General features: G+C 38.0%; 31 protein-coding genes. 25 read left to right on the forward strand and 6 right to left on the reverse strand.

Translation table 11 applies throughout. From position 1 onward, the window contains the following. The 3 genes from AC4MRQ_RS06305 to AC4MRQ_RS06315 form a co-directional block, all read left to right on the forward strand. Positions 1–798 (forward strand): bile acid:sodium symporter family protein (locus tag AC4MRQ_RS06305; RefSeq protein WP_491196809.1); only part of this gene is annotated, 798 nt, incomplete at its 5' end. Positions 799–1,225: 427 nt separating this feature from the next. After that, positions 1,226–2,371 carry a hypothetical protein gene (locus AC4MRQ_RS06310; protein ID WP_491196810.1) on the forward strand — a complete coding sequence of 382 codons (1,146 nt, stop codon included), beginning with the start codon at positions 1,226–1,228 and terminating at the stop codon, positions 2,369–2,371. A gap of 488 nt (positions 2,372–2,859) precedes the next feature. Then, positions 2,860–3,123, forward strand: a complete 264-nt coding sequence (locus AC4MRQ_RS06315; RefSeq protein ID WP_491196811.1) for a hypothetical protein — start codon at positions 2,860–2,862, stop codon at positions 3,121–3,123. A 202-nt stretch (positions 3,124–3,325) separates the two neighbouring features. Here the strand turns inward: AC4MRQ_RS06315 and AC4MRQ_RS06320 are convergent, their stop codons facing one another. Then, positions 3,326–5,575, reverse strand: a complete 2,250-nt coding sequence (locus AC4MRQ_RS06320; RefSeq protein WP_491196812.1) for an inorganic phosphate transporter — start codon at positions 5,573–5,575, stop codon at positions 3,326–3,328. Positions 5,576–6,084: 509 nt separating this feature from the next. Here AC4MRQ_RS06320 and AC4MRQ_RS06325 point away from each other — a divergent pair. Then, the gene (locus AC4MRQ_RS06325) at positions 6,085–6,723 is read left to right on the forward strand and encodes a LysE family translocator (RefSeq protein WP_491196813.1); all 639 of its coding nucleotides are present in this window, start codon (positions 6,085–6,087) and stop codon (positions 6,721–6,723) included. 200 nt (positions 6,724–6,923) lie between these two features. On the opposite strand, the gene menB is transcribed toward AC4MRQ_RS06325, so the two are convergent. The 3 genes from menB to AC4MRQ_RS06340 are packed head-to-tail and all read right to left on the reverse strand — an operon-like array spanning position 6,924 to position 10,526. After that, positions 6,924–7,745, reverse strand: a complete 822-nt coding sequence (gene menB, locus AC4MRQ_RS06330; protein ID WP_491196814.1) for a 1,4-dihydroxy-2-naphthoyl-CoA synthase — start codon at positions 7,743–7,745, stop codon at positions 6,924–6,926. Next, complete coding sequence (menD, locus tag AC4MRQ_RS06335; protein WP_491196815.1) at positions 7,742–9,433, reverse strand: 2-succinyl-5-enolpyruvyl-6-hydroxy-3-cyclohexene-1-carboxylic-acid synthase; 1,692 nt, start codon at positions 9,431–9,433, stop codon at positions 7,742–7,744. Before menD ends, menB begins: the two co-directional genes overlap by 4 nt. 13 nt (positions 9,434–9,446) lie before the next feature. After that, positions 9,447–10,526 carry an isochorismate synthase gene (locus AC4MRQ_RS06340; protein ID WP_491196816.1) on the reverse strand — a complete coding sequence of 360 codons (1,080 nt, stop codon included), beginning with the start codon at positions 10,524–10,526 and terminating at the stop codon, positions 9,447–9,449. A gap of 259 nt (positions 10,527–10,785) precedes the next feature. Between AC4MRQ_RS06340 and AC4MRQ_RS06345 the strand changes: the two genes are divergently transcribed. The 4 genes from AC4MRQ_RS06345 (at position 10,786) to AC4MRQ_RS06360 (ending at position 18,152) form a co-directional block, all read left to right on the forward strand. Continuing rightward, positions 10,786–13,155, forward strand: a complete 2,370-nt coding sequence (locus AC4MRQ_RS06345) for a GAF domain-containing protein (protein WP_491196817.1) — start codon at positions 10,786–10,788, stop codon at positions 13,153–13,155. An 89-nt stretch (positions 13,156–13,244) separates the two neighbouring features. Then, the gene (gene ppk1, locus AC4MRQ_RS06350; protein ID WP_491196818.1) at positions 13,245–15,233 is read left to right on the forward strand and encodes a polyphosphate kinase 1; all 1,989 of its coding nucleotides are present in this window, start codon (positions 13,245–13,247) and stop codon (positions 15,231–15,233) included. Between the two features lie 21 nt (positions 15,234–15,254). Beyond that, positions 15,255–16,469, forward strand: coding sequence for a Pycsar system effector family protein (locus AC4MRQ_RS06355; RefSeq protein WP_491196819.1), 1,215 nt, complete (start codon positions 15,255–15,257; stop codon positions 16,467–16,469). 171 nt (positions 16,470–16,640) lie between these two features. Then, the gene (locus tag AC4MRQ_RS06360) at positions 16,641–18,152 is read left to right on the forward strand and encodes a sulfatase (RefSeq protein WP_491196820.1); all 1,512 of its coding nucleotides are present in this window, start codon (positions 16,641–16,643) and stop codon (positions 18,150–18,152) included. Between the two features lie 15 nt (positions 18,153–18,167). On the opposite strand, the gene AC4MRQ_RS06365 is transcribed toward AC4MRQ_RS06360, so the two are convergent. Next, positions 18,168–21,002, reverse strand: a complete 2,835-nt coding sequence (locus AC4MRQ_RS06365) for a triple tyrosine motif-containing protein (protein WP_491196821.1) — start codon at positions 21,000–21,002, stop codon at positions 18,168–18,170. Between the two features lie 377 nt (positions 21,003–21,379). Here AC4MRQ_RS06365 and AC4MRQ_RS06370 point away from each other — a divergent pair, with 377 nt between their 5' ends. The 15 genes from AC4MRQ_RS06370 (at position 21,380) to AC4MRQ_RS06440 (ending at position 45,741) form a co-directional block, all read left to right on the forward strand. Beyond that, a complete protein-coding gene (locus AC4MRQ_RS06370; RefSeq protein WP_491196822.1) occupies positions 21,380–24,466 on the forward strand; it encodes a SusC/RagA family TonB-linked outer membrane protein in 3,087 nt (1,028 codons plus the stop codon). 18 nt (positions 24,467–24,484) lie between these two features. Further along, complete coding sequence (locus AC4MRQ_RS06375; protein ID WP_491196823.1) at positions 24,485–26,056, forward strand: RagB/SusD family nutrient uptake outer membrane protein; 1,572 nt, start codon at positions 24,485–24,487, stop codon at positions 26,054–26,056. Between the two features lie 26 nt (positions 26,057–26,082). Then, the gene (locus AC4MRQ_RS06380; protein WP_491196824.1) at positions 26,083–27,162 is read left to right on the forward strand and encodes a LamG domain-containing protein; all 1,080 of its coding nucleotides are present in this window, start codon (positions 26,083–26,085) and stop codon (positions 27,160–27,162) included. Positions 27,163–27,228: 66 nt separating this feature from the next. Beyond that, the gene (locus AC4MRQ_RS06385; RefSeq protein ID WP_491196825.1) at positions 27,229–29,196 is read left to right on the forward strand and encodes a glucoamylase family protein; all 1,968 of its coding nucleotides are present in this window, start codon (positions 27,229–27,231) and stop codon (positions 29,194–29,196) included. A 27-nt stretch (positions 29,197–29,223) separates the two neighbouring features. Beyond that, positions 29,224–30,564: a glucoamylase family protein gene (locus AC4MRQ_RS06390; protein ID WP_491196826.1), complete on the forward strand. Its 1,341-nt coding sequence runs from the start codon at positions 29,224–29,226 to the stop codon at positions 30,562–30,564. Between the two features lie 16 nt (positions 30,565–30,580). Continuing rightward, entirely contained in the window at positions 30,581–32,110 is a 1,530-nt protein-coding gene (locus AC4MRQ_RS06395; RefSeq protein ID WP_491196827.1) for a RagB/SusD family nutrient uptake outer membrane protein, read from the forward strand. Positions 32,111–32,163: 53 nt separating this feature from the next. Continuing rightward, positions 32,164–33,516, forward strand: coding sequence for a sulfatase-like hydrolase/transferase (locus AC4MRQ_RS06400; RefSeq protein ID WP_491196828.1), 1,353 nt, complete (start codon positions 32,164–32,166; stop codon positions 33,514–33,516). Between the two features lie 6 nt (positions 33,517–33,522). Further along, positions 33,523–34,863 (forward strand): sulfatase family protein, encoded by a 1,341-nt coding sequence (locus AC4MRQ_RS06405; protein ID WP_491196829.1) that lies wholly within the window; start codon positions 33,523–33,525, stop codon positions 34,861–34,863. Between the two features lie 13 nt (positions 34,864–34,876). Then, the gene (locus tag AC4MRQ_RS06410; protein ID WP_491196830.1) at positions 34,877–36,358 is read left to right on the forward strand and encodes a sulfatase family protein; all 1,482 of its coding nucleotides are present in this window, start codon (positions 34,877–34,879) and stop codon (positions 36,356–36,358) included. A 9-nt stretch (positions 36,359–36,367) separates the two neighbouring features. After that, positions 36,368–37,735, forward strand: coding sequence for a glucoamylase family protein (locus AC4MRQ_RS06415; protein ID WP_491196831.1), 1,368 nt, complete (start codon positions 36,368–36,370; stop codon positions 37,733–37,735). 2 nt (positions 37,736–37,737) lie between these two features. Beyond that, positions 37,738–39,915, forward strand: coding sequence for a glucoamylase family protein (locus AC4MRQ_RS06420; protein ID WP_491196832.1), 2,178 nt, complete (start codon positions 37,738–37,740; stop codon positions 39,913–39,915). 2 nt (positions 39,916–39,917) lie between these two features. Then, complete coding sequence (locus AC4MRQ_RS06425) at positions 39,918–41,555, forward strand: sulfatase family protein (protein ID WP_491196833.1); 1,638 nt, start codon at positions 39,918–39,920, stop codon at positions 41,553–41,555. Positions 41,556–41,574: 19 nt separating this feature from the next. After that, a complete protein-coding gene (bglX, locus tag AC4MRQ_RS06430) occupies positions 41,575–43,896 on the forward strand; it encodes a beta-glucosidase BglX (protein WP_491196834.1) in 2,322 nt (773 codons plus the stop codon). Positions 43,897–44,328: 432 nt separating this feature from the next. Beyond that, complete coding sequence (locus AC4MRQ_RS06435; RefSeq protein WP_491196835.1) at positions 44,329–44,940, forward strand: hypothetical protein; 612 nt, start codon at positions 44,329–44,331, stop codon at positions 44,938–44,940. Between the two features lie 297 nt (positions 44,941–45,237). After that, positions 45,238–45,741, forward strand: a complete 504-nt coding sequence (locus AC4MRQ_RS06440; RefSeq protein ID WP_491196836.1) for a hypothetical protein — start codon at positions 45,238–45,240, stop codon at positions 45,739–45,741. Positions 45,742–45,795: 54 nt separating this feature from the next. Here AC4MRQ_RS06440 and AC4MRQ_RS06445 read toward each other — a convergent pair whose 3' ends face one another. Beyond that, entirely contained in the window at positions 45,796–46,503 is a 708-nt protein-coding gene (locus AC4MRQ_RS06445) for a DNA alkylation repair protein (RefSeq protein WP_491196837.1), read from the reverse strand. Between the two features lie 307 nt (positions 46,504–46,810). Between AC4MRQ_RS06445 and AC4MRQ_RS06450 the strand changes: the two genes are divergently transcribed. Together AC4MRQ_RS06450 and AC4MRQ_RS06455 are read left to right on the forward strand one after the other, a co-directional pair. Further along, positions 46,811–47,254, forward strand: a complete 444-nt coding sequence (locus tag AC4MRQ_RS06450) for a T9SS type A sorting domain-containing protein (RefSeq protein WP_491196838.1) — start codon at positions 46,811–46,813, stop codon at positions 47,252–47,254. 22 nt (positions 47,255–47,276) lie between these two features. Beyond that, the gene (locus AC4MRQ_RS06455) at positions 47,277–53,342 is read left to right on the forward strand and encodes an FG-GAP-like repeat-containing protein (protein ID WP_491196839.1); all 6,066 of its coding nucleotides are present in this window, start codon (positions 47,277–47,279) and stop codon (positions 53,340–53,342) included. Positions 53,343–53,961: the final 619 nt, after the last annotated feature.

Below are 53,961 nucleotides of genomic sequence, written 5' to 3' on the forward strand. Positions count from 1 at the left end.
TCAATTGTAATGACATTTTCAATGACCAATATTCGAACTTCCAGTTTATACCCACCTAAGACTCTTCTAAAACCTATGTTGATAGGTATGGTATTGAACTATTTCATTTATGCGCTAATAATGATTGGTTTAGCATATTTACTGATTGATGATAAAGAGCTTTTTTATGGTTTTGTGGTGATTGCAACAACACCACCCGGTGTAGCAATCATCCCTTTTTCCTATATTTTAAAAGGAGATGTGGAATACTCGATTAAAGGTGTGTTAGGATCATTTTTATGTACCGTATTTGTAACACCATTTGCAGTGGGGTGGATAACTGGTAACGAAGGGATTGCTTCATGGGATTTGTTTATGTTAATGCTTAAAGCCATTGTGATTCCATTGATAATATCACGGTTTTTGTTGATGCCAATTCCCTTCAGGTTAGTTGATAAAATAAGGGGAAAGGTGGTTGATTGGGGTTTTGCCTTACTAATTTTTATTGCTGTCGGTATAAACAGAAAGGTTTTCTTTAGTGAACCGACTATCCTTTATAAAGTCGCCATCGTATTGTTTGTATCGCATTTCGTATTGGGATTGATTTATGAGAAACTAAATCAGTTGTTAAAACGAAATCCTGTTAAAGTGATGTCAGAAAATTTGTTGCTTACGGTAAAGAGTTCCGGTTTTGCAGTTGTAACGGCTATCACATTATTTGGTCAAAAGGCTGCTATTCCAACTGCAGGATTGGCCATCTTTGTTTTACTTTATTTGATTTTCTTATCCTTCAGGATGGATTTAGACAATAAAAAATGATAATCAAGCAGATTATCTCCATTGCTTCATTCTTCTCTTTCATTAATTGTTAGTTTAAATGAAGATTAAATTAAGAATATATTTCGGGCTATAATGATGAATTGAAATATTACGTAAGAAGTTGTATAATTCCCTATTTGAATATGAAGCATTAATATGGTGTTGGAGTAGTTGTTAATCTATAGAAGTCAATGAATAGCAGTGAGAGTGTCGCTTGATTGATACAGTAAGGAATTATTTTAATAATGTAATTGGGTATTAGTAGTATTTGATTATCATTGTAGCGAAAAGGTAACATTAATTTAACATCAAATTAACCCTACTATAACAATTCAGCGATACGTTTGCACTCGGAAAATAAGATAACAAGTAGCCAGAAAAATATGGGAAATTTTTCTGGTAGAATACGAACTACACACAGGACAAAATGAAAGGTATTTTACTATTAAGTGCTTTAATGGTGTTGGTATGTATTGGCAACACAAATGCACAAACAGTTAATGATTTATCTGCACAAATCGGAAAGGGTATCCAGTTTAAAACTGATGATGATCGCTTTTATCTAAAGTTCAGGACCAGAGTTCAGATGCGATGGGATTTTGTGAATGGATTAGATAATGCTGGTGCTGATCCTTATTTTGAAGATAAGGCATGGGCGAAACGATCACGTTTAAAATTTGATGGTTACTTTCTTAATAAAAACCTTATTTATAAAATTGAATACGACGTAGTTGGTGGTTACGTGCGGGATGCCATATTTAAATATAAAAAGGATAATTATCAGATATGGTTTGGTCAGGGAAAACTACCAGGCAACAGGGAACGTGTAGTATCATCTGCCAACATGCAATTGGTTGATCGCTCAATCTTTAACAAATACTATACACTGGATAGGGATGTTGGTGTTCAGTTTCACCATAAATTTAACATTGGTAAAGCAGTTGTACACGATCGTTGGGCTGTTACTTCGGGTGATGGTATTAGAAATAATGATTATGCACCTGGGGTAAGTTTAACTGGTAAATTAGAGGTGCTGCCTTTGGGAGAATTCAAATCAAAAAGTCTATATAAATCTGCTGATTTAAAGCGTGAAGAAACGCCAAAAATTGCTTTCGCAGGCTATGTAAACTATAATGTAGATACTTATAAGGATAGGGGGCAGGTTGGTAATGTGATCGGTGGCGAAGCTGACCTATTAAATATTGGTGGTGATTTTCTTCTTAAATATAGTGGATATTCATTAATGATTGAGGCAGGAAGCAGATCGGTAACAGATGATAATGAATTTGTATACGACGATAATGGTGATATTGAAGCTGCCTTCTATACTGGATATGGAGCTAACATTCAAACCGGGTATGTATTTAAAAATAATTGGGAATTATCAGGACGTTATTCATTTACAAAGCCTAACGAAACAGCGTATCATGATGAAGTAACCGATTATACTTTAGGCGTAAGCAAGTACATAATTGGTCATAACTTTAAATTCCAGGGCGATGTCACTTATCGTGATGAAATTGCCGGCCAAGATAAAATAATTACCAGGTTTCAAATGGAATTCCAATTTTAAACCAATCGAAAAGATAGAACTAAAGACCTAAGTCATTAACGGCTTAGGTTTTTTTGTACCTGTCAATTCAATTTTAAGATTACAACGATTAATTGTGCAACTATATGGTCCACCAACACTCAATATGCTTCTTCAATTTATTATTGTAATAAACCTATACTTAAATAATAACTGGCGGGTTGTCAGATCAGCTTTTCTTTAGCGATGTCAGTTTTTTGTTGGTTAAGGATAGATAATTACATCAAAAGTGAAAATGATTTATTTCTGGTGCCAATTAACCTACCAAAATACAAACCATTAATAAAAAAGTAATCTAACAATGGCGCTACCAAAGTTCATTGATGGAAGATATCGTTTTATAAATAGAATTGACGAAGAAGGCTATTGTTGTGAACGCAATGTGTTGGTAATTAATTCATTCAGACGGTGGTGCAGAGTTTTATTTAAGCTTACCTAAGTTTGATATTAAACAGATTTAATGGTGTAGCATGCAGCAACTTTTTTGTGTGTTATTTCATTTTCCATCCATTGGTTGGAGTGAATATACATCCACAATTATCATTTTAATTATTGGCATTAATGTTTGTTTACGGCTATGTTTTAATGAAGGAAGGCGTAAAGATTTATACAAAGGGTGGTTTTCTTCAGCAAAGCCATTTTGGTTTGTTAATGGCTTGTTTTCTTTTCAGGGAAGTCGTGAAGGTTTATTAATGACTTGTTTAAGCTTCAGGGAAGGCTTAAAGATCCATTAATGCTGTACTTTGTTTCCTGCAGACCAATAAAGATTCATTAATGACATCAACAAAAATTAGTGCCATTAATGCATATTAACGACAGCAAATTTATGAATGTCGCATTGGTAAAATAACGTTAATGTCTATTTAAGGATAATATGAGTACAAAAAAACTGCCACTAAAAACATTAGTGACAGTTCTTATTAAATCTCTATTATTTTATTTCGATTGAAAATCAATAAAGTCGCGTTGGGCTTTTACAAGGTTAACCAAGTGAAGCATCAGATTTTGTGTTTCATGAAGTGCATTCAAATATAGCAAACTAACTTTTGTTCCTGCTTTTTCGTTTTTGATACGCTTCAGTTGCTTTTTACGATTGTCTTTCATTTTCGCAAAAATAACCTGCTGTTGTTCTGTTAATTCGTCCAGAACTGCATAATCCTTCTGTGTAATGATTTTAATCGCTTTTGCCATGAAATCCTGTACATCTACGCGGATGCCATTCAATTCCTCAAATTGCTCTTCTGAGTACACCTTATGGTTATTATCAAGGTGTTCAAATGCAGGCTGAGTAATATAAGATAAGCAGTGGGCAACTTCTCGTAAGTAATCAACTACCTGGATATAATACAAACTCGAGTCAATTGACTGCTCCTGAAGTTTCTTAACTGTAGGATAAACGTTTCCTTTAAGCTTTTTAGCCTTTTTGTTAATCGTTTTAACCTCTTTATTAATCTCTTTTAAGCTTCTGCGATCTTCAGCTTCGAAGTCATGTATAGCCTGAGAATATATCTGAGATACCTTTTTAAGGATATCAGTAACACTATATGTGCACTTCTCCAGCACTTTGTCAACTGATATTTCTCCATTAACCTCTTCGATCTCAAATTCATCAATCTCAGTCTCTTCTTTTTTGCTGTTTTTGTGGATGATATGTGTGCGGAACACAACGTAAACAGCAATTAATACTAACACTGCAACAAACCAGATACCTAATATGCTGATAAGCATAGCCATAACAAAAGCAACAGTGAATGCAGATAATGCAGTGAAGAACCAACCTCCAATGACTGATAATACTCCTGTAATACGGTAAACAGCACTTTCACGTCCCCAGGCACGGTCAGCCAATGAACTACCCATTGCTACCATAAATGTAACATAAGTAGTTGATAAAGGTAATTTCATATTTGTAGCAATCGAAATAAGGATACTCGCTACCACAAGGTTAACCGATGCTCTAAGCATATCAAATACCGGCGCTTCATTTCCAAGTTCTTTTCTGCGCTCATCATAGTTTGTTGAGTCAAACTGACGATCAATAGCCCTGTTAACTGCCCCCGGTAGGATAGAACTTACAGCGTGCGAAGTATTGATAGCTACACGCACAATAGAACGGGCAAAGTATGACGACCCAAAGCGTTCGTCACCTTCTTGCTGACGACTTAAGTCAAGCGATGTTTTAACAACAGCTTTCGCCTTCTTAGAGGTCCATAGGGTAATTACCATTACGGCACCGGCAATAATAAGCATATATGTAGGTGTGCTTACTTTACCTGCTAATGCTTCCATGCTGGTGTTAATGTCTCCACTTGCAGCGAAAATCTTAAATGATTCGAAACCTGCCAGAGGAACTCCAATAAAGTTAACCAAGTCGTTACCTGCAAAGGCCATTGCTAAGGCAAAAGTACCTGCAAGCACGATGATCTTAAGGATGTCAACTTTAAATACCAACTTAAGGATTTGAAGTAAAACAGTCCAGCCAACCAGACTAATAGCAATAATGGTTAAACCATTACCCTTAATCCATTCTTTGGTAGAAGGGTCCATAAAGGAAGCTCCTTTAGCACCTTTTACAAGAATAAAATATGTAATTGCTGTAATTGCGATACGACCCCAGATAGCACCAAAATAGTTTAAACGCTTGGCGTAATCAAATGAGAATATAAGACGAGTGATATATTGAACGATTGCTCCAACGCTAAACGAAATAACCACTGACAAAAGTATACCTGAAATAATAGCCAGCGCTTTTGCGGTATTAATATACTCACTCAGGTTCATATCAGGATTATTTGATACTTTAATGAGTGCAACGGCAACTGCAGCACCAAGTATTTCAAATACAATGGACACAGTGGTGGATGTAGGCATGCCAAAGGTGTTGAACACATCCAAAAGTATCACATCCGTTATCATTACCGCTAAGAAGATGATCATGATCTCGGAAAAGATGAAATACTGCGGATTAAATATGCCTTTCCGTGCTACTTCCATCATACCGCTGGAGAAGGTTGCTCCGAAAAGGATACCTAAGGCAGCAACAATCATAATGTATTTGTAAGGTGCGGCTTTTGCTCCGATGGCGGAGTTTAGGAAGTTAACAGCGTCATTACTAACGCCCACTATCAGATCAGAAATGGCCAGAGCAAATAAAACAATGACCAGAATTAAATAAATGTTTTCCATCAGAAATAGTTATTTGTTTGTTCTTTTTTCGCGAGGCAAACATACTTAGTCACCTGCACTATAAAGTTGATTTAAAATTAAGCGAATGTTAAGTTTGTGTTAACTCGGGTCAAGTTAATTTTTTCTTAAAGACTTACCAAGTTGTAAGGTGATTTTGCTTAAGTGCAGGTATATAGATGAATAGGACGGTATCTTTCGCGGTTGTAATCATGATAAATAAGCCATTATTATTTTAAATAAAGATGAAAACACCTTGTTAGGTCATAAAAATTAATTCAATTATAACCCAAAATGCGGATAAGTATTGCTGAAAGTTTGTTAATTAAGATTACATGTCCGGTAATTGTTATTCACTAAATCAGGTTAATATCATTTAATATGCTTTATCTATAAAAGGTTTTTATAATTTTGCGGGACTTTAAAACAGAAAGTATAAACCTGACATTCTTGCGTTTGAACCTTAACTTGTTTAAAGAGAAGGGAAATGGAGGTTGAAAAAAGGAGTTTGAATGACGATTGGAAATATATTTGATGGCTTAGTAATAGGAATCTCAGCTTCTATACCACTTGGACCAATTGGAGTATTGGTGGTGCAGAGGACACTTAATAAAGGACACCTGTCAGGGTTTGTATCTGGTTTAGGTGCTGCTCTTTCCGATACTATTTACGCTGTTATTGCAGGATTTAGCCTTTCTTTTATTGTTGGTTTTATTGAATCGCAGTTGTTATGGATTCAAATAATAGGTGCCCTCATATTAATCTCACTGGGATTAAAAATATATACAACTAATCCAGCCATCCAACTCCGAAGACAAAAGAGAAAAAGCACCAGTTTAATACAGGATTTCTTTTCAACATTTGCTCTGACGGTGGCAAATCCCCTTGCTGTTTTTCTTTTTATGGCATTCTTTGCCGGTTTTAGAGTAGTTGGAAAGGAGAATACTCCAATTGATAACCTCTTATTGATTAGTGGAGTAATGGTTGGTGCTGCTAGCTGGTGGTTAATTTTAAGTTCGCTGGTTAACCTGTTTCGTTCAAAGATTAATTTACGTCGTCTTTTCTGGATCAACAAAATTGCCGGTAGTACAATTATTGTTTTGGTAATTGTAGCTTTTTCTGTATGGATTGCCAAAGAGTACATCGTATAACACCAAGCAGTTAATCAGAAACTATCGTTTCTAATCCAAGTACCGACCGCCTTTAAAATAATTCATACTTTAGACTATACCAACAAGTATTGCATTTTATCTCAGAGAACCGTATAAAGATTACGATGCAGAAGAGAACTTTGGAATATAAAAAAAGCGCAACCCAAAAGTCACGCTCTTAATACTCATATAATTTTTCATTACGGGAACTTCGGAAATTGCTGGAAATCTGGATTTCGTTTTTCTAAAAATGCATTTTTACCTTCCTGTGCTTCTTCCATCAGGTAGAACATCAGAGTTGCATCTCCGGCCATTTCCATAATACCTGTCTGACCATCCAATTCAGCATTTAAGCCACGTTTGATCATACGTAAAGCCATCGGACTACGTTGAAGCATTATTTTACACCATTCTACAGTTGTATCCTCTAATTGCTCCAATGGCACCACAGTATTAACCAATCCCATGTCTTCTGCCTCTTTAGCTGTATATTGCTTGCACAGGAACCAAATCTCGCGTGCTTTCTTTTGGCCGACATGACGCGCCAAGTATGATGAACCGAAGCCACCATCGAAACTACCAACCTTAGGCCCGCTTTGTCCGAAAATGGCGTTATTAGATGCGATGGTTAAGTCACATACTACATGAAGCACATGTCCACCTCCAATGGCATAACCATTCACCATGGCAACGACTGGTTTAGGCATAGAACGAATTCGTTTATGGAGGTCAAGCACGTTAAGACGAGGTACACCACCTTCATCAATATATCCACCATGGCCTTTTACATTTTGGTCACCACCCGAACAAAATGCTTTATCACCTTCACCCGTAAGGACGATTACGCCAATATCCTGACGTTCGCGACAAATATCAAATGCATCAATTAATTCCTTTACTGTTTGAGGACGAAAAGCGTTGTAAACACGAGGGCGGTTAATGGTAATTTTTCCAATCCCTTCGAAATAATCAAATTTAATATCTTCATATTCCTTTACTGAGGTCCAGTTGCGTTGGCTCATAATTCTTCTTTTAGTCGTTTAAAATAAGATTTAAGGACACCTGCATTTTCCTTAGCAGGTGTTTTAACCTCTAATATAATTGGTCTTTCACTATCAGAAAACAATTCTTGCAGACAATCGTTCATCATTTGCTCATTATCTGCATATAAGTATTTTAACCCATACATTTCGGCTAGGGGGCGCACATTTAATTGATGAGAAGCCTCGAAGTAGGCTTCTAATTCATCAGAATCAGATGGCCCGGGAATAAAACGAAAAATACCACCACCTCCATTATTAATCACAATAATGCGAAGGTTTGATTTCAGATAATTGTTCCATAAGCCATTACTATCATATAAAAACGATAGGTCACCAACAACCAGCAAAGTTGGCTTTTGGGTAATATATGAGGCTCCAACCGCTGTGCTTACGCTTCCATCAATACCACTGGTTCCTCTGTTGCAAAAGGCATCCTTGTTATATAATGGAGTAAACAGTTGGGCATAACGAACGGCTGAACTATTGCCCCATTGTACCTGCCAGTCTTCAGGAAGCTTATGAGCAATTTGTGAGAATGCTTTTAGATCATTCCAACCGCTTTTCATCAGGTATTCAGAATGATGTTGTTCAGATCGTTCAGCTCTTTTAAGCCACGTTGAACGATAGCGACTTTTGATTGAAGCGATATGAGGAATAAGTTGTTCGAAAAACTCCACCGGATCAGCTTCAATTGAACTTGATAACTGCTGATAGGTATCCATATGGCGGTTACTCAAGCTAATGTGCCAATGCGCTTTTGCAGGGTAACTACGGAGGAATGTCTTTAACATCTTCGACACAACAGCTCCATCAAAAGTGATTAACAGTGATGGTTTATAGATGTGTGCTTCTTCTTCCATAATTGTTGACACAACTTTATCAATACCACAGATAATTCTGTCTCCCGATACATTTGAAGTGGTTTCTGTTAGTACAACCACTTGTTCCATTTCAGATAAAATGTTAATGATAGCCTGAAGCCGTTCATTAGGTTTATGAAGACCTACGACGAGTATTACTTTGTCATATTTTACCCATTCTTCGCTAAGTGCTGTAATAGCCTCTTTTTCTATTGATCTACAGGATAGTATCTGATTAATCTGTCGTTGTTTTTCTTGCGGATGAACTGTTTTTCCGTATAGTGGTTCAGCTAAGGGCACATTGATATGTACAGGACCAGCCTGCTTATGCAAACAGTGATAAAAGGCTTCACTCACCAATCGGTTGACATACCAGGAACTTGCATTTTTAGAAGTTGGTAACTGACAGCTATACTTAACAAAGTTATCCAGGGCACCAACTTGCCTAATAGTTTGTCCATCTGCCTGATCAATCCACTCCATCGGTCGGTCAGCACTAATTACTACCAAAGGAATGTTTTGGTAATATGCTTCAGAAATAGCAGGAGCATAGTTCAATAAGGCAGAACCACTGGTGCATACCAATGCAACAGGTCGGCCTGTTTGTTGTGCAATGCCTAATGCAAAAAATCCGGCACTCCGTTCATCAACTATGCTGAAGCATTCAAATTCTTCATGCGAATTAAATGTAAGTGTTAGAGGTGCGTTACGCGATCCCGGAGATATAACTACTTCTCTCAGACCTTCGGCAATACATATATCAATTAACGATTTAACAACTTTTTTATCAGAAACTGCTTTACTCATGTGTGTAAGGAGGTTATATATTTTTAAGAGCAGATAATAAGGTTTGGGCTTTTAACTCTGTTTCATTCCATTCTTTTTCAGCTTCGCTATCTTTAGTTAGCCCACCGCCAACATAGAGCAGAGTGGCGTTGTTGATTGCGTTAAGGCACCTGATATTAACATAGAATGTATAATTACCGGCATCAACCGGACCAAGAAAACCTGAGTAAAAACGACGGTCGTGTTGCTCTGTTTCTTTAATGACATTAAACGATTCTTCTTTAGGCAATCCGCAAACAGCTGGTGTTGGATGCAAATCATATAACAAACCAATATGGTTGCCATTGACCTTCTGAATCTCAAAGTTGAAAGTAGTGCACAGGTGCTTTATTTGTCCCGCTGGAATTGTTTGCGTTTCGCTGTATTCGATATTATCAGTTTGATGATGTACCAAAACATTTTCAATAAACTTCGTAACAAGCTTTTGTTCATTGATTTCCTTATCACTCCAATGGCTTTCTTCAGAATTAGCAACGGTACCTGCCAATGATACGGTTGATAACTTTTGTTCATGATGCTTGAGCAATAATTCCGGGCCTGCGCCTAACCACAGTCCGTCTTCGGGAGTCTTAATGATATAAACAAAGGCATGAGGGTATTGATCCGTTAAATATTCAAATAAGTCAAATACTTGCTCATTCTTTAGCTCTGGTCCTTTAATAATTCTGGATAAAATCACTTTATCAATATTACCTTGATCGATGGCATCCAGCATCTGTTTAAAGTGTTTCTTATACGATTCCTGATTATCGATGTGTATCAAAGGTTCACTGTAATCGATCTCAAAGTGAGGCGTTAAGAGCTTTTTAGTTGATTTATCGAGTTTATCAAATGTTAAGGCATAGGACTCGTTGATGAAAAGGCCATAAGATACTGTATTGTCAAATGGTTCGAACACAAAACCTTTACTCATCAGGTGGTTTTCATTTATACCATTATAAATTTTTTCACTGTTCCCGATAATTAGATGGTTTTCTGTATAATATGGCAGACGATATAAAACTATAGCATCAAAGCTTATATTGTCTATAATTTTTTCTAGTTCCTTTTTCACGTCCCAACCTTAAAATGTAGGCACCAAAGATATAATATTAGGCAAAAATAATTTCATACAACCAGTATTTTTAGGTTCGGGTAATTTCAGATTGATTACGGGGCATACTTCGAAAATGGTTTTTTTATCACTCAACTAATAATTACGATATTTGTTCTATTATAAAAACAAGGCGCTTGATAGATGAATATTGTGGTTTCATACAATATTTAGTGTATAAATTAGTAATTATTCAGATTTTTGATACTAAAATGGGGAGATGGTAAATAAGGATTTCAATAAGATAAATTGCAATATTTGCAAGATACCTTTCAAAACACAATTAAGCTTTCAGAGTCTTATTAAGGAAATTGAAGCGATTGGAAAAGACGATAGTCATGCCATGCAGGATTTGGCTAATAATGTGTTGTCAGAAGTGAATAAGATCCCGGAGTTGGTTGCTGATGAAGTGAAGGAAGATGTCCTGGATAAACATCAGTACCTGGTGAAACAACTTATGCTTTTTACATTCAATCCTTTGTTGGATAAACTGGACATAAGTGCTGCCTGGAAGCCATTTGATATGAATACTGTGATTCATTCAACAAGTGCTTTTGAAAAGCATTTGGGCGGAGATCATATGTCTATTGAGATGGCTAAGCAGTTAGATGCCAATCAGATAATGGTGACAATTTTATACCAGGCCTATTTCATTATTCTTGAGCGTTATTTCAAACTGGATATCCCAATTGACTTACCATTTACGTTGAAAAGAACGAATGAAAAAACAGGGCAGGTCAAGTTCTTTAATAAACGATTTAATTCTAACTATCTGGAGATAAAAACCAGAGGTAAGGTTAAACCGTTGACAAACGACGAAATAAAGTTACTATTTGATAATGATCATGATCTGGATCTCTGGAATAGCATTATCCCACTCGAAAAATTTGAGTTTAGAGGATTCTTACAGTTTACCTATTATGATGTTACGCGCGACCACGTTATTTCTGAACTAAAATCAGAATTAATCAGGAAAGAAACGATTATCTCTAAAGAAGGCTATCTGAGAATACGGGATAAGATCAGAACCTTGATTGAAAATCCTCACGCAGAGTTTGGTATGGCAGCCAATTATGGTTTCGAGACCAAAATGAATCAAAATTTCATATGGAATACCATCATATCACGTGAGGTACTCGACTGCCATGACTACCAAGGAACCATGTATGAAAAGGCCTTTGTTGAACAACGCATTGTGCTAACTTCTGATTTCGAGCAAGAAGAAAAGAATAATGTAATCGATGCTTTTTTAGCCAAAGGTATTCGAAGTCATGCTGTGGTTCCACTTGTTTTGGAAGGAGAGGTTATGGGTATGCTCGAGTTTGGTTGTAAAACCCCGGGTGGTATTACAATGGTGCAATTGAAATTGTTATATGACCTGTTTCCTGTGTTTGCACTCGCCATGAAACGATCCAAAGAAGATTGGGGGGATTTAATCCGATCGGTGATTCAAGAGGAATTTACTGCAATTCATCCAACAGTTGAGTGGCGATTCCAGGAAGCTGCGTCTAGGCTTATCAATAAAGAATCTGAAAGTTCAACGTTAGATCCGATTGTATTTCCCGATGTGATTCCTATTTATGGTGCATCAGATATACGTGGTTCGTCTCTAGAACGAAATCATGCTATTCGAGAGGATTTAAAAGAACAGCTAACGGCAGCCACAGAAATTCTTAAACAAGAAGAAGTGTTAGGTGATGTGCCACTCTTAAATGATTTGCGCTACACCATTGAAACACACCTGAAGACAGTTTCAAAAGGGCTTAAAGCCGGTGATGAAGTAATAATTGTTGATTTTTTGAAAAAGGAAATTGATCCGGTTTTGAGGCTTCTGAAAGGACGTTATCCCGAGATTAGAGATATTATTGATGATTATTGTGCCATGCTTGATCCTGAATTGGGTGTACTTTATAAGAAAAGAAAAGATTTTGAGGATAGCTTGACCATGATAAATGACCAGGTGAGTGAAATCATAGATAAAGAACAAGTTAAGGCTCAACGGGTATTCCCACATTATTTTGAAAAATACCGGACAGATGGTATTGAATATAATGCCTACATCGGTCAGTCTATGGTGAAAAATTTGGAGTACAGTGATATCTACTTGAAAAATCTGCGTTTATGGCAACTTCTGGTAATGGTGAATGTTGCACGTAAAGTTAAGGACTTGCAACCATCACTAAAGACAAAACTTGATATTACGCAGCTAATACTTGTACATTCTAATCCGCTTAGCATAGCATTCAGACAGGATGAGAAGAAGTTTGATGTGGCCGGTGCTTACAATATTCGCTACGAAATTACCAAAAAGCGAATTGATAAAGCTTTGGTGAAAGGTACTGGTGAAAGGGTAACACAAGTAGGAAAAATTGCGATTGTTTATTCTCACGCCGACGAAATAACCGAGTACAAGCACTATATTAATTTTATGGCAGCACAAGGGTTAATCAAATCCAATGTTGAAGACTTGGAACTTGAAGATTTAAAGGGAGCATCAGGTCTGAAAGCATTGAGGATTGAAGTTGATTTTAATGGAACGATCGAAAAAGAATGGAGTGAAGACTTATACGAAGAGGTAGTCGCAAAATAATGATACATAGTTTAAGGATGAAGGCACAAATAGTTACGTAGAATTTCCATTTTTTTTAGCACATTGCATCGATAAAATGATTTTAAACGATGAAGTACATTGATAGAGACCTTAGCTGGTTGGCTTTTAACGGAAGGATATTGCAGGAAATTGCCAGTAAGAATGTGCCACTCATGGAACGCCTGAAGTTTGTTGCTATTTTTTCATCTAATCTCGAAGAGTTTTATAAAGTTCGCGTGGCAAGTCATCGCTTTGCTCAAAAATACAAAGGTGATAAACGTAACAAATTTGGATACCGACCATCCTATATATTACAGCAAATCAATAATATTGTTAGTGAACAGCAAACCATATTGGGTAAGTTGTTTTACGAGAATATTGTGGCAGAACTGGCCAGTGAAGGTATTCACTTTTTATGTCGTGATATTAGCACTGTTGATCAAGTAATGCTTGAGAAGTACTTTGATAATCATATAAAGGGCAAGGTAAGTTTATTGGATATCAGCGGTGAGGAGTCATTACACCTGAAGAATCAGGCTATTTACCATTATATTGTTGCTGCGGATAAGCATTATTTGCTTGAGTTAGACTATGAGAAGTGGGGACGTTTTATCACACTTAGTAATAGTGCCAGCGACACGAAAATTGTACAGTTGGATGATATTTGTCGATATAACATTCACAAGATAGTCGGAGAGTCAGCCGAAGTATATGCTTTTAAGATATCGCGCGACGCTGAACTATACATTGATGAAGAACAAGAAGAGAGTATTGTTAAAAAGATAAAAAAGAGCCTGAAAAAGAGGGATTCAGGTTTGCCTTCACGTCTTTTGTTTAACGAAAACATCCCTTTTAAATACATTAATAGACTCAGGAAAAAGCTTGACCTGGATATGACCAGTTTAATTCCCGGAGGAATGTATCACAATTATTACGATTTCTTTGCTTTCCCTGCATTTTCGGATAAACCTCACTTATACAATGAGGCTGAGCAAAGTTTATGTGTTAAGACTCTGGATGAAAGCAATGATTGGTTCAGGTCAGTCAAGGAAAAGAATATATTCTTAAGCTTCCCGTATCAAAAATTTGACTATGTCACCGACTTTCTGAAAATGGCAGCCAACGATCCTGAGGTAGAGGAGATTTACACCACCTTATATCGGGTTAGTAATAATTCTGAAATAGGTATTGCACTTGAGAAAGCGGCTTTGGCAGGAAAGAAAGTGTTTGTATTATCGGAGGTTTTGGCTCGCTTTGATGAAGAATCAAACATTTATTGGGGTGAACGCTTGGAGCAGGCCGGGGCACAGGTTAAGTATGGTATTGGAGAATTAAAGGTACATGCAAAAACATTCCTGATTAAAAGAAGTGAGGGTGAGGGAAAACAGTTTTACGCTTATCTAGGCACAGGTAATTTAAATGAGAAAACGGCGCGGATATATGCAGATCATGGTATATTAACAGCAGATAGTCGTTATACCACTGATTTAGATGAAGTATTTAAATTCTTGATGGATACCAGTTATGAACCATCGTTTAAACACTTATTGGTAGCACCGTTTACCTTAAGAAACAAAATAAATGATGCCATAGATAAAGCAATGAAGCGGGTTAAGACTGGTGAAGATCAAACACTCTTTATAAAATTAAATAGTCTGGAAGATCCGGACATGATTGACAAAATTTGTAAGGCTGCAGATAAGGGTGTTAAGTTTCAAATGGTTATCAGAGGCATTTGTTGTTATCAAGCTCAGAATGAAGTTCAACGTCAGAATGTGAAGATCGTTAGTGTGATTGATAAATACCTTGAACATGCAAGGATTCTTTGGTTCGATGAGAGTGAAGTTTACTTGGCATCAGCGGACTGGATGACCAGGAATTTATCTTCGCGGGTTGAGATTGCATTCCCTGTTTGGGATGAAAAAGCTAAAGATCTGCTTTTGAAACAAATTCAATATCAATTAAATGATGGTCAAAAAGCAAGACAAATCAACCGCGAGATGAACAACGAATATGTTGAGGGCGATAATAAACTACCTTCGCAAGCCTATTTGTACGAATTAGTTAGTAAATTGTAATTGCAAATAATCTAAGTATATATGGACAATTCTTCATGGACACTTCTGGTATCGGAATGTCTGCCAATTGCTGAAAATAAAATTAAGAAGCACCAGGAAAATGAACATAGCTTCCATAATTGGGAGCACACCCTTAATGTGTTAAGCTCGGTGACTGAAATTGGAGCAAACACCCCTGAGGTGTCAGAACGCAATTTGGAAAGTTTGCAATTGGCAGCTCTATTTCACGATGCAACAGCTTGTGAGGAAATTAAAGGGCATGAGGTCAAATCTGCTGCTTTTGCACGTGAAGTGTTGGAAGAAAAGAAATATCCTGAAGAGTCGATTCAATTGGTTGAAAGACTAATCCTATGTACCAAGTTGGGGGTTACACCGTCTGACATTTATGAGATGGCATTAAAGGATGCCGATTTATCTCATCTGAAGAACAACAGTTACATAAGAGTTCAATTCCTCAATCTGTATAAAGAAATAATTGCTAAAAAAGATAAATCACCCCAGGAGTGGATTGATGATTGCCTTGTGTTTTTTGATGACCATGAGTTTTATACCTCATATGCCAAAGAAAATTACCAGGAGGGTAAGGAGAAAAATCGGGATCGGCTAAATGCTTTATCTGAAAAAGGAATCTTAACTATTAGTGAACTGGAGAAAAGTGTTGAAAAGAAAAAAAAGAAGAAAAAAGGTAGTGCTGAAAAACCAGATAAAGGTATTGAAACGATGTTCAGGGTAACATTGCGGAACCACCTAAACCTAAGCCGAATAGCTGATGATAAGGCGAATACACTACTGAGTGTAAATGGTATTATTATCTCAATCGTTTTATCAACCTTATTTCCGAAACTAGATAATAACGCATATTTGCTTATCCCGGCTCTTACATTGGTGATATTTAGTATTGCTACAGTTATTATATCCATTATATCAACCATACCACGTACTACCCATGGCTTAATGACACGTGATGATGTCAGTAATAAACGTGGAAACCTAATCTTTTTTGGGAATTTTCATAACATGGAACAAAAAGACTTTGAGTGGGGAGTGGGTGAATTGATGCAAGACAAAGATTACCTGTATAAAAGCTTAACGCGTGACTTATACCACTTGGGTAGAGTACTCAACAAGAAATACACGTATCTTAGATTTGGCTATATCACTTTTGTTAGTGGGCTATGTATCTCAATTATTGCCTTTATAGTTAGCATCTTGCTGCTTCATCAAAGTGGTGCGTAAATGATTGAATGACAATGAAAATGAACGGTGTTAAGTAAGAAATAAGGTGCAAAAAACAATTTTTATACAAAATAGATGATCGATGGTGGAGGTTTTTTAAAAGAATAAGGCTTAGTATTTTGTCTTTTGAGTAGTGTGCTGCTATTTACGAGGTTTTAAGATAAGAGTAATATGATACTTCTAATAGAACGAAATTATTTAAGGCATCTCTTAATGTTAGCTATCGTATCGATGTTTATTTGTATGCCTCAAAATGTATTAAGCCAATCAAAAAGTAGTCAACCCAATATCATTATTTTTCTTGTTGATGATATGGGATGGCAGGAAACATCTGTTCCATTTCATAATGAGCGCACAGAACTTAACGACCGTTTTAAAACACCAAATATGGAACGCCTGGCCGATAAAGGCATGATCTTTACTCAAGCCTATGCCAGTGCCATTTGCTCACCTTCGCGTGTTAGTTTAATTACCGGAACTAATCCGGCGCGACATAATGTAACGTGCTGGACGCTTTTTAAAGATAAATCGCCGGAAAGAGAACATAAAACCCTCAAAAATGCTGATTGGAACCTTAATGGTTTATCGTCTGATAATGAACTTGGACGATCATTTTATTGGGAATCCTGTTTACCAGAAGTACTAAAAAAGGCAGGATATTATACCATGCATATAGGGAAGGCGCATTTTGGTGCTAAAGATACACCTGGTGCCGATCCGCTTAATATTGGATTTGACTTGAATATTGCAGGGCATGCAGCCGGAGGACCTGGTAGTTATCATGGAGATAAAAATTTCAGTGCAGTCTGGCGCAAAGGGATGGATGTTTGGGATGTACCTCACCTTGAAAAGTATCATGGTCAGGAGATTAATTTAACCGATGTACTAACTCATGAAGCCAATCGGGCAATTGAGAAAGCCGTTGAAATGGGACAACCCTTCTTTTTGCATATGTCGCATTATGGCATTCATGCCCCTTGGGAGGCAGACAGAAGATTTGTACAAAAGTATCTGGATGCAGGATTGCCAGAATTATTGGCTAACCACGCATCCATGGTAGAAGGTATGGATCATTCGCTGGGGGCAATAATGGATAAACTCGAAGATTTAGGTATTGAAGACGAAACAATCATTGTCTTTATCAGCGATAATGGAGCACCAAGTCAGATGACTCGCAATCTGCCATTGAGAGGACATAAGGTAACACCTTATGAAGGAGGGATCCGTGTGCCAATGATTGTAAAATGGCCGGGTGTAACGAAGAAAGCAATGCGTAATAATCATCCGATTGCTATTCAGGATGTATATGCAAGTATAGTGGAATGGGCAAAAGCTGAAGACTATGTAGTGCCAATAGATGATACTCAAAGTTTCTTACCATTGATAAAAGACAAAAAGCACACTTGGAGAGACCGGGCATTGATATGGCATTACCCAAACTTTTACGATGTGGAGCCCTATAGTATTATTCGAAAAGGTAACTGGAAGCTGATTCATTTTTATCATGATGGTCACAACGAACTATATGACCTGACAGCCGATATTGGAGAACAGAATAATAAAGCAGATGAGGAACCTCAAATAGTTATTGAATTAGCTAATGAGTTAAGGAATTATTTGCAAGAAGTGGAGGCTTGCCGTCCATATTGGAAGGAAACCGGGGAACTGGTGCCTTGGTTATAGTGAAAGAAAACTCATCTACATGTTAATTATAAAGTCAATTAAATTATCATCTGCTGAGAGGTCCAGTTTTTTACGAAGGCGATAACGATGGTTTTCCACGCCTCTGACGGTAATGCCTAACAATGGAGCAATATCTTTGGAGGTCAGGTTTATCCGTAAATATGCACACAGGCGCAGGTCGCTGGGAGTAAGGTTTGGGTACTGGCTTTTCATGGTTTTCAGAAAGGTCTCGTGGGCTTGTTCGAAATTAGCTTCAAAAATCTGCCAATCATCCTGTCCTGAGATATTATCATCAATTTTATCAATTATATCCTGGTAATACTTATCAGGGTAGCGAACACCAAGGATTTCCTTGTGCTTTTTAATTTTTGCTTTTAAGGAAAGAAGGAATTCATTCTTTTTGATGATACTCATAGCCGAGCTTGCAAGTTTCTGACTTTTATAAGATAGTTCAGAACTAAGCTTTTCATTCTTTAGCTGAATAAGTTCTTTCTCTTTTTCTTCACGTTTTCGCTTTTCCTTCAATTTAATTTTTCGACTCGTTATATGCTTAAGTCCCATCATTAAGGCAATAACCATGATTAGATAACAAGCAATGGCAGGTGCGGTTTGATACCATGGAGAACGAATCTTTAGCTTCATTTGGTGCGTTTGCGACGATTTCAGCCAATTGTTAACAGCTTTAATATGTACAGTATATTCACCAGCCGGTATTCGGGTTAGTTGAATGATCGGTTGCTCAGTGAGATCGGACCAATTGTCCGATAAACCATCAACCTTATACTGAAATTTGAAGATTTCCTCATTAAACAAAGGAAAGGAGTATCGAAGATATACGTTATTCAAGCTATGTGGCAAATCAATCCCGCTTCTCGTTATATCAATAGGAAAAGACTCACCTTTGCGATTTTCTACAACAATTTGTCGTAATGTCAATTGATGTTTCATTATGACCTCTCCTTGATTGCTGTTCTTTAAATGAAGCAAGGCATAACCATTTTCGAGGCATACCATGGCGGTACTGTCATTTAAAGACACAACGTTTTCATGCCCCGGGATTAAATGATTGTTAAAGATATTAGCAGGGTAATAGTTTATCATTTCCACCTCACTACCATATATCTTGAAATACCCCATTCCTTCCGTACTGATAAACCAATAATGATGATTGGGGCCTGCCACAATTCGGGTGGCATTCTGCAACTTACCAACAGCCTTATTTAAATGCGGGTATGGTACAATTGAGTCATGAAGGTCATCGTAAGTGTACAACTGATGGCCACTGGTGATGACCATTTGATTTTCTACTTTAAATGCACGCATATGCCCCCTGTTGTACTTCTCTTGATTGATATGATCATAGTGAACAATCGACTCCACATTTCTTAGTTCATCATCCAGACGAATTTTATAAAGACCACCATAAAAGTGAGTGGCCCATAAGTTACCTAAGTGATCAAACTCAATAAATCGGACGAGATTATTAAATCCATTGACAATATTTGATACTTTCCAACCTTGTGAAGATCTTTTGTATACCATCAGATCGTTATAAGTTCCCTGAACCAAAACATCAGGATGGTGGGGGTGCTGTTTTATGTTATAGGCACCAGAATATGAAGACAGTTTCGTGAAGTTAGTTCCATCATCCGTATGCGTTCCTGAATTATGCCCAATAAACAGTGTTTTATCGATAATTCTGCAATCCCATACCTGCCCTTGGGTGCCTTCTATTAGTTTGAAAGAATTAGCTTGATTTTTAAGGTTCTTATAGTATAAACCCTGATTGGTTCCGAGATATAGTTGACCATTAAATAAGGCACCGCTATATACTGCACCCATGTCTTTTTCCTCAAATAACTCGTAAGAATTTTCCTGTGATGATGAAATAACTTTAATACCTGCGTCCAGCGCCAGCCAAATATTATTAAAACTATCATAGCTAATGCCAAGAACAGTATTACTTGGTAATCCATTTTTTTTATTATAGTGAAATTTGATCTTTCCTTCGGGACTAAAAGATTTTATTCCATCCAGGATAGTACCAATAATGATGTCGCCTGTCGGCGTCACTTTGCCATGGTTGATCTTATTATTGGTAAAGAAAGATTGAAGTTCAGGTATTAAAACCTTAAACTTTTGAGTAATGGAATCATAAACATAAAGGCCGTTAGATTCTGTTCCAATATATAGAGTGCCTGGTTCTTTACCATGAGCAATAAAACGAACGTATTTATCCTTTAGGAATTTGTTTTTAATAAAAGGAACCAGTTGTTTACCTTCTAATCGATAAATGCCCTCTTCAAAGATAGATACGTAAATGGTATTATTAATTTGCGTGGCAAAATTAAAAAAGCCACCTGTTTTAATAATTGTAAAACGGTTATTCTCGTATATATATATACCAGCAAAAGAGTGAAAAACAGTTTGATTTCTATTAGTGAAGATATTCCAAAATTCTTCATTTGTTTCAAATTGTGATTGAACACTATCTGTTAGCGAGAAGTAAGCTAATTCACCGTCCTTACTGCGTTCCCAATAACCTATTTCGCGATAGCCACCAGAATAAATTTTCTCGTCATCTGTAGCAACAGCTCTTATTATAGATCCATTAGGAGAAGAATAGAGCTGCCAGCTAACACCATCAAATTGAAGAAGTCCGCTACTGTTGGCAAAATACACATAACCGGATGCATCGCATTGAACAGACCAGTTTTGACTGGCTGCTTTATAATCGTTTTTTGAAAAACTTAACAAAGACTGAGAGTATACCAGAGTAATGCCATTAATAAGGAATAATTGAATACTTAAAATGATAAATCGGAGTTGCTTGAATGATGGCTCTGACATCGTAAAAAGAAAATTTGAAAGATTATACAGTAGAACTTGCTTACCCTTTTATATTGCTGTTAAACCAAAATTAACAATTTTTCATTATTCATCGATAATTTACCTAAACATTGTTTTCATATATCTAAATTACCGCGAAATATCACTCACTATCACGAATAAAAAATACACTATTATGAAAATGATATGTTATAATGTAAATTTGTTATATTGCTGTATATGAGATTTGTAAAAACTAAAATATATCATTAGTGAGGTAATTATGCAAATGCAATTTAAGACTTTTTAACAATGAGAGGTTTTGGTGCGGGTGTTTTTTTTAAATCGTGTAGTATGCTCCATACATTTGACCTTGCGAACTCTAAAAATTTAAGAACATGAAAAAAGTCTTTTATTCAATTCTTTTATTGCTCGTATCAACACTTTTAATGGCACAACAAAAGCAAATGTTGTCCGGTAAAGTAACTGGTGTCGACAATATAGGAATACCGGGTGTATCTGTAGTTATTAAAGGAACATCTGTAGGTACAATCACGGATATTGAAGGTAAATATTCAATTGAAGCCACTTCTGATGCTATAATAGAATTTAGCTTTATCGGATTCGAAAATCAGGAGGTACTGGTAGGCAACCAGTCAGTAATTAATGTTGTTCTTCAGGAATCTGTTGAATTAGTTGATGAAGTAGTAGTAGTAGGTTATGGTACTCAAAAGGTAAAAGACCTGACTTCGGCCATTACAACCGTTAATTCAGAAGAATTAGTTAAAACACCTGCTTCCAATGTAACGCAAGCTTTACAGGGAAAAGTTGGAGGTGTGCAGGTAGTAAGTTCCGGGCAACCAGGAAATCAGTCAACAGTAAGGGTTAGAGGTATTGGCTCTTACAGAGACGGAGCTGCAAATCCACTTTATGTAGTGGATGGAATGTTTTATGACAATATTGACTTCTTAAACATGAATGATGTTGAATCACTTTCGGTATTGAAAGATGCATCTGCGGCAGCTATTTATGGAGTAAAGGCTGCTAACGGAGTTATATTGATTGAAACAAAATCAGGAGTTAAAGGTAAAACAGAATTTGAGTACGATGGCTATTATGGTTATCAGGTTGCACAAAACGTACTTCAAATGGCTAATTCGGAGCAATTTACCCAAATGGCCATAGAATCAGGCGGAGTAGATCATGAGTTTGTGCAAAATGCGATGCAAAAGTATGGCCGTAGCCGGGTGAATCCCAATGTACCGGATGTTAATACCGACTGGTATAAGGAAATTCTGCGTCCTGCACCAATACAAAACCATAGTGTAAGTGCACGAGGTGGCACCGAAAAGATAAACTATGCATTGGGAACCAGTTATTTTAAGCAGGATGGTATCATGGACGTTGAGAACTATTATGAACGTTTTAACCTGACTGCTAAAATCGATGCAAAAGCTAATGACTGGTTATCATATGGCGGTAATATGGTTTTCAGTAACGCCACGAAAGTTGACCCTACCAATGGGGCATGGAAACAGGCTTATTTGGCAGTACCTGTTTTACCGGTTCATGATCCTGATTATGAAGGTATAGCTTACCCGGAAAATTTTGCCGATGCGAAATTATTGGGTTACCGGCAAAATCAAAATCCATTTCCAAACATGCTATATAATGATAATAAGTTGGATATCATGAAGGCTAATGTTAATTTCTATACACAAATTGATTTAATTCCTTCCAAGCTTTCATTCAAAACTTCTTACAATCAGGCATACACTTCATTATTTAAACGCGAGGTTAATAAACCTTTCTATATGAATGAAGAATGGTTCAGAGAGTTCTATACAGAACCGGATGAAGTAGAAAGGGTATTTAGAGACGACTTTGTTAAAGTCAAAAAACAACAGGAAACTTATTCAAATGTAATTTGGGATAACGTTCTTACTTATACTAACAGCTTTGGCGATCATAATCTTACTGCTATGGCAGGTACATCATACCGTCATGAGTTTAAGCGCACTTTATGGGCATCGGCAGAAGATGTACCAGCCGGAGAAGAACACTATTGGTATATTGATCAATCAAAAAATGCGGATTCAGTTCTGGCGAATGACGATAATAAAGCCATTAACGGAGATGATGACGGTGGTATTTACAAGAGATATGGTCAATCTTATTTTAGCCGATTCTCATACAATTATGCGGGTAAGTATTTGATTTACGCTACAATGCGTGCTGATGGCAGTAGTAAGTTTGAAGATAAATGGGGTTACTTTCCTGCAGTTGGTGCTGGATGGGTGCTAACTGAAGAGAATTTCCTTAAAGACGTTGCATTCCTTGATTACCTGAAAATCAGGTTTGGTTGGGGACAATTAGGTAACGAAAATATACAATATTCTGATGGAAGTAAGTCTACAACCGTTAATTACGTAGCACTGGATGATCAGCGATTTGCAGGAACAGTAACATCTAATAATTTTAACTTCTTAAGATGGGAGTTATCAGAAGAAACTAACATTGGTATTAGTGCTAATATGTTTAACAACAGATTGGATATTGAGGCTGATTATTATACAAGAGATACAAAAGAAGCAGCGATTTGGGTTAATACACCAGTAATTCAAGGGGGTGGCTGGCGTAATGCCGGTACGATCCGTAATTCAGGATTTGAGTTTAGTGTAAACTGGAGTGATAATATAACAAGTGACTTAAGTTATTGGGTAGGAGCCAATTTTTCAACTAACAAGAATGAAGTTCGTGACTTATATGGGCAGGACTATATTGATGGAGGTTCCGCAGAATTCCGTCAAAGAACAATGATCGGCGAAGCTCTTGAGTCTTTTTATGGTTGGGAAGTAGCCGGTGTATATCAAAATCAGGCTGAGATTGATGCAGATCCAACTACAGCAGATGTTGCTGGTCTTGAACCAGGAGATTTTAAATATGTTGACCAGAATAATGATGGTGTGATTGATGATAAAGATCGCGTCATTCTTGGTTCGTATTTCCCAACAATTTTGTACGGTGCTAACCTGGGAATTAAATATAAAAACCTTCAGCTAACGACCAATATTGCAGGTCAGTCGGGGAACAAGATATTAAACCGTAAGCGTGGTGAAAGGATATGGACCAACGATACTAATATGGATGCCGATCTGGCTAAAAACCGTTGGCATGGTGAAGGTACTTCTAACGAGTATCCGTCATCTAAAGGGTTGAGAAAAGGATGGAACCAAAAAATGAGTGATTACCTGGTTGAGGATGGTTCCTTCTTCCGGATCCAAAATATTCAATTGGCATATACCCTTTCAAATAAAGAGTTGTTGGGTGTTACTATGCCCGCTACCCGAATTTCTTTCACAGCTGAACGTCCTGTAACTGTATTTAATTACAACGGATTTAACCCGGAAGTGGCAAATGGAATTGATAACCAGACTCACCCTATTCCGGCTATTTATACAGTGGGCTTAAATGTTAAATTTTAATTGATTAATCAGAAGATTATGAAAGTCATTAACAAATATATAGTAAAATCATTGGTATTGTTTGTAGTACTGTTTTCTGTTGCTTCGTGCCATGATTTGTTGGATGAACCTATAGAAAGCAGGGTGCCAACCGAAGATATTGACTATACTATATCGCAAGATATGATCTTGCCATTATATGGAGCATATGCTCAATTTTATAATAAGAGAGGATGGGCAGGAATACCTTTACTGTCAGTTAGGGGTGATGACGTAAATGCCGGAGGTTATGGTGATCAACAGCCATTTTTTATGACTGATCGATATGTTTACGATCAGAACTTCTGGATGTATAATACATATTGGGAATTGGAATATACAACTATCTTCAGGATGTTTGACGCTGTGGAACAAATTGAGCTGTATAGAGAGAATTCTGGGAATCCTAACGCTGATCAATATATTGCTGAGACAAAGGTGATTAAAGGATGGCTATTGCGTAATATAAGCAGAACCTGGGGCGATATCATTATTCCTGAATCATCTAACCCGGAAGAGATGCTTGTTTCTGGGGTTTCAAGTTATGAAGAAGTAATGCAGTATATCTCAGACTTAATGGATGAAGCCATTCCATTTTTACCTGATCTACATCCGAGTCAGCGTACAGATGTTCCTGGAGGTATTACTAAATATACCGCATTGGCATTAAAAGCAATGGTGAATTTGGAGTTGAAAAATTTTCAGGCGGTAGCCGATGCTACTTCAGAAATTATTGGTTCCAATAAATTTTCATTATTTACTGATTATTATGAACTCTTTAAAAAAGACGGAGAGCTAAGTTCTGAGAATCTACTTGAGCTTCAGTTTTCTGATTATGGTGAAAGTACAGGACCAGCGGAGACATACTTATATGCTTTTTATGGTACTCAAAACTGGACGCCAAAAGTAGATGGGGCTAAAAGTGGATGGGGCTTTTATGAACCAAGTATGAAATGGATTAAGTTTATGCTGGACAGAGAAGAGACATCACGTTTAGAAACAAGTGTACTTTTTACAAATGAAGGAATTAATAAAATAAAAGAAGATTCAAATTATGCTGATCTACCAGCATGGATATCCAATACTACACCTTCAGGTGATATTATTAACGATTATCCGAGAGCCATCTTCGGTAGTGGCAAGCATTATTTACCATCAGATCAGTTAACTTCTGGGCGTTCTAATTATGGAACTGGTAAAAATTATACATTATTACGTTATACGGAAATATTACTAATTCATGCAGAGGCCTTGGTTCAAGGGGCCACAAGTTCAAGGATGTCAGCCGATGAGGCTGTGAATTTAGTAAGAGGCCGGGCTGGATTAGATCCTATTAGTGGAGTTACACTTGATAATGTGTTGGATGAAAAATTTGCTGAGCTAGCAATGGAATTTGGTTCACGCTTCTACGATATGGTAAGATATGAGAAGTATGATGAGCTAAGTTATAGTGATCGCTATGACGAAAGCGATGGTGTTCGTCAGTTTACAGCGGATAAAGTATTCTTACCTTATCCATTAGCACAATTGGATCAACTGCCAAACCTTAGAGCTTACGCAGACAATAAGTAATTACTGTTAATTTAAACAATGGTAAAATGAAAGTATTTAGTAAATTAATAATATTGGCATTATTAGTGATATTTAATGCATGCCAGGAAGGATTTATAGACGATATCTCAAGTGTGGAACCTGGGACAGATGAATTAGCTCCTACGATTAAGATTAGTTCCCCAATGGAAGGTGATCAGTTAATAGTTCCAACCGGAGCCGGACTACCTGTGTCCCTGGAAGCTGTTGATGATATAGAATTGGAATCAGTTTCATTTACAATTAACGGGGAAGTATTAGAGAGTGTAAATGAATTTAAGGATTATAGAAGATATGCTCCTCTTAATGGACATATATTAGACCTTACAGAAGGTGTATATGCTTTACAAATTGATGTGTCAGACAAAACCGGTAAATCAGTTACCTCAGAAACGATTAATTTCACTGTAGTGGAAATGGGAGATTTTCAACCTATGTACGGAGAATCATTTTATATGAGTTTCCAAAATCATTTCCTAGATCATGCTTCAGTTGAGGAGGCTAAAATAACAGGATCTCCCGGTTTTACAGCGGATGGCAAAGTTGGAGTTGCATATCAGGGCGCAGAAGGGGCAAACCTATCGTATCCTGTAAGTGCACTTTTTACCAGCACTTCGATGAGCGCTACATTCTGGTATAATATCGCCCAGCAAGGTCGTGCGGGTATTCTGTCTGCAAGTCCTACAGGAGGTAATAACAACCGTAGTGCTGGATTTAGATTGTTCCGTGAAGGTGGCGACGATGCTCAGACAATAAAATTAAATGTTGGTAATGGAACAGCAGATCAATGGTTCGATGGTGGGGCAGCAGCAACTGTAAATCCTCAGACAACAGAATGGATACATATTGCCGTTACAATAAGTGACGGAGCGGCAGCTCTTTATATTGACGGAGAAATTGCATCTGAAGGACCACTTGATTCACCAATAAGTTGGGATAACTGTGAAGATCTTTATATTGCTTCAGGAGGCCCATACTTTAGCGGATGGAACCATCTTGAAGATATGAGTCAGTTTGATGAGTTGAGACTTTATCAAAAGGCTTTAACTCAGGATGAAATTAAGGCTATTATTGCCGACGAGTTGTAATACTATTTATCATTTTATCAGGCTGCCTCTCTATATGTTAGGGGTAGCCTGATTAACCTGTATGTTATGATCTTCAGAAAACTATATATCGCTTTCCTGCTTTTACCACTTCTAACTGCCTGTAAAAAAGATGATCCGGTTTCTCCGTTAATTCTTAATAATATTTACATCAATTCAGATGAAATAGATCTAACTGATTCTCATGCAGAGAATGTAAATACCACACCTATAATTCGACTTGTTTTTTCTACTTCTCTTGATCAGGAGTCAGTTTCCGGAGGTGTTTTACTATCAAAAGATGATCAAATCGTAAATATTAATTACAGTTTTTCTTCTGATAATAAAACACTTAATATTACTCCGGTTGAGCCTCTTGAAAATTTCGAAATTTACAAGCTACAGATAACTAACCAGCTTAAGAGCTCTGGTGGAGCAAGCATAGAGGACAAAATAATTACATTTAAAACTGCTGCTGGAGATCTGGAGTTACTGAGTTTAGTAATTGACAATAATGACGTAATTAATACAGAGTTTGTAGAAAATGTACCAATTGAATTGGAATTAACACTTAATTTTTCTGTTCCCGTAGAGCGTGGTTCAATGGAGAGTTCAATTGTAATGTCTGGAGAGAATGTTCCAAACTTTGATTTTAATTATTCTAATAATGATCAGACAGTTATCCTAACAGGTGGTAATTCATTGAAATATTTAAGCAAATACAATTTTAACATTAGTAAAAATCTGGAAAGTGTTCAGGGATCAAAATTTGACGGTTTTTCAAATACACTTTTTACTGTACTTGATTCCACTTACAAATTTCCTGAGATTAGTGATGAAGAGCTATTAACATTGGTGCAAGAGCAAACCTTTAAGTACTTCTGGGATTTTGGTCACCCGGTAAGTGGATTGAGCCGGGAACGTAATACATCTGGAAGTACAGTTGCTTCAGGAGCCAGTGGCTTCGGCCTGATGACTATTCCTGTTGGTATCGAAAGGGAATTTATTACTCGTGACCAAGGTGTTGAAAGATTAGAAACCATGATTAACTTCCTTGGCGATAAAGCCGATCGTTTTCATGGTGCCTGGTCGCACTGGCTGAATGGTGAGACGGGTGCTGCAAAACCATTTAGTCAAAAGGATGATGGTGGTGACCTGGTTGAAACATCCTTTGTGGCAATGGGATTAATGACTGTCAGACAATATCTTAATGAAGGTGATGCAAACGAAAAGGCATTAATTGATAAAATAAATACCATTCTGGACGGTATAGAATGGGACTGGTACAGGCAAAATGGTCAAGATGGGCTATACTGGCATTGGTCACCTAACTATGGTTGGGAGAAGAATCATAAGATAAGAGGCTGGAATGAAGCCTTGATAACTTATTTTATGGCGGCTACTTCATCTACTCACGGAATACCTAAAGAAGTATATGATGGTGGGTGGAAAGCTGGTAATTTCTTAAATGGTCAGGACTATTATGGAATAACCTTACCATTGGGACCAAATTATGGCGGACCTTTATTTTTTGAACAATATACTTTCCTTGGATTAGACCCACGCAATCTGGTTGGTGATGAAGGCGAGAGTTACTGGGAACAGGTGGTGAATCATACCTTAATAAATAGGGAGCATTGCATCAGAAATCCAAAAGGATATGTTGGATATAGCAAGGATTGCTGGGGTTTGACAGCTAGCGATGGCTACCAAGGCTACTCAGCTCATTCGCCTACAAACGATCGGGGTGTGATTACACCAACTGCTGCTTTATCTTCTTTCCCATATACTCCTGATGAATCAATGGAGGCCTTAAAACATTTCTATTATCATTTAGGTGATCGTCTTTGGGGGCCATATGGTTTTTATGATGCTTTCAGTATTCAGGATGAATGGTACGCCACTTCAAATATTGGAATTGATCAGGGACCTATAATATTGATGATAGAGAACTATCGTACTGGTCTTTTATGGGAGTTGTTTATGTCGGCACCTGAAGTACAAACAGCTATGGATATTTTGGGATTCACCAATTAATACTTGGTAACTATTATTTAGATTGAAATGAAATCAATATACCTCGTAATAATGCTTATGAGCTTAGTTAGCTGTGGGCATAAGAAAACGAATACTCATCTTGCAGATGCAAAGGATTGGACTGATGAGCAGCTACTGGATACAGTACAGTATCAAACGTTTCAATATTTCTGGGATGGTGCGGAACCAAACAGTGGTATGGCTTGTGAACGTATTCATACAGATGGTGAATATCCTGAAAATGATGCTCATATAGTCACTTTGGGAGGCTCTGGGTTTGGTGTAATGGCCATTCTGGTAGGCGTCGAAAGAAACTTTATCAGCAGAAACGAAGCATTGGAACGTTTCCAGAAAATTGTTGCCTTCTTAAAAGAAGCCGATCGATTTCATGGAGCGTGGCCACACTGGTTAGATGGGAAAACAGGCAAAGTAGCACCATTTAGCAAAAAAGATGACGGTGGCGATTTGGTTGAAACAGCCTTTATGGTGCAAGGTTTATTGACAGTTGCCGAATATTACAAAGGCGGCACTGAAGAAGAACAGCAGCTCGTCAAAGATATTAATCAATTATGGCATGAAGTTGAATGGGATTGGTATACCAAAGGTGGCGAAGATGTATTGTACTGGCATTGGTCACCTAACCATGGATGGGACATGAATTTTGCTGTTGGTGGTTATAATGAATGCCTGATCATGTATGTGCTGGCAGCTTCGTCACCAACCCATCCGGTTAAGCCGTCTGTCTATCACCAGGGATGGACCGTAAAAGGAGATATATCAAATGATACGACATATTATGGTTTACCAACTGTATTAAACTACTATGAGCACAGTGATGATCCTATTGGACCACTTTTCTGGTCACATTACTCTTATTTAGGGTTAAGTCCTAAAGGATTAAAAGATACCTATGCTGATTATTGGGAGTTAACAACCAATCATGCAAAAATACATTATAATTATTGCGTTGATAATCCTAAGGACTTTGAAGGTTATGGAGCAAAACAATGGGGCTTAACATCGAGTTACTCTATGAATGGATATTCAGGGCATCATCCTGGTGATGCGGACCTGGGCGTTATATCACCTACGGCTGCTCTTAGCTCGTTCCCTTATACTCCTGTAGAATCCATGCAATTTCTCAAATACCTTTATCAGGATGCCGATTCACTGGTTGGTACCTATGGTCCTTTTGATGCCTATAGCCATTCAGATTCATGGTATACACCACGATACCTGGCCATCGATCAGGGACCTATACCTGTGATGATAGAGAATTATAGATCTGGTTTGCTATGGGATCTATTTATGAAAAATGAAGATGTGAAACAAGGATTAGTGCGGTTGGGTTTTGAAGTAACAAATTAAAACTAACCTGTTATTAATGATATGGACAATAAATATTCGTAGACTACTAATAGGAGTATTAAGCACATATGCATTGGTACAATTATTGGCCTGTGAAGGTGTGCTTGATACTCCTTTAGAAATGGAACAACCACAGAACACAATTGATTATTCCATTTCTGAAAATATGATACTACCTCTGATTGGAATATATGGTAGATTTTATAATTGTCCCTGGCATGCATTCCCAATGATTTCATTTAGGGAAGATGGTGTTAATAATGGAGGCTTAGGTGATAGTGGACCAATAATACCGGATTATGACTATGATCCCAATTATTGGATGTTCAATACAATCTGGGTGTGGTTGTATCAGAACTCGTATAGTATACACACAGCAATAGAGGAATTCAATTTGTACTATAAAGCAAGCGGTAATCCTAAGGTTGATCAATATACTGCAGAAGCTAAAGTAATAAGGGCTTGGCATCTATTGTATTTATCCCGTATGTGGGATGAAGTGTTTATTCCAAGAAGTTCAGACCCGGCCGAATTATTAGTCAGTGATCTGAGCACCAAAGATGAAGTTATGCGTCACATTTCGGCTGAAATGGATGATGCTATAACATTTCTGCCAGATATACATCCTAAAAACAGAACTGATATCCCTGGTGGAGTTACGAAATACACCGCCCTGGCCATTAAAGCAATCGCCAACCTTGAGCTGAAAAACTATCAGGTGGTGGCCGAGGCCACAAGCAAAATAATTGAATCCGATCTTTTTAGCCTCGAACCAGACTTCTATGAATTGTTTAAGCTGAAAGGCAAATTAAATAACGAAAATATACTTGAAATTCAATATTCAGATTTTGGTAAAGGAGAAGGACCAAGAACTGGTTATTTATTTGCTTATTTCGGTCCACAAAATTGGTCACCAAAAGTTGAGGGAGCTAAAAGTGGTTGGGGTTTTTATGAACCTAGTTTTAAGTATGTCAAGTTCATGCTTGAACGTGATGAACGAATACGTCTGGAGACGAGTGTACTATTTACCAATAGAGGTCTGGCCGAATTAAAAAGCTATTTAGGTAAGGATGATATTCCATCATGGATGTCAAACATTACACCTTCGGGTGATACGATAAATGACTTTCCAAGAGCTTATTTTTCATCAGGCAAACATTATTTACCATCAGATCAATTAACTCCGGGACGAACAATATATGGTACAAATAAAAACTTACAATGTATTCGCTATGCTGAAATATTGTTAATGCATGCCGAAGCGTTAACTCAAGGTGCATCCGGCAACATTTTAAGTGCTGATGATGCAGTGAACCTTGTTCGACGAAGAGCCGGACTTGAATCTATTTATAATGTCAACCATAAACAGGTGATGGATGAGAAATTCGCTGAACTTGCCATGGAATGGGGTGTGCGGTATTATGATATGATTCGTTTGAAATGGTATGACGAATTAAGTTATGATGGAAGGGTATTTACAGAAGATAAAATTTACTATCCATACCCACTTGCTCAAGTAGAAATGTTTTCACAATTATCCAATTAGAATCATATCACTAAAAAGAGGACTTACATATTATGAAAAAATCTAACACCCTCATGTTAAAAGTGATTACCGTAATAGCAATTATCTGCACCACAGCATCAATTGCCTTGGGTAATACGGGAAAGAAAAAACAGCCTAATATTATAATAATATTAGCCGATGATTTAGGTTATAACGATGTTGGCTATATGGGATGTGAAGAAAATCCCACACCTAATATCGATGAAATAGCTAAAAATGGTGTGCGTTTTACCAATGGATACACAACCTGTCCTGTTTGTGGACCAAGCCGGGCAGGATTATTAACCGGACGTTATCAAAATCGTTTCGGGTTTGAAGACAATCCTGGGCCATTTCGTCGCACCAAGGAAACTGTCCCGGGTATTCCACTAAGAGAAACCACAATAGGTGAATATTTTAAAGATTTGGGTTATAATACGGCACTAATTGGGAAGTGGCATGAAGAGAATGTTCCACTTCGTAATCCATCTCGAAGAGGTTTCGACAAATTCTTCGGATTTATTAATGGGGCATCGGGTTATTTTATCAACGACAATCCCAAGGGAAGTTTGCTAAGAGGCATGAAGCCTGTTTTATCTGAAGAGGAATACCTCACAGATGCTTTTGGTCGTGAAGCGACGTTATTTATCGAAAGGAATGCAGACAGGGATAAACCATTTTTGCTTTACGTACCATTTAATGCACCACACGGACCATTTCAGGTGCCTGAAACCTATAAACAGAAGTTTAAGAATGTCGAAGATGAAAAGCGAAGAACATTTTTGGCAATGATCAATTGCATGGATGATAATATTGGAAAAATCATGTCAACAGTAAAAGAATGTGGTATTGAAGAGAATACCCTTGTTTTCTTTTACAGTGACAATGGTGGAGAATGTGAAAGATCAGATAATACTCCTTTACGCGAATGCAAAGGAAGTATTTATGAGGGAGGTATCCGCGTACCATTCTGTATGCAGTGGAAAGGAGTGTTACCGGAAAACAGAGAGCTTAATTTTCCTGTCATTTCACTTGATATTTTGCCAACAGCCATTGCATCTACTGGTAATATTGTTGATCGGGAATGGTTTCTCGATGGAGTTAACCTGTTGCCTTATATAACCGGAGAGAATGAGGGTGAACCACATCAGTTTCTTTACTGGCGCTTTCTCTGGCATCATGCCGTTCGAAAGGGTGATTGGAAGCTTTTAAAGCACCGTGATCATGAAGACTGGGAACTATACAATCTGGCAAATGATATTGGTGAACAAAACGATTTAAGTACTCAATATCCTGAGAAGGTGAAAGAACTCATGGATATATATACCGACATGTCTGACCAGATGTTGAATCCCCAATGGGGATGGCAACCTGATTATTGTGGTTCTTATAAAGTCAATAAATAATACACTATGAAAATCTCACATATAATTATAGCCTCTTGTTTATTGCTGCTTAGCTCTTCTTTGCAAGCATCTGACAAATCTAAATCACCAAATATCATTATCATCTATGCCGATGATATGGGTTGGGGCGACGTTGGTTATCATGGAGTTGATGATATTTTAACACCCAATATTGATAAATTGGCTGAGGATGGCGTGTATTTCACCCAAGGCTATGTTTCCTCTTCAATCTGTTCGCCGTCGAGATGTGGATTACTAACTGGCGTTTATCAACAGCGATTTACAAATGGACAGAACTCGAGGGATGAAGATCCAAATATCAAACTGTTTAAAAAACAAAAAATGCTGCCTGAGATTCTTAAGCCTGCTGGCTATCATTCAGGTATTATCGGTAAATGGCATTTGGGTGCTGATGAATCACTTCGACCAAATCAAAGGGGCTGGGACGAATTTTATGGCTTTCTGAATGGTTCCCATTCATTTTTTAAAGCCGAAAAGAAATTCACCCGCATTCGCGAATACTGGCCAATTTTTAGAAATAATGAAATGGTCGACTATGAAGGATATACAACAGAAGTATTCACAGATGAGGCCATTGATTTTATGGAGCGTAATCATCCGGATAAAACTGGAAATCCTTTCTGTCTCTACCTGGCATATAACGCAGTACATTTTCCCTGGGAAGTGCCGGATAAGTATATTGAACGAGTTTCGCATATTAAAAGCAGGCAACGACGACTTTTTGCAGGAATGACCCTCGCCATGGATGATGGCATCGGAAAAGTACTGGCTGAATTGGAAAATCAGGGACTGACTGAGAATACAGTGATATTTTTCATTAGCGATAACGGATCACCACAAGGTCAAATGGGCGATATGTCATCAACAGGGCCATTCCGAGGCTGGAAAGGTGATTGCCTTGAAGGAGGTATCAGAATTCCGTTTATTATTAAATGGCCAGGACAAATTAAGTCAGGTACCCATTACGATCAGCCAGTTACTAACCTGGATGTACTGCCAACCATAGCTTCATTTATTGACCTGAAAAACATTAAAAAGTACGGCTTTGATGGTGTCAACCTGCTGCCATATTTAAATGATGAGGAGAAGAAAGATCAAAGACCTCATGAGACTTTATATTGGAAACGAGGTAAGGATATGGCCATTCGTCATGATGATTGGAAAATGGTTCTCGAAGATCATAATGCACCTGCTGATACAATGTTATTTAACCTGTCAATAGATAAAGGAGAACGTGTTGATGTATATCAGGATAATCCGGAAAAAGTCAATGAATTAAGGGCGTTGTTTAAGAAATGGGAACAACAACTGGCTGAACAACAATAATAAATTTTGGACGATGAAAACTATATCCAAGCTAACATTATCAGCTATCATTTGCACAGTCATTGTCGTCTCCGCGATAAGTGGCTGTATTGATAGTGTAAAAAAAACTGAATCAGAGCAGCCAAACTTTGTAGTTGTATTTATTGATGATATGGGATATGGAGATGCCGGGTGCTATGGAGCAACAGGCTTTACCACCCCAAATATCGATCAAATGGCTGCTGAAGGCATGCGTTTTACCAACTTTTATGCAGCACAACCTGTATGCAGTGCATCCCGTGCAGGCTTACTCACAGGATGTTATCCTAATCGCATTGGCTTCTCTGGAGCATTGTTTCCGCATCATACCATTGGTATTAATCCTGATGAAATAACCATAGCCGAAATGCTTAAAGAGAAGGGATATGTTAGTGGCGCATTTGGGAAATGGCATTTGGGTCACCATAAAGAATTCCTGCCTTTGCAGCATGGGTTTGATGAATATGTAGGTGTACCGTATTCTAACGATATGTGGCCGATAAAAGTAGATGGGACAAGAGCCAAACCTGGTGAAGGACGTGGTGATTTTCCCGATCTTCCGCTTATCGAAGGAAACGATCCTGTTGAATATATCACAACACTTCATAGGCAAGATCAATTAACCACATTACTGACTGAAAAAACTGTGGATTTTATTAACCGCAATGCTGATCAACCTTTTTTTGCCTACCTGGCGCACCCCATGGGGCATGTTCCATTAGGTGTTTCCGATAAGTTCAGAGGGAAAAGTGAACAGGGGTTATACGGTGATATGATGATGGAATTAGACTGGTCACTCGGTGAAATCATGAAAGCATTGAAAACAAATGGTATTGAGAATAATACAGTTGTGATATTCACAAGCGATAATGGTCCATGGTTAAATTTTGGTAATCATGCTGGTTCTTCAGGAGGCTTACGCGAGGGCAAAACAACCAGTTGGGAAGGAGGCCAAAGAGTGCCTTTTATAGTAAAGTGGCCAGATGTTATCCCGGCTGGCACAGTTTGTAATAAGTTAAGCTGCGCCATCGATATCTTACCCAGCTTTGCTGAAATTGCTAAGGCGTCTTTACCTGAAAATAAGATTGATGGAGTGAGCATTGCTCCATTATGGCAAGGCAATTTTGACGCTGAACCACGAAAAGATATATGGTTTTATTTTGGAAAAAATAATCTGAATGGTATCAGGAGAGGAAACTGGAAATTAGTACTGCCACATACCTGGCAATCATACAATACTGCACCTGGAAATGATGGTTATGAGGGAAAAAGGATCAACAAAACGGTTGAACAGCCTGAATTATATAACCTGATGCGCGATCCTGGTGAGCAATACAATGTAATTGATTCTTATCCGGAAAAGGTGGAAGAATTAATGAAAGAGGTTGAAGTCGCCCGTAAAGAGCTTGGCGATTTAAATGTTGGAATTGAAAAGGGTCAAGGGAATCGTGAAATGGGAAAATTAATTGAAGATTAAACTTATGCTATGAAAAACATAAAGCCCAAATTTAAATCTGTTACACAACTACTTGCTGTAGGATTAATTGCAATTATATCAGTTAGCTGCATGCATAAGCAAGGTGATTCAAATAAAAAGGATTCATTAACTGATAACAAAACACATTCCGAAGCATGGCAGAATTTATCTGGTGAAGACCAGTTGTTTATAGATAAAATACAACGCAATGCTTTTAATTATTTCTGGGATGGTTTTGATCCCCAAACCGGTTTAATAGCTGATGAACACAAAGGTCGCCGAACCAGTATTGCCAGTTCTGGTTTCGCACTTTCTGCCTTTTGTATAGGTGTTGACAGGGGATGGGTTTCTAAAGATGAAGTATACAAGAGAATACTGCTTATTCTAAACAGTTACTATAAAAACCCGGATGATATAAATGATTTCTGTGTTGAAGGGAAGGATGGTTTATTCTATCATTTTGTAAATGTAGATACAGGCAAAAGACACGGACGATGCGAAGTATCAACCATTGACAGTGCCATTTTAATGGCTGGCGTGCTTCATGTTATGACTTATTTTAAAGGAACAGAACTTGAAGAACTGGCTACAAAGGTCTATAAGCAGGCACAATGGGACAAATACCTCAATGAAAACATGGCCATCACCGGGGGATGGAAACCAGCTGAAGAGAACTGGTTTAATCCTGAGTACAAAGGCTATAACGAATATAGCCTGGTATATTTAGTGGGATTAGGTTCGCCATCGTATTCAATTCCTGCTGAAAGCTGGGATGCCTACAATAGTGGAAATGGAGCTGACTGGTTGAAGGTTTACGGTGAGATCGGACCGTTTAAAACACCTCATGGTATAATGCAGCCCCACGCATACTTATACCAATTCCCCATATGCTGGTTCGATTTCAGAAATAAAAAAGACAATTATGCGAACCACTGGGATATTGCTGTAAATGCCATTAAAGCTAACCGTCGTTACACCCAAAACTGGGGTAAGATGGTTGAATACAATGAGGAACTTTGGGGATGGACAGCCTGTGCAGGCAGAGACGGATACATTGGTTTTGATCATCCTTATAACGGAACATTAGCACCTTCAGCAGTTATTGCTTCTTTACCATTTATACCAGAGGAATCCCTCCGCAGCATCAAATATATGTACGAAAAGTACGGTGATAAAATATGGGGTAAATATGGATTTGTCGATTCATTTAATCCACATCAGGATTGGTACGACAATGGCTTTATTGGAATAGATAAAGGGAATGAAGTACTAATGATAGAAAATTTCAGGAACGGTGGTGTCTGGAATGTATTTATGGAAAACCCTTATGTCAGGGAAAGTATGAATAAGGCTGGATTTAAAAAACTAAATCTCTAATTATGAAGCACAGGATTATTTTAAAGGCAATTATTGTCATATTAGTCTTTAGTTCAGTTATACAGGCGCAGGAGCGCGAGTATGATTATATATTCTTTGAAAACAGTGCCTTATCAGGAAAATACTTTTTCTCAAATGTACAGTATAGTGAAGGGTGTTATGTAAAAAATATAGCAAACAAGCTACCTGTCAATGATAAGACATTTTTTACACCACCCAATTCATTGGCACTTGATTACACCAATGATAAAGGTTCCTGGGAAGCAACAATTGAATTTGAGCGTTTAAGGGGAAATGACTTCTTTAAAAAAGCTAATCATCTTTCATTTTGGTTGTATACAGGAGACACACCAGTTGAGTTGCTTCCAAATGTTGAAATTGGAATTCAGAAAAAACAGCGCCGTTCAGATATTATTATTAGTGATAATCGATCTGAATCAGTTCCAGTTGGTAATTACCTGACTGGTATTGTTAAAAACGGATGGAAGTTTATCAAAATTCCGCTAAGTGATCTTGAAGGGATAGAAGGTAAACCCAATATAGTCGTATTCTCAGATAACAAGGTGCATGGTAAGGGAACGATACTGATTGACCAGATAGAACTATTGCCGGAATTAGCTCATAGAGAACTTCCCGAACCAACGGAAATTAAAGCAAACGGCTACGATAGGCATGTTGATATCACTTGGGAAAGCATTAATCATGAAAGCATAAAATACATCAAGGTTTATCGATCAGAGGATGGTCAGGATTTCAAACCTGTAGGCATCCAACGACCTTTTTTTAATCGTTATACCGACTATACAGGACAGACCAATAAAACTTACCACTATAAAATTTCATTCGTTGATTACCAGTATAATGAAACAGGTACCTCGGCAATAACAAAAGCCGCAACTTATGAGATGAATGACGAGCAACTGCTGGATATGGTGCAGGAAGCTTCATTCCGTTATTACTGGGAGGGAGCTGAACCTCACAGCGGACTGGCTCTTGAGAATATTCCGGGACGAAAGAATATGATTGCTACTGGTGCATCGGGATTTGGAATTATGGCTATTGTTGTTGGAGCAGAAAGAGGTTTTATTACACGTGAACAGGCCGTAAAACGCATGCTCACCATTACTTCATTCCTGAAAAGATGTGATAAATTCCATGGAGCCGTATCGCATTTCATTGATGGTCCAACAGGAAAAGTAGAACCTTTCTTTGGAGAGCGTGATAATGGTGGCGATCTGGTAGAAACGTCCTTCTTATATCAAGGCTTGTTAGTAGCTCGTTCATACTTTGACAGAAATACTAAGGAAGAGAAACAGATTCGAAAAGCCATCACTCAGCTTTGGGAAGGAGTAGAATGGGATTGGTATGATCGTGAAAAGGAAAATAAATTTCTCACATGGCATTGGTCACCTGATAAAGAGTGGGTTATTGACCATAAACTCATTGGTTGGAACGAAACAATGATAACCTACATTCTGGCCATGGCATCGCCAACACATCCAATACCAATGTCAATGTATTACAATGGTTGGGCTAGTCACGATAAGGAAGCTGTTAAGTACCGTAAGAATTGGGGTAAGACTGATGACGGATCAAACTACAGTAATGGCAAGTATTACCACGGAATCGAGCTTCCGGTTGGTGTTTCCAATGGAGGACCATTATTCTTCATCCATTACTCATACCTTGGGATGAATCCCCATGATGTAACAGACAAATACACCAATTACTTTGAGAACAACCGCAATATAGCCCTTATTAACTGGAGATATTGTTCTGAAAATCCGAAAAACCATAAAGGATTTAATGACGCATTCTGGGGGCTGACGGCCAGTGATGGTCCCTGGGGTTATGATGCTATTGAACCCAATTTAGCTAAAGATAAAGGTACTATGGCACCTACAGGAGCTTTGGCTTCCTTTCCATATACTCCCCAACAGTCATTGGCTGCACTTAAAAATATGTACCGGAATAATGGTCAATACTTATGGGGAGAATATGGCTTTAAAGATGCTGTTAACCTGGAAGAAAACTGGCAGGCCAAAATATATATGGGACTAAACCAGGCACCTGTAACCATTATGATTGAGAACTACCGGACCGGACTGATCTGGGATTTATTTATGAAGAATAAAGAAATTTCGGAAACACTTATGAAATTGAGCAAACTAAATCAATAGGCATGAAACTACTAAATAAAAATCTCAAAGTATTTATACTTCCCTTATTTTTCATTACGGCGTTGGCTTGTACTGAAAAGGAGACAAAGGAAAAACCTCAATTACCTAATGTAATCTTTGTTTTGGCCGATGATATAGGTTACGGTGATTTAGGTTGTTATGGCGGTAAAATTCCAACACCCAACCTGGATCAGCTGGCTGCTGATGGTATACGTTTTACTGACGCCCATTCTCCGGCTGCTTTATGCGCACCGTCACGATTTAGTTTGTTAACAGGGAGTTATCCTTACCGTTCTTATCGTGCAGGAGGTGCCTGGAATACCAACAGTCCATCTATTTTCTCTGATCCTTACAATCACACTAAAGCTGGTCGTAAGATCACTGTAGCTGAAGTGATGCAAAAAGCAGGTTATCGCACTGCCTTTTTCGGTAAGTCTCACCTGGGAGGAGATGTTCATGACAAAGATGGCAACCTGATCCGCGAGCAAAAAGAAATATCAAAAATGGACTTTAGTAAAGGCGTTCATAATTCATTAAATGAATACGGCTTTAATTATTCCTATTCATTACCCAGCGGCATTCAACATGAACCATTTGCATTTTTTGAAAATGGCAATTTTGCACCCTTTGATCCGAAAAAGCCTGCCGATAACAGCAGTACCAAGCTATGGATTAATGGGCGCTATGAGATGAATAATGGTATATCAGAGATTGTTGAGCACCCGAAAAATCCCGGAATAGGAGATGTGGATTACAATTCGAGTCAAACTGGTATTATGATGATAAATAAAGCACTTGGCTTTATTGATGATCATTTACATCAAAACAAATTGCAGTCGGAAGATAAACCCTTTATGGTGTATTTCGCCTCTCAGGCCATCCATGTTCCTCACACTCCTCCTAATGATTTCGATGGTGATGATACAGAATTAAACGAACAGGTTAATGGGATTACAGGTGGGGCAACAGGCGATTTTGTTTATGAGTTGGATATGCAGGTGGGTAAACTGATGCAAAAGTTAGAAGATGAAAATATTGCTGGAAATACTATTGTAATTTTTACCAGCGATAACGGTGCATTGTGGCCAAAGATTTGTGATTTTGGCAATCCTGAACATGACAATAACGGTCCATTGAGAGGCTATAAAGCTTCAATTTATGAGGGTGGGCACCGGATACCATTTATTATTTCCTGGCCGGGCAAAGTATCACCAAATTCAGTTTCAAACGAGCCTGTATTAGCACAGGATTGGGTTGCCACCATGTATGAACTGACCGGACAAAGTATGCAACCTGATCAGGCAATGGATTGTACTTCATTGTTGCCACTTATTACAGGCAACAGAAATGAGCAAACTCCACTGCATCCTTTCATCATTTATCAGGCTGGTTTTGCTTACGATGGGGCTATACGTCAGGATAACTGGGTGTTAGTTGTTGATCGCGAAAACAAGGCAACTGAATTATATAATCTTAAAGAGGATTTGCAACAAAAAAATAATCTGATTGATGCAGCTGAACACCAGGAACTAATTGAAGAGTTGAAGACAACTTTTCTAAAACACAACGATCATAACGACAAAACATTAGAACCCAGAACAACAGTTGCATATCAAACTGAAAGAGATAATAAAATATAACAAACTAATAACGAGGAGCATGAATAGAAAGATGAAGTCTGCTGTACTTTGTGTATTGAGTGCGGGTATATTCGCAGCTTGCCAAAGTTCAACAGAAACGCAAGAATGGAAAAGTTACAGTGGTGATCCAAAAATTGAGACCAAAGTGGACTCCGTGTTAAGTTTAATGACATTGGAAGAGAAAATTGGTCAGATGAATCAATATTCTGGTAATTTCGCCACAACAGGAGAAGTGAGTGATAACCAGTCTGGTGAATACCTGAAAAAGGGAATGATTGGCAGTACTTTTAATGTTTTTGGTGCTGATCATGTTCGTATGCTTCAGGAACAGAATCTTAAACATTCCAGGTTAAAAATCCCAATGTTGTTTGCAGCTGATGTAATCCATGGTTTGGAAACAACCTTCCCGATTCCGATGGCTGAAGCTTGTTCATGGGATTTACAACTGATGGAGGAAACAGCACGTGCTGCTGCCGAAGAAGCTACGGCTTCGGGTGTGGCCTGGAACTTTGCTCCAATGGTAGATATCGGTCGCGATCCACGTTGGGGAAGAGTTATGGAAGGAGCAGGTGAAGATGTTTACCTGGCTTCTAAGGTGGCACAAGCGAGAGTCAAAGGTTTTCAGGGGATTGATACCTATAATGATTTGTCAAAACCCAATACGATGATGGCATGTGCCAAACACTTTGTAGGCTATGGTGCGGCTCAGGCCGGACGTGACTATCATACAGTTGATTTATCAGAACATAGTTTGTACCAAACCTATTTACCACCGTTTAAAGCGACAGTTGATGCCGGTGTAGCTTCTTTTATGACCGCTTTCAATGATTTAAACGGCGTGCCTTGTACTGCCAATGAATATATTTTTAACGATATCCTTCGTGAGCAATGGCAGTTTGGTGGTATGGTGGTAACAGATTACACGGCTATAATGGAATTAGTTCATCATGGTTTCGCAAAAGATCTGAAGCATGGTGCCAAATTAAGTCTGGATGCCGGCATTGACATGGATATGATCAGCGAAGCCTTTGTTACTCATTTGAAAGAATTGGTTGAGGAAGGTAAAGTGTCTGAAAAGCAAATCGATATTGCAGTGTCGCGCATTTTGGAGATGAAATTCCTTTTAGGATTGTTTGATGATCCGTTTCGTTACTGCAATGCGCAGCGGGAGAAAGAGGTGGTAATGAATCCACAGTACATTGAGTTGGCTCGTCAGGCAGCACAAGGCTCAATTGTCTTGCTAAAAAATGATAATAAGGTACTGCCATTAGCAAAAAATGAAAAGAAGCGCGTTGCCCTGATCGGGCCCTTTGTTGATGAGCGTGAAAGTTTGAATGGAGAATGGGCTATCAAAGGCAATCGTAATAAATCTGTCACTCTTCGTGAAGGTTTAACTGAGAAGTATGCAGACTCAAAAGTACAGTTCTCATATGCACTTGGTACAAAATTGCCATTGATCGACCGTTCAACAGCACGTGTATCAAAAGTAAATGTGCCGGATAAAAGTGGATTTGCTGAGGCTATTAGAACTGCACGAAAAAGTGATGTAATTCTGGTTGCAATGGGTGAGAATTACCATTGGTCAGGTGAGGCAGCTTGTCGTACCGATATCACCCTACCGGGTAACCAGCGTGAATTATTAAAAGAACTGAAAAAGACAGGTAAGCCTATTGTTTTGGTACTATTCAACGGACGTCCGTTAGATTTATCCTGGGAAGCTGAAAATGTAGATGCCATTGTTGAAGCCTGGTATCCTGGTTTAATGGCTGGACATGCCGTTGCTGATGTTATCTCGGGTGATTATAATCCTTCTGCAAAACTGGTAATGACCTTTCCGCGCAATGTGGGACAAATTCCTATCTTTTACAATGTAAAGAACACCGGTCGTCCTTTCAGCGAAGAAGCTCCGACGGATTATAAATCCTCATATATTGACGTGCCTAATTCGCCATTATACCCGTTTGGTTATGGTTTAAGCTACTCTTCATTCGATTACTCGAACTGTGAAATAAGCAGTACTAAAATGAAAAAAGGAGAGCAATTACGAGTGAGTGTCGAGGTAAGTAATAATAGTGAAAGGGCAGGAGAAGAAATCGTTCAGCTTTATATTCGTGATAAAGTAGCATCCGTTACCCGACCAATCAAGGAGTTAAAAGGATTTAAGAAAATACTTCTGCAGAAAGGTGAGACCCAAAAAGTAGAATTTGTGATTGACAACGAATTATTAGGTTTTACGGATAAAAACATGAATTGGACCGTAGAAGCTGGCGAGTTTGATATTTGGATAGCAAAACATGCCGAAGATGAGTCTAATCACCAAACTTTTGTTTTAGAAGAATAAAATAGACATTAATGGGGTATGAAGCCCCATTAACCTATTCCTAAATGGTAAATAACCCATCCTATGCTTCCGATATAGGGTGGGTTTTTAGTATTATGGCACTGGCGCGGATTTGCAATCCGTGCCTAACAAGGATACTATATCACTAATGTTTAGGCATTACAGGCCAGATAATTGAAAGCCACTTTCTATTTGCCCTGAAAGGGCAATGCATATCAGCATAGTCCGCTAGGGCTATGACCATATAAGATCTGATTTTGAGGACTGTAAGCCCGATACATCAAATAGTACTAAATTGATTTCAACAGCTGATTTCGTGTTAATAAAGTTATTTTAGAATAGCTATTTCACCCGAAACAATAAATAGTCTAAAACGTATCAGGCAATAAAATTTGTATATTAACGCATTATTATAAAAAAAACAATTTACGAATGAAGATTACTATTTTAATCACTCTACTGACCGCATTTTCAACCCTTGCATCTTCGCAAGATTTTATGGAAAAAATTGCCGAGAAAGCCTGTGAATGTTTGACTTCTATACCCGATACACTGGGGCCGGAACGTTATAATTTAGAATTGGGGCTATGTATGATAGAAGCTGCAGCACCTTATAAAAAACAATTGAAAAAAGAATATGGTATTGACTTAAATAAAATTGATACGCAGGGAGAGGAACTTGGTAGTGTTGTTGGTCTTAAAATGGCATCCGTTTGTCCGGATGCATTAATGGAGATGGTATTAAAAGCTGACGTTGAAATAGAAGAGGAAGATGCCGCTGTTAGCTACATTGATGGTCATATCACCAAGATAGAGGAGAATAAGTTCATCGTTTTTTCACTTATGGATGCCAAAGGAAAAACAACCAAATTTTATTGGTTAACGTTTATCGAAACAAATCTGAATTTTGAACTGACCTCGCAATACAAATCGCTCATGAACGAAACGGTTCGGATTACCTATACACCACAGGAATTTTTCGATTACAGAATAGCAGAGTATCGTATATATAATGTTATCCATAAGATTCAAGTTATTTCGTGAGAAACAAAATGACTTAAGAAAAGGATATTCAATTAAATTTCCTTAGAAATCAAACCATAGCATATATGGCGCTGGCGCGGATTTGTAATCCGTGCCTAACAAAGATGCTATATCACTGATGTTTGGGCATTACAGGCCAGATAATTGAAAGTTGCTTTCCATTTGCCCTGAAAGGGCAATACATATTAGCATAGTCCGTCAGGGCTATGGTAATAAAAGGTTTGATTTTAAGGGCTATAAGTACGATACATAAAATGGTGTTGATAATTTCAGCTATTGATAGGTATAAATGACTATATGAAAATTTCCAGACATCTCGTTCCATTATTAGAAGCCTTGTTGGGTGTAACTCTTTTAGTTAAAGAATTATATCAGTGGTCGGTTTTACCTGGTATGTATGACAAGACTTACGAATTTGTTGATTTTGCAAAGTACAAAGAGAATACTTACAGCTTTATTTTTCTATGGTCAGTACTTTTAATTATTGGACTAATAGGTTTGATTAATAATGTAAGTAAATGGCTGGCCAATCAAATATTAATATTCGCTGTTACAATAGGTCTGATGATTGGGGTGATTTTTAATGGTGTAGTTAAATCACCAGAAGTTATTATTTGGGGAATTCTGTTATCGGCCGCTTTATTTGTTGCTTATAAGTTTCACAAATCCAAACTAACTGAAGCTGTAAAACCCACCCAAAAGTATATTGTCATCTCTTTGGTGGTGGGCTTTATTATAGCTATTACCTTTTGGACGATAGAAATTACTTGCGTGAATATTAGCCTATTTGAATCTTTTTAAAAGAACCAATTGCTACAGCGGATTTGCAATCAGTGCCCAACCTGCAAACCAACCCTAACACCTCGCTGTCTTACGTTTCTTACCCACATTACCTTTTGCAATAACTTTATCAATATAAGTAGTAGCGAGTGGCACTTTACAGGCAGTTCCTCCGACATCAACATGCACTTTACCAATATTTTCAGCAACAACTTTTGATTTTTCGGTGAGCGCTTCAATATATGAACCAATGGCAATTACAAAACCATTCATGGTATAGCGCACGCGGTTGGGAGCGTTATGAATTTCCCTTTCAGCCCGTTCCAATAAGTTGATGTAAGCCTGAATATCCAACTTATCATCTGTATTAACCGCGGCATAATAGGCCAAAGTGCTCCAGCCGGCAGAAGCAGTGGTCTCAGAATCCGACTCAATCCATTCCAGTCCCAGTTCAAAACCAAAGCTGGTTTCAGCAGCTACCCATGGTACCGCATATTCGCTTAAATACGACCAATAAGCCCCTTTCACCCATTCTTGTAACTGTTCCTTAGTAATCTGTTTTTCGTCGGCCATTAAGCCTGCCAGGTACATAGCATCCGAGTTGCCTGTAGCATACAGCTCCAGCGAAAGCTCATGGTTTTTCTTCGTTTTCTTCAATATTTTTTTCAAATCCTGCACTTTTACACCAAAGAAGGGTTCTTTAGCGCCATGCTTTATCAATGTTCTTTTAGTGGCCTCATTGCCATAGCCTTCCAGTTCTTTTAAAACATCAGTTGCATTCATATCAAATTCTTAAAGGTTTAAATCTTAGACAAATGCCTGTATGCATTTGTTCGATAACGCCTCTTTGAAAACGACCACATTGTAATTATCTATTACTGTCACTACACCTTGTATGTTTAAAACTCAGTTTTGACAATAAAATAAAACCTTACTGAACATAGCAGCAAGTCTATCATGTCAACGCGCTAATAACAGATTAACTATATATCTCTTTTCAAAATTTTATATTTGAATTTATTTGTTTAATTTAACAACTCGTAAATGATACGAAACTAATCAAATAACACTAATCCCTATTAACAAAAACATGATAAAACCTGCAATTAAACTTCTGGCAATCCTCTTGTTTTCTATTCTTTTTGAAAGTCAGTTTTTTAACTCTTATTGTCAAACTCAAAGTTTCACTTATAGTTATGACGCATCCGGTAACAGGACTGAAAGAGTAATTAACTTACTTAAAAGTTCCAATAATAAATCTCAACAAGAAATAGAGTTAAATATTTCAGAAACCACCGGAATTAAAATATATCCCAACCCAACCAAAGGGTTATTGAAAATTAATATCCGAGGTTATGAAAATGGAACACAATTTAACTTCAAACTTTTTGACATTGAGGGGACTGAACTTATTAGTAAAGAAACAGGGGAATCTCAAATTGAACTTAACCTCTCAGACTATAAGTCAGGTATATATATTCTGCATCTCCTGATTGAAGATCAGATTTTTAAATGGAAAATCATCAAAGACTAAACTTTAAACCAAATCATATCTCATGTCTAAAATGTCATTAGCCACTGTTATTGCTATGGTGCTGATACCTGTTAGCTCTATCGTAACAGTCAATGCAAAAGTCAGCTCAAACCCAAAGAGCAATTCTGTTTGCTTAATAGCTCCAACCCAACCTCCTGCTTTTAGTGGAATAATTGGAGGTAGTGTCAGCTATTCCACCTACAAAGATCCGCAAACCAACTCAGTAAGTACCAATTACGAAGTTGGAACAAGTAAAGGTATGCTCAATGTGGGTAGTATGGGAGATGCACAATATTCAATTCCTATAAACCTGCCAGCCGGCCCCGGTGGTTTAACACCATCACTTTCCATTAATTACTCAAGCAACGGAGGCTTTGGAACCTGTGGTTATGGCTGGAGCATTGGTGGTCTGTCCTCAGTAAGCAGAACAGGGAAAAGGTACTATTACGATAATGCTCCAATTGGCGATGGCCGTTTTGCCCTTACTCCAGCTCACCCAAATTCTGGCATTAACTTCGACAACCTTGATAGGTTGTTGTTAAACGGGCAAAGGTTAATTTGCATTGATGGTGCAGAAGATTACAATCTTAACGGTTCTGTTTACAGAACAGAATTGGATAACTTTATTAAGTTAACATGTACAGCAGGTAGTTATGGTCCGGGTAGTTTTATTGCCAACTTAAAAGATGGTACTAAAATGTATTATGGAGGAGGCAATAGCAGCCAAACAATTACTGGTTTTAACGAAACTTTAAGATGGTTTGTTAATAAAACCGAGGATGTTTACGGCAATGAAATAAACTTTGAGTACCAGCCGGATAATTGTTTTAACTACATCAGTAAAATTAGTTACGGTGCTAATGAAGTAAGCTTTTATTATAAGGAAAGAGACGATATTAAAAAAGTATTTTTAAAAGGTGTGGAAATGCAACAGCGCTTATTGCTGGACCGCATTGAAATAAAATACAATAATACTCTCATTAGAAAATACGAATTTAAATATGCATACCCCACATCAGGCTTTCAACGTTATTCTGTGCTTAACGAAGTGGTGGAATATGGAATTAATGGCACACGGTATAATTCAACACTAATAGGTTATAACATTCCCGGAAGCTGGTCTTATACTTATGGAGGAGGTGCATCTCATGCTTATATCTCATCCCAATCAGTGATGATCGAAGGGGATTTTAATGGCGATGGCAAAACAGATTTATTTTGTCGTCCGGGCGATGGAGCCAGTTGGACAGGGCATAAAGTGTACTTTAGTAATGGAGATGGTACTTTTACTTTAGGTTTTCAAACAACAGGTAATTATTTTGCATTTGCTGAAAACATTATGGCAATGGATATAAATGCCGATGGAATAGATGACCTTGTTTATTATAAAAAAACGCCTTTTGATTTTAGCTACAACTATGTAATATGCAACGGAACTTCGTTCAGCTCAGCAGTTCAGTTTTACTATTTAACCAACCCGCTTGTAATACCTGTAACAGATCTGGATGACAACTTTCATGTTGCCGACGATTATACCTTCAATGGGGCAGATTATAATGGAGATGGCATAAATGACATTTTTGTTGTTAATGGAATGGGGCAGTGGAAAATATATTCAATGGGAAGTGATGGCAACTTAACAAGTACGTTGACGCAAATATCCTCAGGAAGTAATTCTTCGTTTACCCTGGATAATGCCAGTAAAGATTTTAACGGTGATGGTAACACAGACTATTGGAATCTGACCGGTACAGAGCTGGAAATATACGATGCTGGTGGTAGTACAAAGGTTTATAACTCTACCATTGTTAATGAAGATCATCATTTATCGTTGGGAGACTTCAACGGTGATGGTAAAACGGATATGCTTGTTTATGGTCTTGGCTCCTCCAGTTGGACCACCTGGAAAATCCACCTGTCTACAGGTACAGGATTTAAAACTTACTCAATATCTCAAAAGGAATCTTCGTTAAAAGACAAAATAGTGAGAACCATTGATTTTGATGGAGATGGCAGGACAGAGTTAATGGTATCATCACAAAGTGGCAGTTCCTATTACAACAAGATATATTTCCCGATTGACGATGGCACCGATTTTAGCAGTGCCATGTCTACTGTTAGTAATATTGTCGATGAGCCGATATGTATAGGAGATTTTGATGGAAACGGTTACAACGAAGTATTAAAAGCAGGCACTACATATAATATTTACAAACACAACGGACCAGCTAATTATGCACTGCAACACGTGCGCAACGGTTTGGGACACCTAACCAGTGTTACTTATAAAACATTATCCGAAAACGGAACTCATTATACTAAAGGTAATGGGGCCGGTTTCCCGATGAGTGATTACCAGGGTGATTTATTAGTGGTGGATAAGATAGAGTCAGACAATGGTATTGGAGGTACTGCAACCAGTGAATATACTTATAGTGGTGCTAAATTACATCTGCAGGGAAAAGGGATAGTTTGTTTTGAGCAGGTTCAAACAAAGAATGTTGAAACCAATCAGTTGTCTGTACAAAATTTCACAGTGCATCCTGCGCATTATTATGCCCAGTTGAGTAGCAACGAGAGTAAAACAGGTGCAACAACTACATCTACAATTGTAAATACCTGGAGCGAAAAAGAAACAGAAGATGGTGTTTTCTTTCCATATGTTTCATCATCAGTTATCACTAACAATTTAACCGGGCACACAAGGAACGTTACCAACACTTACGACAATTATGGTAATGTAACCAATAACACGGTTGTTTACGGTAATAGTGTTACAGCAACAACGCAGACTTCCTATAGCAATAATACAGGCACATGGATTCTCGGATTACCAACGTCATCTACAGTAACCTATTCCGAAAGCGGGCAAACAAGTATTTCAAAAACAACCTCGTTTACCTATAATACGGATGGAATTATAAAACCCGATTATGTGAAAGAATTTGAAGGAACCAATTATTACCGATACATAAATAACAATTACGATACTTATGGTAATATTATAAATATAACCAATGGAGGTAGTGGGGTAAGCAGCCAAAACACAAGCTTTACCTACGAAAGTAACGGCATCAGGCAAAAAACAACTACCAATAGTTTAGGGCATGTGAGTACCAACAATTACGACACATATGGTCGTTTATCATCGCAAGTTGATTACCTGAACAATACCATCACCTATGCTTACGATGATCTGCACCGTAATACTTCTACCACCATATCCGATGGTTCGGTAATGTCGCAGTCAATTAACTGGGGGCTTAGCGGAGGACCTTCCCTTGCTGTTTATTATTCACAGCAAACAGGCAACGATGGCTCTTTAAGTAAAACCTGGCACGATATGCTGGGCAGGGTAATCAGAACCGATATTAGAAACTTTGACGGCTCGTACAGTTATATGGTAAGCGAATATAACAGCAAAGGGCAAAGCTACAGGGTATCGGAACCCAGTGCATCAACTTCGCCATCGCAATGGAATGTAAATACTTACGATAGCTATGGACGAATCGATTTAATTAACCATGCCACCGGCCGGCAAACCGATTATGCATACAACAACAACCGTGTAACGGTGACGGCTGATGGAAAAAGCGTCTGGCAGGAAACAGACAGCCGTGGTTTAGTAAGTACTGCACACGATAACGGGGGTAACCTGGTGTATAACTATTATCCTGACGGACAGGTTAAAAGTATTACCGCTCCAGGAGGTGCAACCACTACCTTTGAATACGATGTGGCCCGTAACAAGAATAAAATGGTTGACCCCAGTGCAGGAACCATCATCAGTACATACGATGCCTTTGGACGGGTAAAAACCGAAAAAAATGCCCGGAACCAGACCACTACCTTTAATTATCACGCTGACGGACGTTTAAATAACAAGGTAACACCCGAAGGCACTACCACTTACAATTACAACAGCAATAAACAATTGAGCAGTGTTAGCTCACCCGGTAGTATTAACCGTACCTACGCTTACGACACCAAAGGCAGGGTAAACAATATTGGCGAAACCATTTCCGGAATCACTTATTCTACTACCTTTACATACGATACTAAAGGGCGTTTAAGTACCATTACCCATCCATCTGGCATAGTGGAAACCAATAATTACAACACATACGGTTACTTATCCTCTGTTTCGGCAGGCGGAACAGTGCAGTATGCCATTGATGCCATGAATGCCAGGCAACAGGTAACCAGTGCTACCTATGCCAATGGTTTGCAACAACAATACGGGTACGATGCTTATGGTTTACCCACCTATATTAAGGCACAGGCCGGCAGTACCTGGAAGCAGGATATACGCTTTGCCTTTAATGCTGTTAACGGTAACCTGGACTCACGCGAGAACTACCTGAAAAGTAAATCCGAAAGTTTTACGTACGATAACCTGGACAGGCTGACCAACGTAAGCGGGCCGCAAAACCTGAGTATGAATTATGCTGCCAATGGAAATATAAGCTCCAAAAGCGATATAGGCACCAATACTTTTGTTTATAATAATAGTGCCAAACCTTATATGCTAACCGAAGTTAGCTCAAGCACTGGTGTTATACCGGGTGAAGGACAATCGGTAACCTACACCTCCTTTAACCAGGTGAGCAATATAGACCAGGGCGACTATTATGCCAGCTTAATATACAACAGTGATGGCCAACGTTGCAAAATGGAGGTTAAAGAGCAGAGCAATACTATACTCACCCGTATATATGTTGGAAGCAGATATATTAAAGAAACAGCAGGCAGTACAACCAAAGAATATACCTGGATTGGCGGCGATGCTTACTCTGCACCTGTTGTAGCTATTAAACAGGGAAGCACTACCAGTTATTATAAACTGTTGCGCGACCACCTGGGAAGTATCACGCAGGTATTAAATAGCTCCAATACAGTTGTATACGAATACAGCTTTGATGCCTGGGGCCGCCGGCGCGACAAAGACACCTGGCAATATACTTTAAGCGGTGAACCCGATCTGTTGGCCGGACGCGGTTTTACCGCCCACGAGGAACTGCCCTGGTTTAACCTGGTTAATATGAACGGGCGCTTGTACGACCCCACTGTTGGCCGCTTTTTAAGTGCCGATCCTGTAGTACAATCACCCACCAACACCCAAAACTTTAACCGTTACTCTTATTGTTTAAATAATCCTTTAAAGTATACTGATCCGAGTGGTTATCGGATTGCAAAATTTATGCGGGAGGATAGCGAGGATGATATGTATGATGAGACACAAGACGGAGGAGGCTTATGGTCGAAGTATTCCGCCAGTACATTCGGAGGTAGAGGAGGCAGAATAACAGGCTTAAGTATAGGAGGAGGCTATAAACCTCCTGGATTTGGTATGAACGGAAAAGGATATGGAGGAATGTATTACGACTGGTATTCAAATACCTATCGTTCAACAGATGTTGGAAATGATGTTGTTGGTCTTGGAACAGTACTTAACAGGCTTGATTCATACAGCTTAAAACCATGGGGCTATCGAGTAATAGATTCTAAAACAGGTAAAGTTTTAAAAAATGTTGTTAGGGGATATAAAAAAGTTGACTATTCGAGTGAGGGTAATTCACTTAGTGGGATTATAGGCAATATTTCAATTGCTACAAGTATTGGAAGTATGGCTATTGCTGATAAAATACGATCGTTTCAACCCGTAAGTGTTCTGTATGGGACAATTAGAAATGTCGACCACCGAGGCGTATATGATTTTTCAAAGTCGTTTGCAAAAGGCACCAATTATTTTCAAAGATGGAAGCCATTGGGTACAGGGCTTAATTATTTTGGTACTTTCGCCTTTGGGGTTGGTGCAGTCAGTCAGACTTATAGGCTCTGGAATGACGAAACATACGGAGGAGTGGAGTATTCAGCAGATATAACATTCTCAACAATTGGTGCATTTGGTTCAAGAATATTACCATACCTTGGAAGCGGAGTTAGAATGGCTGGCCCAGCAGGTTTTATGATTTCTTCATATTACTACCTAGGTAAGGCACATTATAATTCGTTTATAGATCATTATAATAGAAACATAAATCAAGGAACCTGGCATTGGAAAATTGGAGCAGGATACCCTTATTAAAGTTAAAAACTATGGATTATATATATAGTCATTTTTACTATGGTCATAAAAGGTTAGGTACCCCAACGTATGCATTTGCAGCTTTTATGGAACTATCAATGTTGATGATGTTGAATTTTACAGTTGGGTATGTAATTTGTTTTTTTAACTATGATGTAAAGCTAATTGAATACAAAAACTATATTGGTGTTTTCATTGCAATATGCTTATTCAACTATTTCAGATTCCTATATAATAAGAGGCATGAACATAAATTTGTTAAGTATCTTGATAAAAAATCAAAAGTTAAGGATAGAATGGTCATGTTTTATGTTATTATTTCGATAATTACATTCATAGCCTCCGTGTTTATAATGAGATATCGAATAATAGGTCATTTATGACTCATGACCTCAATTGGTTTAATCTGAGATGATTATTAAATAGCCCAAGAAATCGGCTATCTAAGCGACTATGAAGACTTGATACATCAGGTGGGATACAAATTCTTCACTGAATTATGGAGCATTGTTGGTTTAATTACTTTAATAAAATGTTTTATAATTACATATTCTATACTTATTATAGATTTTGGGACAAAGCTCCTTCTCGTTGGTGGAGTGAATGGAAGGCTATTACC

This window comes from Carboxylicivirga sp. (assembly GCF_982718395.1).

Excerpts from the sequence above, each read along its gene's own strand:
- AC4MRQ_RS06310 (WP_491196810.1), top strand. The coding sequence starts at position 1,226 with ATGAAAGGTATTTTACTATTAAGTGCTTTAATGGTGTTGGTATGTATT.
- AC4MRQ_RS06315 (WP_491196811.1), top strand. The coding sequence starts at position 2,860 with ATGCAGCAACTTTTTTGTGTGTTATTTCATTTTCCATCCATTGGTTGG.
- AC4MRQ_RS06320 (WP_491196812.1), bottom strand. The coding sequence starts at position 5,575 with ATGGAAAACATTTATTTAATTCTGGTCATTGTTTTATTTGCTCTGGCC.
- AC4MRQ_RS06325 (WP_491196813.1), top strand. The coding sequence starts at position 6,085 with ATGACGATTGGAAATATATTTGATGGCTTAGTAATAGGAATCTCAGCT.
- menB (WP_491196814.1), bottom strand. The coding sequence starts at position 7,745 with ATGAGCCAACGCAACTGGACCTCAGTAAAGGAATATGAAGATATTAAA.
- menD (WP_491196815.1), bottom strand. The coding sequence starts at position 9,433 with ATGAGTAAAGCAGTTTCTGATAAAAAAGTTGTTAAATCGTTAATTGAT.
- AC4MRQ_RS06345 (WP_491196817.1), top strand. The coding sequence starts at position 10,786 with ATGGTAAATAAGGATTTCAATAAGATAAATTGCAATATTTGCAAGATA.
- ppk1 (WP_491196818.1), top strand. The coding sequence starts at position 13,245 with ATGAAGTACATTGATAGAGACCTTAGCTGGTTGGCTTTTAACGGAAGG.
- AC4MRQ_RS06355 (WP_491196819.1), top strand. The coding sequence starts at position 15,255 with ATGGACAATTCTTCATGGACACTTCTGGTATCGGAATGTCTGCCAATT.
- AC4MRQ_RS06360 (WP_491196820.1), top strand. The coding sequence starts at position 16,641 with ATGATACTTCTAATAGAACGAAATTATTTAAGGCATCTCTTAATGTTA.
- AC4MRQ_RS06365 (WP_491196821.1), bottom strand. The coding sequence starts at position 21,002 with ATGTCAGAGCCATCATTCAAGCAACTCCGATTTATCATTTTAAGTATT.
- AC4MRQ_RS06370 (WP_491196822.1), top strand. The coding sequence starts at position 21,380 with ATGAAAAAAGTCTTTTATTCAATTCTTTTATTGCTCGTATCAACACTT.
- AC4MRQ_RS06375 (WP_491196823.1), top strand. The coding sequence starts at position 24,485 with ATGAAAGTCATTAACAAATATATAGTAAAATCATTGGTATTGTTTGTA.
- AC4MRQ_RS06380 (WP_491196824.1), top strand. The coding sequence starts at position 26,083 with ATGAAAGTATTTAGTAAATTAATAATATTGGCATTATTAGTGATATTT.
- AC4MRQ_RS06385 (WP_491196825.1), top strand. The coding sequence starts at position 27,229 with ATGATCTTCAGAAAACTATATATCGCTTTCCTGCTTTTACCACTTCTA.
- AC4MRQ_RS06390 (WP_491196826.1), top strand. The coding sequence starts at position 29,224 with ATGAAATCAATATACCTCGTAATAATGCTTATGAGCTTAGTTAGCTGT.
- AC4MRQ_RS06395 (WP_491196827.1), top strand. The coding sequence starts at position 30,581 with ATGATATGGACAATAAATATTCGTAGACTACTAATAGGAGTATTAAGC.
- AC4MRQ_RS06400 (WP_491196828.1), top strand. The coding sequence starts at position 32,164 with ATGTTAAAAGTGATTACCGTAATAGCAATTATCTGCACCACAGCATCA.
- AC4MRQ_RS06405 (WP_491196829.1), top strand. The coding sequence starts at position 33,523 with ATGAAAATCTCACATATAATTATAGCCTCTTGTTTATTGCTGCTTAGC.
- AC4MRQ_RS06410 (WP_491196830.1), top strand. The coding sequence starts at position 34,877 with ATGAAAACTATATCCAAGCTAACATTATCAGCTATCATTTGCACAGTC.
- AC4MRQ_RS06415 (WP_491196831.1), top strand. The coding sequence starts at position 36,368 with ATGAAAAACATAAAGCCCAAATTTAAATCTGTTACACAACTACTTGCT.
- AC4MRQ_RS06420 (WP_491196832.1), top strand. The coding sequence starts at position 37,738 with ATGAAGCACAGGATTATTTTAAAGGCAATTATTGTCATATTAGTCTTT.
- AC4MRQ_RS06425 (WP_491196833.1), top strand. The coding sequence starts at position 39,918 with ATGAAACTACTAAATAAAAATCTCAAAGTATTTATACTTCCCTTATTT.
- bglX (WP_491196834.1), top strand. The coding sequence starts at position 41,575 with ATGAATAGAAAGATGAAGTCTGCTGTACTTTGTGTATTGAGTGCGGGT.
- AC4MRQ_RS06435 (WP_491196835.1), top strand. The coding sequence starts at position 44,329 with ATGAAGATTACTATTTTAATCACTCTACTGACCGCATTTTCAACCCTT.
- AC4MRQ_RS06440 (WP_491196836.1), top strand. The coding sequence starts at position 45,238 with ATGAAAATTTCCAGACATCTCGTTCCATTATTAGAAGCCTTGTTGGGT.
- AC4MRQ_RS06445 (WP_491196837.1), bottom strand. The coding sequence starts at position 46,503 with ATGAATGCAACTGATGTTTTAAAAGAACTGGAAGGCTATGGCAATGAG.
- AC4MRQ_RS06450 (WP_491196838.1), top strand. The coding sequence starts at position 46,811 with ATGATAAAACCTGCAATTAAACTTCTGGCAATCCTCTTGTTTTCTATT.
- AC4MRQ_RS06455 (WP_491196839.1), top strand. The coding sequence starts at position 47,277 with ATGTCTAAAATGTCATTAGCCACTGTTATTGCTATGGTGCTGATACCT.